At 66.8% G+C, this 55,568-nt stretch carries 52 protein-coding genes and 2 pseudogenes (2 of these 54 only partly in view); 34 read left to right on the forward strand and 20 right to left on the reverse strand.

Going from position 1 to position 55,568, the window contains the following annotated elements:
• The 4 genes from PKB_RS10760 to PKB_RS10775 form a co-directional block, all read right to left on the reverse strand.
• Positions 1–768 carry the 5' portion of an ABC transporter substrate-binding protein gene (locus PKB_RS10760; protein ID WP_043251593.1) on the reverse strand. 348 nt of this gene lie to the left of the window's left edge, so only the first 768 of its 1,116 coding nucleotides appear in the window; it begins with the start codon at positions 766–768; its stop codon lies off the left edge, out of view.
• A gap of 52 nt (positions 769–820) precedes the next feature.
• Entirely contained in the window at positions 821–1,906 is a 1,086-nt protein-coding gene (locus tag PKB_RS10765) for an ABC transporter ATP-binding protein (RefSeq protein ID WP_043251595.1), read from the reverse strand.
• Between the two features lie 123 nt (positions 1,907–2,029).
• The gene (locus PKB_RS10770) at positions 2,030–2,953 is read right to left on the reverse strand and encodes a LysR substrate-binding domain-containing protein (protein WP_043251597.1); all 924 of its coding nucleotides are present in this window, start codon (positions 2,951–2,953) and stop codon (positions 2,030–2,032) included.
• Positions 2,954–2,959: 6 nt separating this feature from the next.
• Positions 2,960–4,003 (reverse strand): AraC family transcriptional regulator, encoded by a 1,044-nt coding sequence (locus PKB_RS10775; RefSeq protein WP_043251600.1) that lies wholly within the window; start codon positions 4,001–4,003, stop codon positions 2,960–2,962.
• Between the two features lie 103 nt (positions 4,004–4,106).
• Between PKB_RS10775 and PKB_RS10780 the strand changes: the two genes are divergently transcribed.
• Both PKB_RS10780 and PKB_RS10785 read left to right on the forward strand, forming a co-directional pair.
• Positions 4,107–5,855, forward strand: a complete 1,749-nt coding sequence (locus tag PKB_RS10780) for an amidohydrolase (RefSeq protein ID WP_043251602.1) — start codon at positions 4,107–4,109, stop codon at positions 5,853–5,855.
• Positions 5,852–6,763 (forward strand): CobW family GTP-binding protein, encoded by a 912-nt coding sequence (locus PKB_RS10785; protein ID WP_043251604.1) that lies wholly within the window; start codon positions 5,852–5,854, stop codon positions 6,761–6,763. Before PKB_RS10780 ends, PKB_RS10785 begins: the two co-directional genes overlap by 4 nt.
• 246 nt (positions 6,764–7,009) lie before the next feature.
• Here PKB_RS10785 and PKB_RS10790 read toward each other — a convergent pair whose 3' ends face one another.
• The 3 genes from PKB_RS10790 to PKB_RS10800 all read right to left on the reverse strand — a co-directional run bounded on the left by PKB_RS10790 (position 7,010) and on the right by PKB_RS10800 (position 10,184).
• Positions 7,010–8,323, reverse strand: coding sequence for an NAD(P)/FAD-dependent oxidoreductase (locus tag PKB_RS10790; protein ID WP_043251606.1), 1,314 nt, complete (start codon positions 8,321–8,323; stop codon positions 7,010–7,012).
• Positions 8,324–8,465: 142 nt separating this feature from the next.
• Positions 8,466–9,830 carry a glutamine synthetase family protein gene (locus tag PKB_RS10795; RefSeq protein ID WP_043251608.1) on the reverse strand — a complete coding sequence of 455 codons (1,365 nt, stop codon included), beginning with the start codon at positions 9,828–9,830 and terminating at the stop codon, positions 8,466–8,468.
• Between the two features lie 165 nt (positions 9,831–9,995).
• Positions 9,996–10,184, reverse strand: a complete 189-nt coding sequence (locus PKB_RS10800) for a hypothetical protein (RefSeq protein ID WP_043251610.1) — start codon at positions 10,182–10,184, stop codon at positions 9,996–9,998.
• 177 nt (positions 10,185–10,361) lie between these two features.
• On the opposite strand from PKB_RS10800, the gene PKB_RS10805 reads away from it, so the two are divergent.
• Together PKB_RS10805 and PKB_RS10810 are read left to right on the forward strand one after the other, a co-directional pair.
• Positions 10,362–10,631, forward strand: a complete 270-nt coding sequence (locus PKB_RS10805; protein ID WP_043251612.1) for a MoaD/ThiS family protein — start codon at positions 10,362–10,364, stop codon at positions 10,629–10,631.
• A gap of 20 nt (positions 10,632–10,651) precedes the next feature.
• A complete protein-coding gene (locus PKB_RS10810; RefSeq protein ID WP_043251615.1) occupies positions 10,652–11,758 on the forward strand; it encodes a WD40/YVTN/BNR-like repeat-containing protein in 1,107 nt (368 codons plus the stop codon).
• 38 nt (positions 11,759–11,796) lie between these two features.
• Here the strand turns inward: PKB_RS10810 and PKB_RS10815 are convergent, their stop codons facing one another.
• Complete coding sequence (locus PKB_RS10815) at positions 11,797–12,051, reverse strand: hypothetical protein (RefSeq protein ID WP_043251617.1); 255 nt, start codon at positions 12,049–12,051, stop codon at positions 11,797–11,799.
• Between the two features lie 152 nt (positions 12,052–12,203).
• On the opposite strand from PKB_RS10815, the gene PKB_RS10820 reads away from it, so the two are divergent.
• From PKB_RS10820 to PKB_RS10835, 4 genes are all read left to right on the forward strand, one after another.
• Positions 12,204–13,124, forward strand: a complete 921-nt coding sequence (locus tag PKB_RS10820) for a LysR family transcriptional regulator (protein WP_043251619.1) — start codon at positions 12,204–12,206, stop codon at positions 13,122–13,124.
• A gap of 260 nt (positions 13,125–13,384) precedes the next feature.
• Positions 13,385–14,401 (forward strand): iron ABC transporter substrate-binding protein, encoded by a 1,017-nt coding sequence (locus PKB_RS10825; RefSeq protein WP_043251621.1) that lies wholly within the window; start codon positions 13,385–13,387, stop codon positions 14,399–14,401.
• A 139-nt stretch (positions 14,402–14,540) separates the two neighbouring features.
• Entirely contained in the window at positions 14,541–16,007 is a 1,467-nt protein-coding gene (locus tag PKB_RS10830) for an ABC transporter permease (RefSeq protein ID WP_084166787.1), read from the forward strand.
• On the forward strand, positions 16,004–17,077 hold the full coding sequence (locus tag PKB_RS10835; protein ID WP_043251623.1) for an ABC transporter ATP-binding protein: 1,074 nt from the start codon (positions 16,004–16,006) through the stop codon (positions 17,075–17,077). The genes PKB_RS10830 and PKB_RS10835 overlap by 4 nt, the downstream gene beginning before the upstream one ends.
• A gap of 37 nt (positions 17,078–17,114) precedes the next feature.
• Here PKB_RS10835 and PKB_RS10840 read toward each other — a convergent pair whose 3' ends face one another.
• The 4 genes from PKB_RS10840 to PKB_RS10855 form a co-directional block, all read right to left on the reverse strand.
• Positions 17,115–18,953 carry an amidohydrolase gene (locus PKB_RS10840; RefSeq protein ID WP_043251626.1) on the reverse strand — a complete coding sequence of 613 codons (1,839 nt, stop codon included), beginning with the start codon at positions 18,951–18,953 and terminating at the stop codon, positions 17,115–17,117.
• Between the two features lie 24 nt (positions 18,954–18,977).
• On the reverse strand, positions 18,978–19,520 hold the full coding sequence (locus PKB_RS10845; protein ID WP_156958022.1) for an antibiotic biosynthesis monooxygenase: 543 nt from the start codon (positions 19,518–19,520) through the stop codon (positions 18,978–18,980).
• Positions 19,521–19,577: 57 nt separating this feature from the next.
• Positions 19,578–20,234: a hydrolase gene (locus PKB_RS10850; RefSeq protein WP_043251627.1), complete on the reverse strand. Its 657-nt coding sequence runs from the start codon at positions 20,232–20,234 to the stop codon at positions 19,578–19,580.
• Positions 20,235–20,447: 213 nt separating this feature from the next.
• Positions 20,448–21,464, reverse strand: coding sequence for an alpha/beta hydrolase (locus tag PKB_RS10855; protein WP_043251631.1), 1,017 nt, complete (start codon positions 21,462–21,464; stop codon positions 20,448–20,450).
• Positions 21,465–21,850: 386 nt separating this feature from the next.
• On the opposite strand from PKB_RS10855, the gene PKB_RS10860 reads away from it, so the two are divergent.
• Positions 21,851–22,252: a hypothetical protein gene (locus PKB_RS10860; RefSeq protein WP_197539249.1), complete on the forward strand. Its 402-nt coding sequence runs from the start codon at positions 21,851–21,853 to the stop codon at positions 22,250–22,252.
• Positions 22,253–22,256: 4 nt separating this feature from the next.
• Here the strand turns inward: PKB_RS10860 and PKB_RS10865 are convergent, their stop codons facing one another.
• Entirely contained in the window at positions 22,257–22,439 is a 183-nt protein-coding gene (locus PKB_RS10865) for a hypothetical protein (RefSeq protein ID WP_043251632.1), read from the reverse strand.
• On the opposite strand from PKB_RS10865, the gene PKB_RS29565 reads away from it, so the two are divergent.
• The 9 genes from PKB_RS29565 to PKB_RS10905 all read left to right on the forward strand — a co-directional run bounded on the left by PKB_RS29565 (position 22,438) and on the right by PKB_RS10905 (position 31,354).
• Entirely contained in the window at positions 22,438–22,731 is a 294-nt protein-coding gene (locus PKB_RS29565) for a hypothetical protein (protein WP_156958023.1), read from the forward strand. The two genes, PKB_RS10865 and PKB_RS29565, sit on opposite strands and share 2 nt — an antisense overlap.
• Positions 22,715–23,536, forward strand: coding sequence for a polyphosphate kinase 2 (ppk2, locus tag PKB_RS10870; RefSeq protein ID WP_043251633.1), 822 nt, complete (start codon positions 22,715–22,717; stop codon positions 23,534–23,536). Before PKB_RS29565 ends, ppk2 begins: the two co-directional genes overlap by 17 nt.
• A 50-nt stretch (positions 23,537–23,586) precedes the next feature.
• Entirely contained in the window at positions 23,587–24,258 is a 672-nt protein-coding gene (locus tag PKB_RS10875) for a DUF3313 domain-containing protein (RefSeq protein WP_043251634.1), read from the forward strand.
• Positions 24,259–24,360: 102 nt separating this feature from the next.
• Entirely contained in the window at positions 24,361–26,103 is a 1,743-nt protein-coding gene (locus PKB_RS10880) for a monovalent cation:proton antiporter-2 (CPA2) family protein (protein WP_084166609.1), read from the forward strand.
• Between the two features lie 84 nt (positions 26,104–26,187).
• A complete protein-coding gene (locus PKB_RS10885) occupies positions 26,188–27,291 on the forward strand; it encodes an AI-2E family transporter (RefSeq protein WP_043251636.1) in 1,104 nt (367 codons plus the stop codon).
• Between the two features lie 16 nt (positions 27,292–27,307).
• Entirely contained in the window at positions 27,308–28,828 is a 1,521-nt protein-coding gene (locus tag PKB_RS10890; RefSeq protein WP_043251637.1) for an efflux transporter outer membrane subunit, read from the forward strand.
• Positions 28,825–29,940 carry an HlyD family secretion protein gene (locus PKB_RS10895; protein WP_043251638.1) on the forward strand — a complete coding sequence of 372 codons (1,116 nt, stop codon included), beginning with the start codon at positions 28,825–28,827 and terminating at the stop codon, positions 29,938–29,940. The genes PKB_RS10890 and PKB_RS10895 overlap by 4 nt, the downstream gene beginning before the upstream one ends.
• Positions 29,930–30,946: a DUF2955 domain-containing protein gene (locus PKB_RS10900; RefSeq protein WP_043251640.1), complete on the forward strand. Its 1,017-nt coding sequence runs from the start codon at positions 29,930–29,932 to the stop codon at positions 30,944–30,946. Before PKB_RS10895 ends, PKB_RS10900 begins: the two co-directional genes overlap by 11 nt.
• Positions 30,947–31,138: 192 nt before the next feature.
• On the forward strand, positions 31,139–31,354 hold the full coding sequence (locus PKB_RS10905) for a co-regulatory protein PtrA N-terminal domain-containing protein (protein WP_043251641.1): 216 nt from the start codon (positions 31,139–31,141) through the stop codon (positions 31,352–31,354).
• A gap of 205 nt (positions 31,355–31,559) precedes the next feature.
• Here the strand turns inward: PKB_RS10905 and PKB_RS10910 are convergent, their stop codons facing one another.
• Positions 31,560–32,285, reverse strand: a complete 726-nt coding sequence (locus PKB_RS10910) for a response regulator transcription factor (protein WP_043251643.1) — start codon at positions 32,283–32,285, stop codon at positions 31,560–31,562.
• A gap of 137 nt (positions 32,286–32,422) precedes the next feature.
• Between PKB_RS10910 and PKB_RS10915 the strand changes: the two genes are divergently transcribed.
• The 4 genes and pseudogenes from PKB_RS10915 to PKB_RS30550 all read left to right on the forward strand — a co-directional run.
• Positions 32,423–33,115, forward strand: a complete 693-nt coding sequence (locus tag PKB_RS10915) for a response regulator transcription factor (RefSeq protein WP_043251646.1) — start codon at positions 32,423–32,425, stop codon at positions 33,113–33,115.
• Entirely contained in the window at positions 33,093–34,460 is a 1,368-nt protein-coding gene (locus tag PKB_RS10920; RefSeq protein ID WP_043251647.1) for a sensor histidine kinase, read from the forward strand. Before PKB_RS10915 ends, PKB_RS10920 begins: the two co-directional genes overlap by 23 nt.
• 28 nt (positions 34,461–34,488) lie before the next feature.
• Positions 34,489–34,866, forward strand: coding sequence for a sulfite exporter TauE/SafE family protein (locus PKB_RS10925; protein ID WP_043251648.1), 378 nt, complete (start codon positions 34,489–34,491; stop codon positions 34,864–34,866).
• 31 nt (positions 34,867–34,897) lie between these two features.
• Positions 34,898–35,002, forward strand: a pseudogene (locus PKB_RS30550) (hypothetical protein); the annotation flags it as partial.
• Between the two features lie 7 nt (positions 35,003–35,009).
• Here the strand turns inward: PKB_RS30550 and PKB_RS10930 are convergent.
• From PKB_RS10930 to PKB_RS10940, 3 genes are all read right to left on the reverse strand, one after another.
• Positions 35,010–36,734, reverse strand: a complete 1,725-nt coding sequence (locus PKB_RS10930) for a SulP family inorganic anion transporter (RefSeq protein ID WP_043251649.1) — start codon at positions 36,732–36,734, stop codon at positions 35,010–35,012.
• Positions 36,735–36,836: 102 nt separating this feature from the next.
• Positions 36,837–38,117, reverse strand: coding sequence for a nucleotide disphospho-sugar-binding domain-containing protein (locus PKB_RS10935; RefSeq protein ID WP_043251652.1), 1,281 nt, complete (start codon positions 38,115–38,117; stop codon positions 36,837–36,839).
• Between the two features lie 94 nt (positions 38,118–38,211).
• On the reverse strand, positions 38,212–39,144 hold the full coding sequence (locus PKB_RS10940; protein WP_043251653.1) for a GntR family transcriptional regulator: 933 nt from the start codon (positions 39,142–39,144) through the stop codon (positions 38,212–38,214).
• 212 nt (positions 39,145–39,356) lie between these two features.
• Here PKB_RS10940 and PKB_RS10945 point away from each other — a divergent pair, with 212 nt between their 5' ends.
• The 10 genes from PKB_RS10945 to PKB_RS10990 all read left to right on the forward strand — a co-directional run bounded on the left by PKB_RS10945 (position 39,357) and on the right by PKB_RS10990 (position 48,893).
• Positions 39,357–40,406, forward strand: coding sequence for a polyamine ABC transporter substrate-binding protein (locus tag PKB_RS10945; protein ID WP_043251656.1), 1,050 nt, complete (start codon positions 39,357–39,359; stop codon positions 40,404–40,406).
• 174 nt (positions 40,407–40,580) lie between these two features.
• On the forward strand, positions 40,581–41,453 hold the full coding sequence (locus PKB_RS10950; RefSeq protein WP_052355235.1) for an ABC transporter permease: 873 nt from the start codon (positions 40,581–40,583) through the stop codon (positions 41,451–41,453).
• Complete coding sequence (locus PKB_RS10955; protein ID WP_052355236.1) at positions 41,446–42,252, forward strand: ABC transporter permease; 807 nt, start codon at positions 41,446–41,448, stop codon at positions 42,250–42,252. Before PKB_RS10950 ends, PKB_RS10955 begins: the two co-directional genes overlap by 8 nt.
• The gene (locus tag PKB_RS10960) at positions 42,245–43,324 is read left to right on the forward strand and encodes an ABC transporter ATP-binding protein (protein WP_043251657.1); all 1,080 of its coding nucleotides are present in this window, start codon (positions 42,245–42,247) and stop codon (positions 43,322–43,324) included. The genes PKB_RS10955 and PKB_RS10960 overlap by 8 nt, the downstream gene beginning before the upstream one ends.
• Positions 43,325–43,355: 31 nt before the next feature.
• Positions 43,356–44,642, forward strand: coding sequence for a nucleotide disphospho-sugar-binding domain-containing protein (locus PKB_RS10965; RefSeq protein WP_043251660.1), 1,287 nt, complete (start codon positions 43,356–43,358; stop codon positions 44,640–44,642).
• A complete protein-coding gene (locus PKB_RS10970; RefSeq protein WP_043251662.1) occupies positions 44,635–45,000 on the forward strand; it encodes a cupin domain-containing protein in 366 nt (121 codons plus the stop codon). Before PKB_RS10965 ends, PKB_RS10970 begins: the two co-directional genes overlap by 8 nt.
• Positions 45,001–45,050: 50 nt before the next feature.
• Positions 45,051–45,395, forward strand: a complete 345-nt coding sequence (locus tag PKB_RS10975) for a cupin domain-containing protein (protein WP_043251667.1) — start codon at positions 45,051–45,053, stop codon at positions 45,393–45,395.
• Positions 45,396–45,400: 5 nt separating this feature from the next.
• Complete coding sequence (locus PKB_RS10980; protein ID WP_043251674.1) at positions 45,401–46,441, forward strand: aminoglycoside phosphotransferase family protein; 1,041 nt, start codon at positions 45,401–45,403, stop codon at positions 46,439–46,441.
• Positions 46,442–46,459: 18 nt separating this feature from the next.
• Positions 46,460–47,962, forward strand: coding sequence for an aldehyde dehydrogenase family protein (locus PKB_RS10985; protein ID WP_043251676.1), 1,503 nt, complete (start codon positions 46,460–46,462; stop codon positions 47,960–47,962).
• A gap of 10 nt (positions 47,963–47,972) precedes the next feature.
• Positions 47,973–48,893, forward strand: a complete 921-nt coding sequence (locus PKB_RS10990; protein WP_043257176.1) for an NTP transferase domain-containing protein — start codon at positions 47,973–47,975, stop codon at positions 48,891–48,893.
• On the opposite strand, the pseudogene PKB_RS10995 reads toward PKB_RS10990, so the two are convergent.
• A pseudogene (locus PKB_RS10995) lies at positions 48,890–50,028 on the reverse strand (BaiN/RdsA family NAD(P)/FAD-dependent oxidoreductase). The gene PKB_RS10990 and the pseudogene PKB_RS10995 overlap by 4 nt on opposite strands.
• Positions 50,029–50,256: 228 nt before the next feature.
• Here PKB_RS10995 and PKB_RS11000 point away from each other — a divergent pair.
• On the forward strand, positions 50,257–52,461 hold the full coding sequence (locus PKB_RS11000; protein ID WP_043251678.1) for an OsmC domain/YcaO domain-containing protein: 2,205 nt from the start codon (positions 50,257–50,259) through the stop codon (positions 52,459–52,461).
• Between the two features lie 198 nt (positions 52,462–52,659).
• Entirely contained in the window at positions 52,660–53,130 is a 471-nt protein-coding gene (locus PKB_RS11005; protein WP_043251679.1) for a YMGG-like glycine zipper-containing protein, read from the forward strand.
• Between the two features lie 227 nt (positions 53,131–53,357).
• On the opposite strand, the gene PKB_RS29060 is transcribed toward PKB_RS11005, so the two are convergent.
• Both PKB_RS29060 and PKB_RS29065 read right to left on the reverse strand, forming a co-directional pair.
• Complete coding sequence (locus PKB_RS29060; RefSeq protein ID WP_084166610.1) at positions 53,358–55,094, reverse strand: UvrD-helicase domain-containing protein; 1,737 nt, start codon at positions 55,092–55,094, stop codon at positions 53,358–53,360.
• Positions 55,091–55,568: the end of an ATP-dependent nuclease gene (locus tag PKB_RS29065; RefSeq protein WP_084166611.1), read on the reverse strand. The gene runs 1,625 nt beyond the window's last position; only the last 478 of its 2,103 coding nucleotides appear in the window; the start codon falls outside the window, past its right edge; it ends in the stop codon at positions 55,091–55,093. Before PKB_RS29065 ends, PKB_RS29060 begins: the two co-directional genes overlap by 4 nt.

Below are 55,568 nucleotides of genomic sequence, written 5' to 3' on the forward strand. Positions count from 1 at the left end.
GCGGGTGTTCCAGACCGCGCCCATGCTCACTTCGCCTTCGATCAGCAGCTGCTGGGTCTCGGCGCCCGAGCCCCAGAAGGCCAGCACGTGCGGCTTGAGTTCGTCGATCTTCTTCAGCGCGCGCGGCACGTCCAGCGGGTAGAGCTTGTCGGCCGGGACGCCGTCGGCCAGCAGCGCGGCCTCGAGCATGCCGTTCATCCACTTGTACAGGGTGCGCTTGCCGGGGAAGGTCTTCACGTCCCAGAAGTCCGCCCAGGTCTTGGGTGCCTTGTCGCCGAAACGCTCGCTGTCGTAGGCGATCACGTAGCTGAGCATGTAGTCGGCGATGCCGTATTCGTAGGCGAAGCCGGGCAGCACCTTGTCCTTGGAGACGATGCTGTAGTCGATCGGCTCGACCAGGTTTTCCTTGCCCAGGTTCTGCAGGATCGAGCTTTCCGCATCGACCACGTCCCAGCTCACCCGGCCGCTGCTCATCTGGGTGCGGATGGCGCCTTCGGTGGGGCCACTGCCGTCGATCTTCACCGGGATGCCGGTGGCCTTGGAGAAGCCCTCGGTCCAGGCCTTGCCGAACGCCTTGATGGCGTCGCCGCCCCAGTTCACCACCACCAGCGGCTTGTCGCCGGCGGCGAAGCTCACGCCGCTGCGCAGGGCCAGCGGCAGGGCGGCCATCAGGCCCATGCCCTTGAGGAAGGTACGACGGTCGATCTGGCCACGCTTGGCCTTTTCCATGAGGACTTCGATGCAGTCTTGCTGGTGCGGATTGAACATGTGGGCAGCTCCCAGGCAGAGGGGATGGCGAAAAAGGAAAGACGCGGGGCGATCAGGCCAGCAGCAGGCTCTTCTCGATCGGCCAGCTCAGCCACACGCGCGAGCCGTGGTCGAGGTTCGCGGCGCGGTGTTCGGCGTGTACCGCCAGGCTCATTGGCAACGCGCCTTCGGCGGCGGTAGCCAGGCCCAGTTCGGTGCTGGCGCCCTGGTAGGTCTTGCTGGTCAGCACGGCCTGCACGACGTTGTGGCCGCTCAGGCTCGGTGGCGCGTCATGCAGTTGCATGTGCTCCGGGCGCACCGCCAGCAGCGGCGCGGCGGCGTCCAGCGCGGGGGAGAATTCGGCATGCAGCTTGGCGTCGCCGAAGTGCCCGCAGGCCAGTTCGCCGGCACGGCCGACCTGGCTCAGCGGGAACAGGTTCATCTTGCCGAGGAACTCGGCGACGAAGCGGTTGCTGGGCTGGTTGTAGATGGCGTGCGGGGTGTCGATCTGCGCCAGGCGGCCACGGTTGAAGATGGCGATGCGGGTCGACAGGGCGAGGGCTTCGTTCTGGTCGTGGGTGACGAACACGAAGGTGGTGCCGACCTGCCGGTGGATGCGCTGCAGCTCTTGCTGCAGTTGCTCGCGCAGGTTCTTGTCGAGCGCCGAGAGGGGTTCGTCGAGCAGCAGCAGGTCAGGTTCGAAGACCAGCGCGCGGGCGATGGCCACGCGTTGCTGCTGGCCGCCGGAGAGCTCGCCGGGGCGCTTGCCCAGGTGTTCGCCCAGGCCGACCACTTCGAGCATGCGGCGCACCCGGCGGTTGCGTTCCTCGGCTTTCATGCCGCGGATCTTCAGCGGGAAGGCGACGTTCTCGTCGATGGTCATGTGCGGGAAGAGCGCGTAGCCCTGGAACACCATGCCGAAATTGCGCTTCTCCGCCGGACGCCGGGTGATGTCCGCACCGAGCGCTTCGAGGCGGCCGCTGGAGGGGTCCTGGAAGCCGGCGAGGATCATCAGGAAGGTGGTCTTGCCGGAACCGGAGGGGCCGAGCAGGGTGAGGAATTCACCTTGCTGGATATCGATGGAAACATCGCTCAGGGCATGGAAATCGCCGTAACGCTTGCCGATGTCAATGGCACGGAGCTGGGTCTGTTGCTGCACTGCGCTGACCTCGTCTTTTCTTGTTCTTGTGTGGGAACCGACTGATCGGTCAGTACCCTTTTGCGCAGTATTGTCAAATCCCCCTTCGCTTCAATCGCGATTTTTCGCCGTCATTGTTCAATTTCATTCACCAGTCAGGCTGGTGCGACTGCCCTTGCGGAACTGCTCGGAGAGCCGCAGTTCGGCCAGCATCCAGGCCTTGAAGGCGAGCACGTCGGGGCGTTCGCTCTTGGCCGCGTCGGTGACGAAGTAGTAGCGGTTCGGCGGCTCGATGGCGACGTTGAACAGCCGCACCAGCTGGCCTTTGTCCATGGCGTCACCGCTGACCAGCGCATCGCCCATGGCCACGCCCTGGCCGGCGATGGCTGCCGACTGCACCAGGTGCGCGTCGGAAAAGACGATGCCGTTGCGCACGTTGAGGTCGCGCACGCCGGCGGCAGCCGCCCAGAGCAGCCAGTCCGAGTGATCGACCATGTGCAGCAGCGGCAGGTTGGCCAGGTCTTCCGGCGAATCCAGGCCCCCGGCGGAGTTGAGCAGCGAGGGGCTGCAGACCGGGAAGGTGTCGAGGGTGGCGATCAGCTCCACGTGCAGGTCCGGCCAGTCGCCCACGCCGTAGGCGATGAACAGGTCGACATCGCGCTCGCTGACGTCATCGGGAATACGCGGCGACACCAGGTTCAGTTCCACCCGTGGGTAGGCGCGCTGGAACTTGCCGATCTGGTGGCACAGCCAGTAGGTGGCAAAGCCCGGCGTGCAGCTCACGCACAGGCGCCCGGCAATTTCGGCGGCGTCGGTGAAGCGCCGCGCCTCGTTGAGGATCGCCAGCGCACGCTGGGTTTCGCGGGCGAAGCACTCGCCGTTGTAGGTGAGGACGATGCCGCGCCCGGCTTTTTCGATCAGCGCGGTGTCCAGGCATTCCTCCAGGCTGCGCAGCTGGTGGCTGACCGCGCTGCGGGTGAGGCTCAGTTCGGCGGCCGCCGCGGACAGGCTGCCGAGGCGGGCGACGGCGTCGAGCACGCGCAGGGCGGTCATCGAGGGAAAACGCATGGCGGGTTACTCCTGGCTGGATCGCGCGCGTTGCTGGCGGAAGCCTTCCGGGGTGGTCCCGGCATGGCGCAGGAAGGCGCGGTGGAAACTGGTGACGTGTTCGTAGCCGAGCAGGAAGGCGATCTCCTGCAGGCTCAGCCGGCTGGCCAGCAGGTAGCGCTCGGCCAGGGCCATGCGCACCTCGTAGACCACGCTCTTGAAGGTCAGGCCGTGGGCGCGCAGGCGTCGCTGCAAGGTGTGCGGCGGCAGGCGGAAGTGCGCGGCGGCCTGTTCCAGGTCCGGCAGCGGCACGCGGGCGTTCTGCAGCAGGTAGAAGCGCAGGTCGTCGGGCAGCGCCTCGCCGCTTTCGAAGCTGGCCAGGGTGACCGCGCCCTGGGCCTGGCACAGGCGCAGCACCGAGGGGTTGGAGGTGGAGAAGGGGCGGTCGTGGAATTCCCGCGGGATGCGCAACTCGGCGCGCGGCGCGGCGAACTCGACGCGGCCGGGGAAGAGTTCGGCATAGACCGCCGCGTGGGCCGGCGCGGGGTAGGGCAGGTGCACCTGCATGCCGGCGCAGTCGGCCAGCTCCGGCAAGCGCTGGCACAGCCAGCGCCAGGTGCTGCTGAACCATTCCTCGGTCAGCGCCTGGGCCTCCGGCGGGCTGAACGGCGGCAGCGCCAGGGCCAGCACCAGGTGCTCGCCGTGCTCCTCGCGGGCGACGTGGATCGGGTGCGGCAGCAGGCTGGAGGGTTGGCCGAGGGAAATGTCCCAGGAGCGCCGCAGGTTGGCCGCGCTGATCAGCGCGTAGCCGATCACGCCAAGGTCGAAGAGGTTGTAGCGCTGGCCCAGGCGCAGGAAGAAATCGCTGGCGCCGAGCAGCCCGGCGGTCTGGCGCAGCAGGCGGTAGTAGCGGGCGAAGGTCATGGCCGCGGCGGCCTCGGCGGGCTCTACGCCCAGCCCGGCGAGCAGCGGCGCGAGCGGTGGCAGGCCGCGGCGTGCCTGCCATTCCTCGAGGAAACGCTGATACAGCTGGCGCGCGGCGTAGTCTATTTCTGACTGCTGGTCGGGCATGGCGAAGGTTGTCGTCTGGAGCTAGCGAGTTGTCATCTTATGCTAGTCAGGCGGTGTTGGCAGCTCCCTATACTCGGCCAAAACAACAAGAGGAGCTCCGACCATGACGGCGCCCGATGCCTTCCGTTCTTCCCATTCACCTGCCCATCGCCACGCCGACCTGCTGCTGCGCAACGGCCGCTTCTACACCCTCGACCCGGCGCTGCCGTGGGCCGAGGCAGTGGCCATCCGCGACGGTCGCTTCATCGCCGTCGGTTGCTTCGAGGAGCTGCAGTACCTGGTCGGCCCGCAGACCCTGGTGCGCGGCCTCGAAGGCGCCTTCTGCATGCCCGGCCTGCACGACATGCACACCCACCCGGACCTCGCCCTGGCGCCGCGCTATGCCGACGACCTCGACGTCGGTATCGAGGACCCGACCCCCGAACAACTGGCCGCAGCCATCCACGCCTATGCCGACAGCCACCCCGGCGACGGCTGGGTCTACGGCCAGTACTGGGTGCGCTACACCTTCCGCGAAGCCGGGCTGAAGCCGGGCCGCGAGTGGCTCGACAGCGTCATGCCGGACCGCCCGGTGGCGCTGCTCGACCGCATGTGGGGGACCATGATGGTCAACTCCCGCGCCCTCGAACTGGCCGGCATCGACGCCAAAACGCCGGACCCGCGCAACGGCTACCTGGAACGCGACGAGCTGACCGGCGAGCCCAACGGCCTGCTGATCGACGGCGCCTACGCGCTGATCCACGCCGCCATGCCGCCGACCCCGGTGGACGTGCTGCGCCGCGCCTATCGCGACGGCGTGCATTTCCAGAGCGCCCGTGGCGTCACCGCGAGCAAGTACGTGCACGTCTGCGAACACCGCCTGCAAGCGCTCAAGGAGCTGGACGACGCCGGCCAACTGACCCTGCGCGTGGAAGCGGCGATCAGTTGGCAGGACGACATCTTCCCGGTGCGCAGGCGCTGGGAGCTGCTCAGCGGCGAGCGCCACTACTACCGCAGCGCGCGGCTGTCGGCGAACGCGGTGAAGTTCCACTTCGACGGCACCGTCGAACCGCGCTCGTCCTTCCTCATCACCCCCTGGCCGGGCGAGGACAGCTGGCGCGGCAAGCTCAACCTGACCCCCGAGCACATCACCGACATGGTGGTGGACATGGACCGCCGCGGCATCCGCGTGATCGCCCACTGCACCGGCGACGGCGCCTCCGACGTGTTCCTCGATGCGGTGGCCGAAGCCCGCCGGCGCAACGGCTTCAGCGGCATCCGCCACCAGTGCGCGCACAGCACCCTCCTGCATCCGGGCAACCTCAAGCGCTTCCGCGAGCTGGACGTGATCGCCGAGTTCTCCCCGGCAGCCTGGTACCCGACCCCGTTCGCCAGCGGCGCGCGCTCCGGCTACGGCGCCGAACGCCTGAAACGCATCTACGACTACAAGGGCGTGCTCGCCGTCGGCGGCCTCGCAGTGATGGGCACCGACTGGCCGGTGGCGTCCATCGACCCCTGGCTGGCGCTGGAAACCATCGTCACCCGGCAGAACCCGTGGAACGACGACCCGGCCTGCTTCGGCGAGCCGATCAGCCTGGAGCAGGCGCTGAAGGTGGTGACCCTCAACGGCGCCCACGCGATGAACCTGGAGCACCTGACCGGCAGCATCGAGGCCGGCAAGTCGGCGGACTTCATCGTCCTCGACCGCGACCTCTTCGCCCAGCCGGCGCGCAACTACATCCACCGCACCCAGGTGCAGCTGACCTTCGTCGAGGGCCGTCCGGTGTACGACCAACAGGGCGTCTTCGCCGACACCCCGTTGCGCTCGGTCTGGCAGGGCGAAGTACCGAAGATCATGGGAGAGGCGCAATGAGCATCCCGGTGACCGTGGTCGCCGGCTTCCTCGGCGCCGGCAAGACCACCCTGCTGCGCCGCCTGGTGCAGCAATGCGCCGGGCAGCGCCTGGCGCTGATCGTCAACGACTTCGGCGAGCTGAACATCGACGCCGAGATGATCGCCGAGCAAAGCGATGCGGTGTACGCGCTGCAGAACGGCTGCCTGTGCTGCACCATGCAGGACGACCTGCTGGCCCAGCTCGGCCGCCTGGCGGCGACGCAGCCGCCGGTGGAACGCATCGTCATCGAATGCAGCGGCGTGGCCGATCCGCAACCGATCATCCAGGCGCTGGGCTACCCGCAGCTGCGCAAGCACATGCACCTGGACGCGCTCATCACCCTGGTAGACGCCGCGCGCCTGCAGCCGCTAGAGGGCGAGTACGCGCAGCTGGAACGCCGCCAGGCGGCGGCAGCGGACCTGCTGTTGCTGAACAAGGCCGACATCGCCACGCCGGAACAGATGCAGGCGCTGCGCGAAAGATTCGGTGAGCCGCGGCGCATGTTGGAAACCGTACAGGCGCAGATTCCGGACGAACTGCTCTACGGCGAACGCCCGGATGCCAGACCGCAACGCCTGTTGCCGGCCAGCGGCGTGAACCACGGCGAGATGTTCGACAGCTGGACCTGGCGCCACAACGGCCAGCTCGACCCGCAGCGCCTGCGCGCCTGGCTCGATCAATTGCCGGAAGGGCTGTTCCGCCTGAAAGGCCGCATCCAGGTCAGTGGCCGCGAACAACCGCTGTGGCTGCAGTACGTCGGCGGTCGCAGCCAGTTCCTCGCGGCGCAGGCGGAGGAGGGCGACAACTGCCTGGTGTTCATCGCCAGCGCCAACGCCCATCTGCGCGAGAGCCTGGAAGCCGGGCTGGAGCAGTGCCTGGCGGCGTGAAGGTGCCCCACGGATATGCCTGGCGCCTTTCCCTCTCCCGCAAACGGGGGAGGGAGCTGTTCGGCGCGGCGGGGGTAACCGGCGTTACCCCGTAGGAGCGGATATCATCCGCGAAAATCCCCGCACCGAAGCCACCCTGTAGGAGCGCGCCATGCGCGCGAATCGCGGCCATGGGCCGCTCCTACAAGGAAACACCGTGCCGCGCGATTCGCTGACAAGGTCCGCTCCTAAAAGGCGCTTTGGACCTCAACGGAATTTCTCGAGCAGCTGGTAGTACCACATGCCGGCGGCCAGCATCGGGTTGCCGAACACATCGCCCAGCGGCACCTTCACGTGCTTGCATTGGGCGAAGCTGTCGAACTTCTCCAGGTCGCCGGTCATCGCCGTGGCCATGATCTCGCCCATGATGTGGGTGGTCGCCACGCCGTGGCCGGAGTAGCCCTGGCAGTACCAAACGTTGTCCGAAAGCTTGCCCAGCTGCGGGATGCGGTTCATCACGATGCCCATCGCGCAGCTCCACTGGAACTCGATTTCCACGCCTTTCAGTGCCGGGAAGGTGCGCTCGATGCAGGGGCGCAGCTCGCCGGCGATGTCGCGCGAGTCGCGCCCGGAGTAGTTGGCGCCGCCGCCGAACAGCAGGCGGCCGTCGCCGGTCATGCGGTAGTAGTCGAGGACGAAGCGGCAGTCGTAGACCGCCAGGTCCTGCGGGTTGATCTGCTTGGCCAGCTCGCCCAGTGGCTTGGTGGTGACGATGCCGCCCATGGCCGGGAAGATCATGCCCTTGAGCTTCTTGCGCTCCAGCTTGTGGTACACGTCGCCGGCCAGCAGCACTTGTGCGGCGTTGATCCGCCCCTGGGTGGTGACGACCGCCGGGCGCGCACCGTGGATGATGTCCTGCACCTCGGAGTGTTCGAAGATCAGCCCGCCCAGGCTTTCCAGCGCCTTTGCCTCGCCGATGCACAGGTTCAGCGGGTGCAGGTGCATGTTGCGCATGTTCTTGATGGCGCCGCAGTAGAGGTCGCTCTGCAGGTGCTGGCGCACACCGGCGCCGTCGAGCAGGGTGACTTCGTCGCCCATGCCGCGGCGCACGGCTTCTTCATAGGAGGCTTCCAGCTCGGCCATGTGCGAGGGCTTCATCGCCGCATGCAGGTGGCCGTGCTTGAGGTCGCAGTCGATGCCGTACTTGGCCACGCGGTTCTTGATGATTTCGTGGCCGCGCCAGCGCAGGTGCCAGATGAAGTCGTCGACGTCGGAGCCGAGCCACTGCTGCATCTGCTTGCGCATCGCGCTGTCGCCGGAAAGGCTGCCGGTGACCTGGCCGCCGTTGCGCCCGCTGGCGCCCCAGCCGACCTTGTTGGTCTCAACGATCGCCACCTTGTAGCCGCGCTCGGCCAGCTCGACGGCGGTGGTCACGCCGGTGAAGCCGCCGCCGATGATGGCGATGTCGACGTTCACCTCACCTTGCAGGGTGGGGTAGTCGGTCTCCACGGCCAGGCTGGCGGAGTAGTAGGACGGGGCGCGCTCGGGGGCGGCTTTGGCGGGTTTTACTGCGGCGTTCATTGCGGTGTTCCTGTTGTTGTTCGTTTTCCCGAGCCCTGTGGGGAGCGGGCTGATGTCTTGTTCCTCTGGGTTCCCGCGTTCGCGGGAATGACGGTGGAAAGATTCGTCTCCCCCGCGAACGCGGGGGCCCAGCAAACTGGCCTCATGCCTGGGTCAGATACCAGCGCCAATCCTGCTCGCCGACCTCGCCCATGAACTGGCGGTACTCGGCCTGCTTGACCTTCAGGTAGACGCCGAGGAATTCGTGGCCCAGGGCATCACGGGCCCAGCTGGAGCGCTCCAGCGCGCGCAGCGAGGTCAGCCAGTCGGTGGGCAGCAGTTCCTTGGCCTGGGCATAGCCGTTGCCCTCGACGGGCGCGCCCGGGTCGATGTTCTCGCGGATGCCGCGGTGGATGCCGGCGAGGATCGCCGCGGCAGCCAGGTAAGGGTTGGCGTCGGCGCCGCAGATGCGGTGCTCGACGTGCCGGGTGTGCGCCGGGCCGCCGGGTACGCGCAGGCTGACGGTGCGGTTGTCGCAGCCCCAGGTCGGCGCCAGCGGCGCATAGCTGTTGGCCTGGAAGCGGCGGTAGGAGTTGGCGTTGGGGCAGAACAGCAGCAGCGAGTCGAGCAGGCTGGCGAGCATGCCGCCGACGCTCTGGCGCAGCAGCGGGGTGCCTGCCGGGTCCTCGCTGCCGAAGAGGTTCTTGCTTTCGGCATCGGCCAGGGACACGTGCATGTGCATGCCGGTGCCGGCCAGGTCGTCGAACGGCTTGGCCATGAAGCACGCCTGCATGCCGTGCTTGTGCGCCACGCCTTTCACCAGGCGCTTGTAGCGCACGGCCTGGTCCATGGCGAGGAGGGCGTCGCCGTGCTCCAGGGTGATTTCCACCTGGCCGGGGGCGTATTCGGAAATGGCCGTGCGCGCCGGAATGCCCTGGGCTTTGCAGGCGGCATAAAGGTCGGCCAGGAACGGCTCGATCTGCTCCAGTTCGCGCAGGCCGTAGACCTGGGTGGAGCGCGGGCGGCCGCCGTCGGCGTCCAGCGCCGGCTGCGGGCGGCCATTGGCGTCGCGCTTGGCGTCGAGCAGGTAGAACTCCAGCTCGCAGGCCATCACCGGGTGGAAACCGTCGGCCTTGAGGCCATCGATCACCTGGATCAGGACATGGCGCGGATCGGCGATGTCGGCCGGCTTGCCTTCGACCGGGTGCATGCTGACCTGCACGGCGGCGGTGGGAATCTGCCGCCAGGGCAGGCGCACCAGGCTGCCTTGCAACGGGTAGGCGCGGCAGTCGATATCACCGACATCCCAGACCAGTCCCGAGTCTTCGACGTCTTCGCCGTGCAGGGTCAGGCCGAGGATGGTGCTCGGCAAGGGCCGGCCGGATTGGTAGACCGCCAGCAGTTCCTCGCGATGCAGCAGCTTGCCGCGCGGCACGCCGTTGGCGTCGAGGATGAACAGCTCGACCATTTCGATGTCGGGGTTGGCGGCCAGGAAGTCCTGGGCTTCTTGCACGGGAGCGAATTTCATTTTTTGTTCTCGCATAGCGCCGTGGGGCGCGCTGATGACCTGCCGTTCCGCACGAAAGGCGCGCGGGGCTGGGGCAGGCAAGCATGGCAACAGCTACGGCTGGTCGCGGAGCATCGGCGCTCCGTTCAGCGTAGTTGCGTCGGGTGGCCGGGCGCGGGGCGCCCGTCAGCGTGCGGCGTTATCGGGTGGACGCGCGTGACGGCAGTGCCAGAGGGCCCAGAAGGCGAGTTCCAGGGGCAGCGTCAGCGGTTGCAGGACCCGCCAGCGGCAGCGTTCGCGCGGCAGTCGCAGGGTCTCTCCGGCCTGGGAGGCGGAGGCGCTGGCGGCGGCGAAGGGCTGAAGCAGAAGGTGCATGGAGGGCTGCAATGGGGACGATGCCAAGGAGCCTCGCACAGGCAATGGGTGCTTTAAAGCTGAATTCAGTGACACTTGGTTGAGCGAAATCGAAACTGAATGCCCGTCCGGTCGATCCACGCCCCCACGCCGCGGGTGCCTCCTACACTGAGCGAAACCCGTCGGCCGGTCGCCTCCATGGCCCATATCGTCTTTGCCCCGTCGATCCAGCGGCACGTCGAAATCCCCGAGCTGGACCTGCCCGGCACCACCCTCGGTGGCCTGCTGGAAGAGGTGTTTGCGCAATATCCACGGCTGCGCGGCTACCTGCTCGACGACCAGGGCGGGCTGCGTCGCCACGTCACCGTCTTCATCGACGGCCTGCGCCTGCGCGACCGCCTTGGCCTGAGCGATGCGCTGGCGGCGGAAAGCGAGGTCTATGTGGTCCAGGCGCTGTCCGGCGGCTGACCCCAACAAGGAGAGAGCAGATGGACGATCGACTGCTGGTAGCCACGCGCAAGGGCCTGTTCACCTACCTGCGCGATGCCGACGGCGCCTGGCGCGAGGCACGCCAGGACTTCCTCGGCGAGCCGGTCAACATGGTCCTGCCCGATGCGCGCGACGACACCCTTTACGCCGCGCTCGACCTCGGCCACTTCGGCTGCAAGCTCTGGCGCCGGCACGCGGACGGCGAGTGGGAGGAATGCGCGGTGCCGGTCTACCCGCCGCAGCCCGACCCGCTGCCGACGCCGGCCGAGGGCGACGCCCCGCAGGCGCCCTGGAGCCTGCAACTGATCTGGTGCCTGGAGACCGGCGGCACCGAGCAGTGCGGCACGCTCTGGGCCGGGACCATCCCCGGCGGGCTGTTCCGCAGCGACGACCGCGGCGCCAGCTGGAGCTTCAACCGCCCGCTGTGGGACCGCCCTGAGCGCGCCCGCTGGTTCGGCGGCGGCTACGACTGGCCGGGCATCCACTCGGTCAGTGTCGACCCGCGTGACAGCAGCCACCTCACGGTGGGCGTGTCCTGCGGCGGTGTCTGGCAGAGCCATGACGCAGGCGCCAACTGGGTCAACACCACGCGCGGCATGTACGCCGACTACATGCCGCCGGAGCTGCGCGAGGAGGGCGCCATCCAGGACCCGCACCGCCTGGTGCACTGCCCGGCGCAGCCGGAGCGGCTTTGGGTGCAGCACCACAACGGCATCTTCGTTTCCAGCGACGGCGGGCAGAACTGGCAGGACGTGCCGGCGCAGCCCTCCAGCTTCGGCTTCGCCGTCGCGGTGCATCCCACCCGGCCGGACACCGCCTGGTTCGCCCCGGCGACCAAGGACGCCTGCCGCGTGCCGGTGGCCGGGCGCTTCCTGGTCAACCGAACGCGCGATGGCGGCAAGACCTTCGAGGCGCTGGACCGGGGCCTGCCAGAGTCGCCGTGCTACGACCTGATCTACCGCCACGGCCTGGCCGTGGACGACGACGGCGAGCGCCTGGCGCTGGGTTCCACCACCGGTGGGCTGTGGCTGTCGGAAGATGGTGGCGACCACTGGAAGTGCCTGTCCGCGCACCTGCCGCCGATCTACTGCGTGCGCTTCGGTTGAGGCGGCTTCAGGCAGTTGAAATGCATTGAGCTTCGCGCTCAGTGCGGTGGTTCGTCGTCCGAATGCTCGGCGCCGATGATCAGGCGTGCAGCCACCAGCGCCAACAGGCCGATGACTCCGCACAGGGTGACGATGGTTACGCCGGTGCTATCGCCGATGCTGTCGGTCAGCGCGGCCAGGCCGACGGTCAGCAACAGCATGACCATGCCGAACCATTGCGCCATGTCGGCCCAGCGCAGCAGCGTTTCGCGCTGCGGGCCGTGCAGGCCGTGGAAGTGACTGTTCTGCCGCATCGCTTCTTCCTCGTTCTTGTCTGGGCTCCAGACTACGCCGCTGCCAGCAGCACGGCGCACGGGCAGCCGAGCGGTCGCTCGCAACGGCCGGCGCGCGGCTGCTAAGGTAGTCGGCCCCACACCGTCTGGACGTCTGCAGGGAGACGCGCGCGATGAACTTCGACTGGAACGACATTCCCATCCTCCTGGCGCTGGCCCGCCACGGCAGCCTGAGCGCCGCCGGCCGTTCGCTGGGTGTCGATCCCTCGACCATGAGCCGGCGCCTGGTGGCCGCCGAAACTGCGCTGCAGACACGCCTGTTCATCCGCGACAACAACGGCTACCAGGCGACCGACGCCGGCCTGGCCTTCATCGAGTACGGCGAGCGCATCCTCGGCGACGTGCAGAGCATGCTGCTGGAGGCGCGCAGCGAGGCCAGCGCCATCAGCGGCTCGGTGAGCATCACCTCGATCGACTTCCTCTTCAGCCACTGGCTGGTGCAGCACATGCCGCAGCTTTCGCGGACCTACCCGAACCTGCAGTTGCAACTGATCCCGGCCAACCGCTCGCTGTCCTTCACTCGCCGCGAGGCCGACTTCGCCCTGCGCCTGGCGCGCCCGCAGGACGACGCCGCGCTGGTGATGCGCAAGGTCGCCGACATCGGTTTCGCCGTGTACGCCGCCACCGCCTTCAGCCAGCTGCCGCCATGCGACTGGCCGCAGCAGCCCTGGCTGGCCTATGGCGAGGAACTCGACGAAACCCCGGAGATGCAGTGGCTGCGCAACTTCGCGCCGAACGCCAGCTACGCCCTGCGGGCCAGCAGCGTGACCACGCTCACCCACGCCTGCGAGACCGGTCTGGGCATGGCCTTGCTGCCGTGCATCCTCGGCGAGCGCAACGGCCTGGTGCGCCTGAGCGGGCCGGTGGTGGCGCGCGAGATCTGGCTGCTCAGCCACCGCGACGCCGGGCGCATCGGCCGTTTCCAGGCGGTGGCCAACTGGCTGCGCGACATCTTCGACCAGGACGCCGCGCAGTTCAGCGGTGCCAACCTGGCCTGCCGAGACCTGCAGCTGAGCGCATCGGTACAAGGCTGATCCGTCCCGCAATCCCCGAAACAGACACCACGCCGCGCCCGCCACCCGGGCGCGCGGCCCTTTCGTGGGCGACAAGCCGACGAACAGCAGCCTTTGTAGATTGAAATGTAAGTGAGAATGACAACTCTTTAACAACCGAACGACGATCATCGCCGCCGGGAAAGACGGGCAGTCGCCGCGCGCTCACGGATTCGACACCGATCGAGTCGCACGCGCCGGGCGCCGCCTGCCAACGCATTACTGACTGGAGTGGCAAACCGATGAAGAGCGGCAGATTCTCGTTGATCAAGATGGCAGTGCTCGGCGTTGCGCTGGGCGGTTTCGCCGGCGCCTGCATGGCAGCGGACGAGGCGGGCATCGTGGTCTACAACGCCCAGCACGAATCCCTGACCAAGGCCTGGGTCGAAGGCTTCACCCGCGAAACCGGCATCAAGGTCACCCTGCGCAACGGCGACGACAGCGAGATGGGCAACCAGATCGTCCAGGAGGGCAAGGCCTCTCCGGCCGACGTCTTCCTCACCGAGAACTCCCCGGCCATGGTCCTGGTCGACAACGCCGGCCTGCTCGCGCCGGTCGCCCCGGCCACCCTGGCCCAGGTCGGCCCGACCTATCACCCGGCCAATGGCCACTGGGTGGGCATTGCCGCGCGCTCCACGGTGTTCGTCTACAACAAGGACAAGCTCAAGGAAGCCGACCTGCCCAAGTCGCTGCTCGACCTGGCGCAGCCGGAATGGGCCGGGCGCTGGGCTGCATCGCCGGCCGGCGCCGACTTCCAGGCCATCGTCGGCGCGCTGCTGGAGCAGAAGGGCGAGGCTGCGACCCTGAGCTGGCTCGAGTCGATGAAGAGCAACGCCAAGTTCTACCGCGGTAATGTCTCCGTGATGAAGGCGGTGAACGCCGGCCAGATCGATTCCGGCGTGATCTACCACTACTACTGGTTCGGCGACCAGGCCAAGACCGGCGAGAACAGCAAGAACACCGCGCTGCATTACTTCGGGCACAAGGACCCGGGCGCCTTCACCAGCGTTTCCGGCGGCGGCGTGCTGGCCTCCAGCAAGCATCAGGAGCAGGCCCAGGCGTTCCTCAAGTGGATCACCGGCAAACAGGGCCAGGCGGTGCTGCGCGACGGCAAGTCGTTCGAGTACGCAGTGGGCGTCGGCGCGGAGTCCAACGCGAAGCTGGTGCCGCTGGCCAAGCTCGATGCGCCGGCGGTGGAGGCTTCCAAGCTCGACAGCAAGAAGGTCGTCGAGCTCATGACCCAGGCAGGCCTGTTGTAACGTGACCGCGCAAGCATTCGGGCCCGAACCGGGCTCCCGGGCCGCCACCGAGGTGGCGGTGTTGCCACGTCGGCGCAAGCGCCAGGGCCAGCCGCCGCGCTGGCTGCTGGGCGCGGCGCTGCTGGTGGCGCTGTTCGCGATGCTGCCGCTGGCGTTCGTCGCTGGCGCCAGTGTGCAGGCGGGCTGGGCCACCATCGTCAAGCTGGTGTTCCGCCCGCGCGTGGCGGAGCTGCTGGGTAACACGCTGCTGCTGGTGGTGCTGACCATCCCGCTGTGCGTGCTGCACGGCGTGGCCATGGCCTGGCTGACCGAGCGCAGCAAGTTGCCCGGACGGCGGCTGTGGTCGTTGCTGGCCATCGCCCCGCTGGCGATCCCGGCGTTCGTCCACAGCTATGCCTGGATCAGCCTTGCGCCGTCGCTGAACGGCCTATTCCCGGCGGTGCTGATCTCGGTGATCGCCTATTCGCCGTTCATCTACCTCCCGGCCGCCGCGTCCCTGCGGCGCCTCGATCCGGTCCTGGAAGACGTCGCCGAATCCCTCGGCCAGCGGCCCTGGCCGGTGTTCCGCCGCGTGGTGCTGCCGCAGCTGCGCCTGGCCATCTGCGGCGGCTCGCTGCTGGTCGGCCTGCACCTGCTGGCCGAGTACGGGCTTTACGCGCTGATCCGTTTCGACACCTTCACCACGGCGATCTTCGACCAGTTCCAGTCGTCCTTCAGCAGCTCCGCGGCCAACATGCTGGCCGGGGTCCTGGCGCTGGGCTGCCTGCTGCTGCTGACCCTCGAGGCCGGCCTGCGCGGCAAGGCACGCTACGCCCGCGTCGGCTCCGGCAGCCCGCGCGCGCAGCGGCTGTACGGCCTGCACGCCTGGCAACTGGGCCTGGTCCTGGTGTTCACCGTTGGCAGCACGCTGCTGACCCTGGGCGTGCCGCTGATCACGCTTGGCCAGTGGCTGTGGGCCGGCGGCCGCGAGGTCTGGCGCTTCGACGAAATGCTCCCGGCGCTGGGCCAGACCATGCTGCTGGGGGCCGCCGGCGCGCTGCTGACGACCCTCGCGGCAATCCCCGTGGCCTGGATCTCGATTCGCGCGCCGAGCCGCTTGCAGCGCCTGCTCGAAGGCAGCAACTACATCGCCAGTTCGCTGCCGGGCATCGTGGTGGCGTTGGCCCTGGTCAGCCTGACCATCCGCTTCGCGCAGCCGCTGTACCAGACACTGTTCACCGTGCTCCTGGCCTACCTGCTGATGTTCCTGCCCCGGGCTCTTGTCAGCCTGCGCGCCGGCATCGCCCAGGTGCCGGTGGAGCTGGAGAACATCGCCCGCAGCCTGGGGCGCACGCCGGCCCAGGCATTGGGGCGGGTGACCCTGCGCTTCGCCGCGCCGGGCGCCGCCGCCGGTGTGGCGCTGGTGTTCCTGGCCATCGTCAACGAGCTGACCGCGACCCTGTTGCTGTCGCCCAGCGGCACCAGCACCCTGGCCACCAGCTTCTGGGCCCACACCAGCGAGATCGACTACGCCGCCGCCGCGCCCTACGCGCTGCTGATGGTGCTGCTGTCGCTGCCGCTGACCGGGCTTCTCTACCACCAATCCAGACGGGTAGCAGGTCGATGAGTACCCTCGAGATCCATGCAGTCTCTCGCTACTTCGGCGCCAGCGCGGCGCTGGAAACCTTCAGCCTGTCGGTGCCGGCGGGCAGCCGCACCGCCGTGGTCGGCCCCTCGGGTTCGGGCAAGACCACCCTGCTGCGGCTGATCGCCGGTTTCGAATTCCCCGACACCGGGCGCATCACCTTCGACGGTGTCACCCTGGCCGACGAGACCAGCGCCATCCCCGCGCACCGTCGGGTGATCGGCTATGTACCGCAGGACGGCGCGCTCTTCCCGCACCTGAGCGTCGCGGCGAACATCGCCTTCGGCCTGGACGGGCACGCAGCGGAAAAACAGCGCCGGGTCGACCAGCTGCTGGAGATGGTCTCGCTCGACCGTGACATGGGGCGGCGCTGGCCGCACGAACTGTCCGGCGGCCAGCAGCAACGCGTGGCGCTGGCGCGGGCGCTGGCGCAGAGCCCCAGGCTGATGCTGCTCGACGAACCCTTCTCGGCGCTGGACAGCGGCCTGCGCGTGTCGATGCGCAAGGCGGTTTCCCAGGTGCTGAGCGACGCCGGCGTCACCGCGATCCTGGTCACCCACGATCAGGAAGAGGCGCTTTCATTCGGCGATCAACTGGCCGTGTTGCGCCAGGGCCGGCTGGTGCAGGCGGGTGCGCCGAAGGATCTGTACCTGCGACCGGCGGACGAGGAAACCGCGTTCTTCCTGGGCGACGCCCTGGTCCTGCCGGCCAGCGTGGAAGCCGGCTGGGCGCGCTGCCCGCTGGGGCGCGTGCGGGTCGGCGAGGGCGAGAGTGCAGGGCGGGCGCGTATTCTGCTGCGCCCGGAGCAACTGCACCTGAGCCCGGCAGGGCTGCCGGCGAACAGCGCGGACGGCTGCTTCGGCACCGTGGTGGGCAGCGACTTCGGCGGCAACAAGTGTACGGTGACCGTCCGCCTGGACGACGCTGGAGAAGCCGACTGGGGTGGCGGCGAGTGGCGCCTGCCGGTCCGCGTCTCGGCGCTCGATTCGCCGGACCTGGGCAGCCGCGTGCACCTGTTCGCCAGCGGCCAATCCCACCTGTTCCGCCCCTGAATGAAAAGGGCGCGGGCCGCCAGGCCCGCGCCGGTTTTCAGAAGGCGAAGCAGGAACAGCCGAAGGCACCCCAGAAGCCCTGGAAATCACTGATCGGCACGCTCGACTGGCGCGCCCGCTCGTGGCCGTGGCCATGTACCGTGCATGCCCCGGCACACTGGTGGACTGCCTGGGCCAACGGTGCCTGCGGGCGCCAGTGCCCGGCGACCTTGGCCACCGGCGACCAGTCCGGCAGCACCGGCAGGGTCGGCGGGCCGTAGCGCTCGAAATCGCCGTCGGCGTAGACCACCCGGCCATCCACCACGGTCAGTACCGACTCGATGCGCTTGATCGCCTCTTCCTCGACGCTGAAATAGTCCGCCGAGAGCACTGCCAGGTCGGCCAGCTGCCCGACCTTGATCAGGCCTTTCTTGCCCTGTTCGTTGGAGAACCAGGCGCTGCCGTGGGTGTACAGCTCCAGCGCCGTGGCGCGGGACAGGCCCTCCGGGTACAGCTCCAGACCGCCGACGGTCTTGCCGCTGACCATCCAGTACAGCGAGGTCCAGGGGTTGTAGCTGGACACGCGGGTGGCATCGGTGCCGGCGCCTACCGGTACGCCTTCGGCAAGCATTCGCTTGATCGGCGGGGTGGCTTGGGCGGCTTTCGCGCCGTAGCGGTCGACGAAGTACTCGCCCTGGAAGGCCATGCGGTCCTGGATGGCGATGCCGCCGCCCAGCGCGCGGACCCTTTCGATGTTCTTCGGCGAAATGGTCTCGCAGTGGTCGAAGAACCAGTGCAGGCCGTTGAACGGGATGTCGAGATTGACCTTCTCGAACACATCGAGCATCCGGGAGATGGATTCGTCGTAGGTGGCGTGCAGGCGGAACGGCCAGCGCTGCTCGACCAGGTGGCGCACCACCGGCTCGAGGTCAGTCTCCATGTTCGGCGGCAGGTCCGGGCGCGGTTCGAGGAAGTCCTCGAAGTCGGCGGCGGAGAACACCAGCATCTCGCCGGCGCCGTTGTGCCGCAGGAAGTCGTTGCCCTGGCCGTACTTGACGTTGCTGGTCCAGTTCTTGAAGTCGGCGAGTTCTTCCTTGGGCTTCTGGGTGAACAGGTTGTAGGCGATGCGCACGCTGAGCTGGTTGTCTTTCTCCAGCTGCTCGATCACCTGGTAGTCGTCCGGGTAGTTCTGGAAGCCGCCGCCGGCGTCGATGGCGCTGGTCACGCCCAGGCGGTTCAGCTCGCGCATGAACTGGCGGGTGGAGTTGACCTGGTACTCGAAGGGCAGCTTCGGCCCCTTGGCCAGGGTGGCGTAGAGGATCATCGCGTTCGGCCGGGCGATCAGCATACCGGTGGGCTGGCCGTTGCTGTCGCGGACGATCTCGCCGCCGGGTGGGTTCGGCGTGTCTTTCGTGTAGCCGACCACGCGCAGGGCGGCGCGGTTGAGCAGGGCACGGTCATACAGGTGCAGGACGAACACCGGCGTATCCGGCGCGGCCTGGTTCAGCTCCTCGAGGGTCGGCAGGCGCTTCTCGGCGAACTGGAACTCGCTCCAGCCACCCACCACCCGCACCCATTGCGGCGACGGGGTGCGCAGGGCCTGCTCCTTGAGCATGCGCAGGCCATCGGCCAGCGAGGGCACGCCTTCCCAGCGCAGTTCGAGGTTGTAGTTGAGCCCGCCACGGATCAGATGCAGGTGCGAGTCGTTGAGGCCGGGGATGACGGTGCGGCCCTTGAGGTCGATGACCTGGGTGGCGCCGGCGCGCAGCGGCATGACTTCGGCGTCATTGCCGACGGCGAGGAATTTTCCGTCCTTGATGGCCACGGCGGTGGCGCTGGGTTTTTCGCGGTCGACGGTGTGGAAACGGCCGTTGTAGAGGATCAGGTCGGCATACATGGCGGAGTCCTTCGAGGTAGGCGGTCAGCGGGCGTTGAGCCAGCCGGCGAACAAGCGGGTCACGCGGGGCATGAACAGGTACACGACCAGCACCACGATGGTCAGGGTGATCAGCACGTTGCTGAGCAGGAAGCCGCCCAGCCACGGCAGCACCTGGAACAGCGGCTTCCACAGCTGCGGCACCAGCATCACCAGCGGCAGGATCACCAGGTAGGTGACGATCACCTGCTTCCAGCGCGGCGGCGGCTTCTGGCCAGTCTCGGCCGGGGTGAACCAGAACTCGTGGGCGTCATGCCGCTCCTGGTTGTCGCCGTCGAGCAGCAGCGGCTCGGCGCGTTCGATCAGTTCGCGGCGCTGCGGTGAGTCGAGCCAGTCCTGCAGTTGGCCGGCCGAGGCGAAACGCAGCACCGAGGTGAAGCGATCGCCCTGGCGCAGCACGTCCACGCCCTGGTGGCCGGGGAACTCGCTGGCAGCGCGGGTCAGCTCGCGCAGGATCGCCTCGTAGGCCGCGACGCTGTCGGGGCGGGCGCTGTGGCGAATGATCAGGGTCACGGATTCTTGGGTCATGGCGTGCACCTCCGCATGCAGTAAAGACGCCCCCGGCGAACCGGGGGCGGCCGGCCGTCAGTGGCCTTCGCTGGCGTTGAACATGGTCTTGGCGTAGATCAGGCCCAGGCCGTAGGCGCCGCCGTGCTCGATGGAGGTCTTCACGGTCTGGTCGTAGGTTTCGCCACGGGCCCAGTCGCGTTGCAGTTCGAGCAGGTACTGCAGGGAAGTCATCGGGCGGGCGCCGAGCTGGATCATGCGCTGCAGGGCCATCTCGTGGGCTTCGGTGGAGACGTCGCCGCAGGCGTCGGCGATCACGTAGACCTCGAAGCCCTGGTCGATGGCGGAGAGGGCCGGGCCGACGATGCACACGGACGTCCAGAGGCCGGCGAGGACGATCTTCTGCTTGCCGAACTTGTTCACTTCCACCGCGATGCGCGGGTCTTCCCAGGTGTTCATGCTGGTGCGGTCGATCACGTTGTGGTCCGGGAACACCGACTTGATCTCGGTGAAGATCGGGCCGGAGAAGCTCTTCTCGGCAACGGTGGTGAGGATGGTGGAAACCTCGAATTCCTTGGCCGCCTTGGCGACCAGCGCGGCGTTGTTGCGCAGGGTGACGGCGTCGATCGACTTGGTGGCGAAGGACATCTGCGACTGGTGGTCGATCATGATCAGGGTGTGATCGTTCGGGTTCAGCAGGGTCTTGCCGGGAGCGGCCTTGGCGATTGCGGTCATGGTGAGGTTCCTTCTGTCGTTGCGTGATTGGGTGGGGTCTTTCACGTCGTTTCTGTTCGGCACCGGGTTTGTTGCGCCGAACCGTGGAGCCATCTTTACCGACTGCCGGAATGCGCGGAACAGACAGCTTTGCAGGGTCACCTTGCAGTTTTGCAAGGGCCCTCCGGGCCGCGCCACACGTGGGTTGCGCGGGTGCCGGAGGGGGATTCGTGATTATTTCAGGTGCTGTTTCAGCTCGACGCCGGCCTGACGCATGGCGGCCTGGACTTCCGGGACCTTGGCCAGCGGGTTGAGCAGGCCGTAGTCGTGGATCATGCCGTTGTAGCGCACGGCGGTGACCGGCACGCCGGCGGCGTCCAGGTGACGGGCATAGGCCTCGCCTTCATCGCGCAGCACGTCGAACTCGGCGGTCTGCACCAGCGCCGGCGGCAGGCCCTTGAGCTGATCGGGCGTGGCGCGCAGCGGCGAGGCGTAGGTCTCGGCGCGCTGTTTCGCGTCGGTGGTGTAGCTGTCCCAGAACCACTGCATCATCGGCTTGGTGAGGAAGTGCCCCTGGGCGAACTGGTTGTACGAGGCAGTCTCGAAGCTGGCGTCGGTCACCGGCCACAACAGGGCCTGGAAACGCAGCTTGGGCGTGCCCTTGTCCTTGGCCATCAGCGCGACCACCGCGGCCATGTTGCCGCCGACGCTGTTGCCGGCCACCGCCAGGCGCGAACCGTCGACGTTGATCTCCTTGCCGTGTTCGGCGACCCACTTGGTTGCCGCGTAGGCCTGGTTGATCGCCACCGGGTAATGCGCCTCGGGGGAGGGTGTGTAGCCGACGTAGACCGCGACTGCACCGGAGTTCACCACCAGGTCGTGGATCAGCCGGGCGTGGGTCGGGTAGTCGCCGAGCACCCAGCCGCCGCCGTGGAAGAACATGAACACCGGCAGGGTGCCCTTGGTGTTGGCCGGGCGGACGATGGTCAGCTTGATGGCCTGGCCATCGGCCTGGATGGTCTTCTCGCTGACACTGGTGCCGGAGAGGTCCACCTGCACCGAGGCCTGGGCGCCGGTCAGAACGGCGCGGGCATCCTTCGGCGAGAGCGTTTCCAGCGGTTTGCCGCCGCCGGCTTCCAGGGCTTCGAGGAAGGCCTGGGTGGTGTGCTCGACGCCCGGGCTGCCGGCGGCGAAGGCCTTGCCGATGGCGAGGGCGAGGGTGGCGGCGAGCAGATTCTTCTTGGCGTTCATGGTGCGGGTTCCTGTGCAGTGGGGGGCTTGTCGTGAAGCGCAGGAACATCATTGCCCAGGGCTGGAAGCCGCGGAACAGACAGCTTTGCAGGGTCGCTTTGCAGTTTTGCAAGGGGCGTGCGGACACCTCGATTGGCGGATAACCGTTCACGATTATCCGCCGCTACACCGAGACTTCCGATGGCGCCTGGGTCTAGCCGGGAGCCATATCGCCAGGCTGGACTACGAGTGGAGCATGGCCAGGCCCTGCCGGTGATGCCCTGGAAGCCGCCGCCATCGGGGGAGACGATCACCCGGATGGCGACGAAGCAGCGCTGCACACCCTGTAGGAAATTTCGTCGGCAGAAAGGAGCGCGGAGGAGGGCGAATGGCTATGCTCGGCAGCCATGACCTCCGCCATCCCGCTCCGCCAACCTTGCCCGCCGGGCGCCTGCGATTGCGGGCGCGAGGCGCTGCTGGAAGACCCCCGTGGCGACCTGCGCATCCTGCGCCTCACCCGCCAGGAGGAGCAGCGCCTGCTCGAGCGTTTGGCGTGCATCCGCGACCTGGACGATCTCGAGCACATGCAGCGGCGCATGTTCGAGCAACTCGGCCTGCGCCTGACCATCGCCCCCGGCTTCAACGAAGTGCGCAGCATGCGCGGCATCGAGATCCGCATCGAGCACCTGCCGGGGCTCTGCCGCAAGACCCGCCAGGCCATTCCCGCCGCCATCCGCCGCGGCCTGGAGCGCACGCCGGAAATCGCCTGGCGATTGCTCGATTCCTTCGACCTGCTGCGCGACGCCTGAACCTTCAGCGGCGCGGCAGCGACTGCACGCGCGGGTCGATCTGCTGACGCGGAATCATCTGGCTGCTCGAACGCGCGCCGGGCGCGGCTTGCTGGTCCGCCTGGTCGTCGCCGTGCTCGGTGCAGGAGGCCCCGCCCAGGGCCACGGCGAGCGGCGCGAGCAGGAGGAGGAAGGTGAGCCGCGACATGTCGAATCTCTCCGGTGCGCTGCGATTCCATCAGCAAATACGCATTCGTCGCGCGCTGCGCCGCTACACGACGAGCGGCCCCGTTCCAGGGCTGAACGACAGTGCCTCTGCGGTGCCATTTGCGGCCGATCGTAAACGTTTGAATCTTCCGGCGTTGTGCTGCGCCAAGGGCGGACTCGGCCTAAGCTCGCGGCCCGGCAAACGGCCGTGGATCAACCATACTCATTTTCGCGCGCTTTGCCCCTACCAGCTGGTCATGACTTCAGGAGAGAACGATGTCCAAAGCGGATAAGAAGAAAACCGAGAAGAAGGCCCCAGCCGAAGGGCTTGACCGCAAGGCCTACGAAAAGGAGCTCAAGCGCCTGCATGTGGAGATGGTGAAGCTGCAGGAGTGGGTGGTCGCGAAGGGCCTGAAAGTCTGCGTCGTCTTCGAGGGCCGCGACGGCGCCGGCAAGGGCGGCACCATCAAGGCCATCACCGAGCGCGTCAGCCCACGGGTGTTCCGCGTCGTGGCGCTGCCGGCGCCGACCGAGCGGGAAAAGTCGCAGATGTACGCGCAGCGCTACCTGACCCACCTGCCCGCCGCCGGCGAAGTCGTGATCTTCGACCGCAGCTGGTACAACCGCGCGGGCGTCGAGCGGGTCATGGGCTTCTGCACCGACGAGCAGGCGACCAAGTTCCTCGAGGTGGTTCCGCTGTTCGAGAAGATGATGGTCGAGTCCGGGATCATCCTCATCAAGTACTGGCTCGAAGTCAGCGCCGACGAACAGACCCGCCGCCTGCAGGACCGCATCAACGATGGGCGCAAGCTGTGGAAGCTCTCGCCCATGGACCTGAAGTCCTACACACGCTGGGACGACTACACCCGCGCCCGCGACGAGATGTTCAACGCCTCGGATACCTCCTGGGCCCCCTGGTTCATGGCGCACTCCAACGACAAGCGCCGTGCGCGCCTGAACATCATCAGCCACCTGCTGTCGCGCATCCCCTACAAGGACGTCACCGGCGAGCGAGTCGTCGAGCTGCCCAAGCGCGGCCGGATCGGCAAGTACAAGGCCGTTCCCTATCCCTTCAAGGTGGTCGAGGAGCGGTTCTGATTCCCGCCACCGTTGCAGTGCCAAGAAATTCCGTCCATCAGGAGATGAAAATGAAGAAATACGCGGTCCTGGTACCCCTGCTGGTACTTCCGCTGCTGTTCGGTTGCTCGAGCAACAAGGTGGCCCCCGAGGACTATTCGGGCTTCCTCGGCGACTATTCGCGCCTGACCGAACAGGAAAATGCCTCCGGCACCAAGGTGCAGGCCTGGATCGACCCGAACCTCAACCTTACCCGCTACACCAGCGTCTACATCGAGCCGACGCAGTATTTCCCCAAGCCCAACCCCACCGACAAGATCTCGCAGCAGACCCTCGACCAGATCTCCGCCTACTACAACCAGGTGCTCAAGCGCGAGTTCGGCCAGGTACTGCGGGTGGTCGACCAGCCGGTAACGGACACCCTGGTGGTGCGTGCCGCCATCACCGGGGTGAGCAGCCATACGCAATCGCTGCACGCCTATGAAGTGATCCCGATCGCGCTGATCGCGGCAGGCGTGAGCACCGCCACCGGTATCCGCGACCAGGACACCGTGATCGCTACCGAGGCCGCGTTCATCGACGGCGGCAACAGCAAGGTGGTCGCCGAAGTGGTGCGCAAGGGCACCGGCCATCCGCTGGAGAACTCCAGCCAGGCCCTGACCGCCAACGACTTGAAGGGCGTGCTCGACGGCTGGGCCAAGGACATGCGGCTGTCCTACACCAAGCTGCGCACCCTGAAGTAAGGCTTTGCCAGCGGGTGCCCGGTCGCCAGCGGCCGGCGTGCCCGCCATCGCAGGAGCGCCCCGGCACAACGATTTAAGCAACGGATTCAAGGAGGAGGGCGGATGCCCAATGATGGCAGCCTGCTGCAGGCCACGGTGATCTTCCTGCTGGCGGTGGTGATTCTCGTACCGCTGGCGCAACGCGCGAGGCTCGGCGCCGTGCCCGGCTACCTGCTGGCGGGCATGCTGATCGGGCCGTCCGTGCTGGGCCTGGTAAGCAACCCGCACAACGTCGGGAAACTCTCGGAAATGGGCGTGGTGATGCTGCTCTTCATCATCGGCCTGGAGCTTTCGCCGCGCCGTTTGTGGATGATGCGCAACTCCCTGTTCGGCGTCGGCTCGCTACAGGTGGGCCTGACCGCGCTCATCCTGGGCTTGCTGGCCTACCTGGTATTCGGCCAGTCGCCTGCCGCCGCCCTGGTGCTCGGCCTGGGCCTGGCGCTGTCGTCCACCGCCTTCGGCCTGCAGATGCTGGCCGAGCGCAAGGAGCTGGGCCAGCCGCACGGTCGCCTGGCCGTGGCCATCCTGCTGTTCCAGGACATCGCCGCCATTCCGCTGATCGCCATCGTGCCCTTGCTGGGCGGCGTCGAGGCCGCCGAGAGCGGTAACGCGCGCCCCCTGCTGGCGGTGGCCGTGGGAATCGGCCTGGTGGTCGTTGGCGGGCGCTATGTGTTGCGTCCGGTGTTCGGCTGGGCAGTCAGCACCGGCTTGCGCGACCTGTCCACCGCCACCGCGCTGCTGGTGGTACTCGGCACCGCCTGGATCATGGAGCACGTCGGCGTGTCCATGGCCCTGGGCGCCTTCCTCGCCGGCCTGCTGATGGCCGAGTCGCATTTCCGCCACGAACTGGAATCGCAGATCGAACCCTTCAAGGGCCTGCTGCTCGGGCTGTTCTTCGTCGGCGTGGGGATGACCGCCGACCTGCGCCTGCTGTTCAACCTGCCGCTGCAGGTGCTCGGCCTGACCCTGCTGCTGGTGGGCATCAAGCTGCCGCTGTTGTACGCCATCGGTCGGCTGGCTGGCGGCCTGACCCGCGCCGGCGCCACCTGCCTGGGCGTGGTGCTGGCGTCGGGCGGGGAGTTCGCCTTCGTGGTATTCAAGCTGGCGCTGGACCAGGGCTTGCTGGAGCGCCAGGTACACGACCTGCTGGTGCTCGCCATCACTTTGTCGATGGCCGTGGTGCCGCTGGTGATGATCGCGCTGGCGCGCCTGCTGAAGGATGAATCAGGCGCTGCCGAAGAGCCGCAAGGACCGCCGGCGGTGGACGGCGAACCCAAGGTGGTGATCGCCGGCATGGGCCGCATGGGGCGGGTGATCGCCAACCTGCTGCATGCCCAGGGCGTGCCGCTGGTGGCCCTGGACACCTCGGTGGAAGCCCTCGTGGCCAAGCGTGGAGAGAAGGGCGTGCGGGTGTTCTACGGCGACCCGAGGCGCCCGGAAATCCTGCACGCGGCCAAGGTCGGCGAAGCCGAGTTGGTGATAGTCGCCACCGACGATCCGCATATCAACCTGGAGACGGCGAATGTCCTCGCGCGCCTGTATCCCGGCACGCGGGTGATCGCCAGGGCGCGCAATCGCCAGCAGGTGCTGCAATTGCTTGACCTCGGTGCCAACCCCGTGCGCGAGACCTTCCACTCCAGCCTGGAAATGGCGCGCCGCGCCTTCGTCGAGCTGGGCGTGGGCGAGGAGCAGGCCGGGGCCTGGGTACGGCGCTACCAGAAGTACGAGGAAGACCGCCTGCGCGACCTGCACAAGCAGAAGGGTGCAGGGTGTTTCGACGACGTTGACGATCCATCCGCGGGCTGACGCTCGGCGCCTGCGGGCGCATGGGAATGGGCAACGCAACATCAATGACAATCCGGTCCGTCGCGGCCGGTCTGGAGGCTAGCGATGCAGCCGATATTCAAACTGGACAGCAACCTCTCGCGGGGCCTGCTCGACGTCTTCATCAAGGCCGGCCTGATCGCCGCGCTGGTGGTCTTTTCCTTCCAGGTGTTCCAGCCGTTCCTCGAGCTGATGCTCTGGGCGCTGATCCTCGCGGTGACTCTCTACCCGTTGCACCGATTGCTCAAGGAGCGTTTCGGCATGCGCGACGGCCGCGCCGGCACCCTGATCGTGGTGATCGCGCTGCTGGTGCTGCTGGTGCCGATCTTCCTGCTGGTGACGTCCATCGGCGACTCCCTGGAAGGCGTGGTGGCAACGCTCAAGAGCGGCACCTGGAGCCTGCCGGCGCCGCCGGATTCGGTGGCCCAGTGGCCGCTGATCGGACCGCGCCTGCATGAGGTCTGGCTGTCGGCATCCGGCGACCTGACCAGCGCGCTGCAGAAGCTGGCGCCGCACCTCAAGGGAACCGGCCGCGTGCTGCTGGGCGCGGCAGCCAGTGCCGGCGGCGCCTTCCTGCTGTTCATCGGCGCGATCATCATCGCCGGGATCATCATGGCCTTCGGCGAGACGGGCCAGGCCAGCGCCGTGCGTATCGCCCAGCGCATCTCGGGGATCGAGCGCGGTTCGCGCATCGTCGAGCTGTGCACCGCGACCATCCGCGCCGTTGCCCAGGGCGTGATCGGCATCGCCTTCATCCAGATGCTGCTGATCGGCGTCGGCTTCGTGGTCAAGGGCGTGCCGGGGGCGGGCATCCTGGCCATCGCCGTGCTGATCCTGGGCATCGTGCAGGCGCCGGCGACGCTGATCACGGTCCCGGTGATCGCCTACGTGCTCGGCACCGAAGGCTTCTCCACCGCGACCATCGTCTTCTCCATCTATACCTTCGTCGCCGGCCTGGTCGACAACGTGCTCAAGCCGCTGCTGCTCGGCCGCGGGGTGGACGTGCCGATGCCGGTGGTACTGATCGGCGCCCTCGGCGGCATGGTGGTCAAGGGCATCATCGGCCTGTTCATCGGCCCGGTGATCCTGGCGGTGGCCTACGCGCTGTTCTGGCAGTGGGTCGACGAGAGGGTGCCGGACGACGACGCCGACTCCGGGCCGTCGGCCTGAGCAGCCGGGTCTGCCCATGCCGGCACGCACTTACCGCCTGGCGCTGAGCTTTGTCGCCGCGCTGGGCGGCTGCACCCAGGTCGGCCCGGACTTCCAGCGGCCGCAGGATCCCTGGCTGCCGGGCTGGAGCACGCCAGCGCTGGAGGAGGGGAGCCACAGGGGCGTCGCCCCGGACTTCAGCCAGTGGTGGACGGTCTTCGCCGACCCGACCCTGGACGCGCTGATCGCCGAGGCCGACGCCAACAACACCAGCCTGCGCGTGGCCGGCCTGCGCATCGTCGAGGCACGCGCGCAACTGGAAATCGCCCAGACCGGACGCTACCCGCAGCTGCAGCAGCTGAGCGCCGAGAGCCTCTACCTCAAGCAGAACCAGTCCGGCGCGCCCAGCGCTCGCGACTCGGTGTTCTGGCAGTCGAGCCTGGGCGCCAACGTCGGCTGGGAAATCGACTTCTGGGGCCGCTTCAGCCGCGCCATCGAATCCGCCGACGCGGTCTACTTCGCCTCCCAGGCCAACTACGCCGACGCCATGCTGCTGATGCGCGCGCAGGTGGCCGATACCTACTTCGGCCTGCGCACCGCCGAGGCGCGCCTGGACATCGCCCGCGAGAACGCCAGGCGCCAGGAGCGCAGCCTGGAGATCACCGAGCGTCTGTTCCGCCACGGCGAGAACGACGAGCTGGACTGGCAACAGGCGCGCACCCAGTACCTGGCGACGAAGGCGACCATCCCCGAATTCGAGAACCAGGTGAACGCCCTGCGCAACGTGCTCTGCTCGCTGCTCGGCCGCCCGCCGGGGCCGATGCCCGAGCTTGCCGCACGCCACGGCCAGTTGCCGCTGCCCGACGGCGCGGTGCTGCAGGACGTACCGGCCAGCCTGCTGCAGCGCCGCCCGGACATCCGCGCCGCCGAGCAGGCGGTGGCGGCGCAGTCGGCGCTGGTCGGCGTCGCCGAGGCTGACCTCTATCCGTCAATCAGCCTGCTCGGCAGCATCGGCTGGACCTTCGTCTCGGCGCACAACCTGCCCGACAGCTTCAACCTCGCCGCCGGGCCAAGCCTGATCTGGAACCCGTTCGACTACGGCCGGCGCGAGAACGCCGTGCGCGTCGAGGACGCGCGCCTGCAGCAACTGATCGAGCTCTACCACCAGGACGTGCGCGAAGCCGCGCGCGAGGCCGACGACGCCGCCAGCGGCCTGGTCCGCGCAGTGCAGAGCGCGAATATCCGCCAGGAGGCCTCGCAGGCCGCACAGCGCTCGCTGAACCTGGCGAGCTCGCAGTACCGCGAAGGCTTTGCCGACTTCCAGCGCGTGCTCGACGCCCAGCAACTTCTGCTGACCCAGCAGGACGGCTACCTGGTCAGCCGCGGCAACGCGGTGAGCAACCTGGTGGCGCTGTACAAGGCCCTCGGCGGCGGCTGGGACAGCAAGCGCCCACCCGTCGATGCGGCGACCCGCAAGCAGATGCAGCAACGAACCGACTGGGGCGACCTGCTCGACGAGCCGGCCCCGACGAGCCAGGACAAGGGTGAAGGGAAATGAGCGAAACCACCGAAGCGCCAGCGCCGAAGAAAGCCGCACCCGCCGCGTCGCCCGACCGCGGGATCAAGGGCGTGCTGATCCTGATCGCCCTGAGCCTGTTCTGGTACCTGCTCGCCGACCGCTTCACGCCCTACACCCAGCAGGCGCGCCTGCAGGCCTACGTGGTGCCGGTGAGCGCCGAGGTGGCCGGCCAGGTGAAGCGCGTGGCGGTGGGCAACAACCAGGAAGTGCGCAAGGGCGACGTGCTTTTTGAACTCGACCAGGAGCAGTACCGCATCGCCCTGGCGCGCGCCGAGGCGGACCTGGAAACGGTGCGCCGGCAGATAGGCGCGAGCACCGCCGGGATCGACTCGGCGCAGGCCTCGCTGGCCGCCGCGCAAGCCAACGAGCGCAAGGCACGGCAGGACGCCGAACGGCTGCAGCGGCTGTACCAGGAAGACCCCGGCACGGTGTCCGTGCGCCGCCTGGAAAGCTCCCAGGCCACCCGCGAACAGGCGGCCAGCCAGGTGGCGGCGGCCCGCGCGGAAGTCGAGCGGGCGCGCGAGCAGCAGGGCGGCAACGAGGCCGAAAACGCCCAACTGCGCAGCGCCGCGGCGAACGTCGAGAAGGCCCGGCTGGACCTCGCCCGGACCCAGGTGCGCGCGGACTCGAACGGCCTGATCACCGACCTGCGCACCGACGTCGGCCACTACGTAGGCCCCGGCAGCCCGGTGATGACGCTGATCGCCATCCACGACCTGTGGATCAGCGCCGACATGACCGAGAACAACCTCGGCCACTTGCGCCAGGGCACGCCGGTGCTGGTCGTGCTCGATGCGCTGCCGGGGAAAGTCCTGCACGGGAGCATCCGCAGCATCGGCTACGGCGTGAGCGTGGGGCAGAGCGCGCCGCCGGGTTCGCTGCCGACGGTGCAGAACAGCCGTGAGTGGCTGCGCTCGGCGCAGCGCTTCCCGGTGATCGTGGGGCTCGATCGCGACCAGTTGCCGGGGCCCGAGAACCTGCGTGTCGGCGGCCAGGCCGAGGTCATGGCGCTGCCCACTGAGGGCAATCCGCTGAACCTGCTCGGCCGGCTGTTCATGTGGCTGATGAGCTGGCTGTCGTATGCCTATTGAGCTGCGTCGCCTGCGCGCGTTGCGCCTGGCCTGGGGCACCGCGCTGACCCTGGCGGCGAGCTTCGGCGTGGGCTTGCCGGTGCCGTTCCTGGCGCCGGTGCTGGCGGTGCTGCTGCTGGCCATGCGCGCCCAGGCGCTGCCACTGCGTGCGGCGCCGGCTCTCGCGCTGCTGGTGCTGTTCAGCGCTGGCAGCGGCCTGCTGCTGATCCCGCTGCTGCGCAACGCACCGGCAAGCGGCGTGCTGCTGGTCGGCCTTGGATTGTTCCTCTGCTTCCGCTACCTGCTGCAGGGCGGCAACGGCCTGCTGGCGAACCTGCTGGTGATCGGCCTGAGCATGGTTTCCGCCGCCGGCACCGGCGACTTCACCCTGGCGCTCTCGGTGGTCGAGGCGCTGGCCAAGGGCATGCTGCTGGCCGTCCTCGGCGCGGTCGTGGCCCACGTGCTCTTCCCCGAACCCGCCGATGCGCCGGCACCGCCAGTGCCGCCACGGCTGGATGCCGGGGAGGTCAACTGGATCGCCCTGCGCGCCACCCTGGTGGTGATGCCGGCCTTCCTCCTGGCGCTGATCGCCCCTGACCAGTTCATGCCGCTGATCATGAAAGCGATGAGCCTGGGCCAGCAGACCTGCGAAACCCGCGCCCGCCACGCCGCCCGCGAACTGGTCGGCTCGACCCTGCTGGCCGGGCTGCTGGCGATCCTGCTGTGGGGCGGCCTGAGCCTGTTCGTCCACCTCTGGATGTTCTTCCTCTGGACCCTGCTGTTCATCCTCTGGCAGTCCCGCCGTCTCTACCAGGCGGTGCCGAACCGCCAGACCCCGGCCTACTGGGTCGGCTGCATGACCACCATGCTCATCCTGCTCGGCCAATCGGTGCAGGACAGCGAAGCAGGCCAGGACGTCTACCGCGCCTTCGCCATCCGCATGGCGCTGTTCCTGGCGGTGTCGCTGTACGCCAGCGCGATGGTGGTGTGGATCGACAGCCGCAGGGCGCGGGTGAGGGTGGCCTAGGGGACCTTCGGCTCGATGTGGATCGCTACTTGTGCGTTGCCGGCAGCGTCAGCGGGGGCGCCTCGCTTTCTGTCAAAAGTTTCAGGTTGCCGGGAGCGGGATGCCAGGGGGCTCTGGATAAGCTGATTCCAAGCCTAGAGCTTGAGCCGACACCGGGCGGTGCCGGCAGTCCCCGAAACAGGAGTGTTTGCCATGAAAACTCTCAGAATTGCCCTGATCGCCACCCTGCTGGGTGTTTCTGCGGCGGCGATGGCGGAAGACGGCGGCGACCGGGTCGTCGCGCAAATGGATGCCCTGCGTCACACGGCAATGCAGCATTACGCGCAGGTCGAGCAGATGCATGCCCATGCCCAGGCAGTGGCCAGCAACCAGGGTCAGGCTGCGCATCGGGTAGAGCACACCAACTGAACGTGAGCGTTCAGCAAGACCGGGCTGGTTGGCGTTCTGCCGGGCGCGCGCTGTGAGCGACGCGACCGGTCGAGGGCTGCGATTCCACCAGTCCTCTCGCAGGAGCGGGCGAGCCGTGCGGCCACCGCTGCCTGCCTTGGCGGGCGCCAGGCGCCCGCGGCGTGGACACCAGCGTGCGCCGTGTGTCCACGCGGAGCGAGGTCGCTCATGGCTCGTCGGCGTTGTTCGCAAGGCCAGGGCTTTGGGCCGCGGCGGGAATGTCCAGCCGGTAGCCGGCGCCCGGAATGGTCACGATCAGCGACGGCTCGAATCCCTGGTCGAGCTTGCGGCGCAGGCGATGGATATGGTTGTCGATGACATTGTCGTTGGGGTCGAAGTCGTAGTCCCAGGCGCTTTCCAGCAGCATCGTGCGGGTGACGACCTGGCCGTGGTGAAGCATGAGTTTCTCCAGGATCAGCGTTTCGCGCGGGCCAAGCGCAATGCTGCGGCCACGGCGAATGGCCAGGTGCTGGGAGCGGTCCAGTTGCAGCTCGCCGACCTGCAGCCGCCCCGGGCTGTTTCCCGGCGCAGGGTTGCGGGGCCGCAGCAAGGTTTCCAGGTGGGCGAGTACCTCGATGAACGCATAAGGCTTCGCCAGGTAGGCGTCGCAACCAGCCTGCAGCCCTTCGACGCGCTGCTCCGTTGAGGCCAGGGCACTGAGCATCAGCACGGGAAGCGCTTCGCCCTGGCGGCGCAATTCCCGAGCCACCGCCAGGCCGTCCATGACCGGCAGGCGGCGGTCCACCACGGCGACGTCGTAGATGCCCTCCAGCGCCATGGCCAACCCGGTTGCGCCGTCCCCGGCGACGTCGACGACGTGCCCGGCCTCGGTCAGGCCGCGGCGCAAGTGGGCGGACGTGCGCTTGTCGTCCTCGATCAGGAGAATTCGCAAACGGACCTCGACAGGGGCGTGGATTCATCCGCCGGCGGCTTTGCGCAACGGCGAGACCGGACATTCTCAAACTAGGCTATCGGATGGAAACGCACCGTGCTGCGAGCATTGCCACCTCAGGAAAGTGCTGAACCGCCATGACCCATGTACTGGTCGTCGAGGACGACCCTAAAACCTCGCGTGAAATCGAGTCGGCCCTGCAGGACCACGGTTTCGCAGTCACCGCGGTCGCCAACGGCCGCGACGGGCTGCTGCAGGCCGCCGCCGGCGGCTATGACCTCATCGTGCTCGACCGGATGCTGCCCGGCAGCCTGGATGGCCTGGGCGTGCTGACGGCGCTGCGGGCCTCGGGCGTGCTGACCCCGGTGCTGATCCTGAGCGCCCTCGGCAACCTCGACGAGCGCGTTCGCGGTCTGCGGGCCGGCGGCGACGACTACCTGACGAAGCCGTTCGAGTTCATCGAGCTGACCGCTCGCCTGGATGCCCTCAGTCGCCGCCACGGCCATTCGACGAACCAGCCCGCAGACAACCGGGTGCGCGTCGGCAACCTGGAGATCGACCTGCTGCGCCGGACGGTGCGCCGTGGCGAGCGGCAGGTGGACCTGCTGCCGCGCGAATACGCCCTGCTGGAATATCTCGCGCAGCATGTCGACCAGGTGGTGACGCGCACGATGCTCTTCGAGGCGGTCTGGAACTACCAGTACGACGACCAGGCCAACGTCATCGACGTGCACATCGGCCGCTTGCGGCGCAAGCTCGATGGCGAGGGCGACGTCCCGCTGCTGCACACCATTCGCGGAGCCGGCTATGTTCTTCGCTCGCCTGAGTGACGTTCCGCGCACCATCAGCTTCCGCACGGCGCTGATCTTCCTGGCGCTGTTCATCTGCTCGTTCCTGGCGCTGTTCGGTTACATCTACTGGCAGACCACCGGGTACCTGCTCAACGAGGTCGACGGCGAGCTGCATCGCGCCATCGAAATTCGCAGCCGGCAACCTGCGCCTGTGCGCCTGCAGGAGCTGATCGATCACGGCAAGGGCGATCCCGGCAACCTGGTGCCCTTCACGCTGTTCGATGCCGATGGCCATTCCGTCGTCGGCCCGTTGCAGGCCGTTCCGCGCTTCGAGCATTTCGACCAGCCCTACGAGTTCCGCTGGGCCGCCCCCGGCGGTCATGAACGGCCGTTGCGCTTCATCGCTCACCGCCTGGCGGACGGATCGACGCTGGTGGTGGCCGAGGATATCCGCGACATCCGCGAGTTCCACGAGCTGCTGGTGAACGCGCTGCTCTCCGGTGGGTTGCTGCTGCTCCTGGTCGGCCTCATCGGCGCGGTGGCGCTGGGGTATTCGGCGCGGCGCCGGCTGGACGGCCTGACCCGCTCGATCCGCCGAATCGTCGACGGCGACCTGGGGCGCCGGCTTCCGGTGCGCGGCAATGGCGACGATATCGACCGTCTTTCCGAAGTGGTCAACGGCATGCTGGATGCCATCGAGCGCCTGATGGGCGAGCTGAAGGGCGTGTGCGACGACATCGCCCATGACTTGCGTACCCCGCTGACACGGCTGATCGGCGGCCTGGAGCGGGCGCGGCGCCATCGCCCGAGCGAAAGCGAATACGCAGAGGCCGTCGACGAGGCGCTGGAAGAGGCCAGGGGCCTGATGCAGACCTTCCGGGCGCTGTTGCGCATCTCCCAGATCGAGGTCGGCGCACGCCGCAGCGATTTCGCCGTGGTGGACCTGAACCGGATCGGGGCCGATGCCGTCGAGCTTTTCGAGCCGTTGGCGGAAGAGCGCGGCATACAGCTGCAATTCGTGGCCGCCGCCGCCCCGGCGTGCGTCGCCGGCGATGCGCAGTTGCTGTTCGATGCGACCTGCAACCTGGTCGACAACGCGCTCAAGTTCGCTCCCGTCGAGGGGCGGGTGGAAGTCCGGGTCATTGCCGAGGCCGGCCATAGCGGCTTGAGCGTCACCGACAACGGCCCGGGCATCGCCGCGCAGGAGCAGGAGGCGGTATTCCGCCGCCTGTATCGCGGCGAGGCCAGCCGCAACACGCCGGGCAACGGGCTGGGGCTGAGCATGGTCGCGGCCGTGGCGCGGCTCCATGACATGACCCTGGATATCCACGACGCACAGCCCGGCTGCCGCATGGAAATGATCGGCAAGGCGGTGGCCGGGTGAGTCCAACAGAGCGATGAGGGAGAGGCTTATGTCTGCATGGCTGGTGTACGTGGCGATCGGCATCGCCAGTGGGGTTGCGGCGGGACTGTTCGGCGTGGGCGGTGGCCTGATCGTGGTACCGGCGCTGATCTATTGGGCGGGCTTTTCCCAGCACATGGCGACCGGGACGTCGCTCGCGGTGCTGCTGCCGCCGATCGGCATCGCCGCGGCGTTCGAGTACTACCGCAACGGCAACGTCGACGTGCCCGCGGCGATCCTGATCGCCATCACCATGTTCCTGGGCGCGTGGATTGGGGCGCGCCTCGCCAGCCACGTCAGCGGGCCGCACCTGCGCCTGATGTTCGGACTCTTCGTTTGCTGCCTGGGCGTCTACCTCGTCTACGGCGCGTACGAGCGCCTGGGGTGATCCGGGCCGCCTTCGGTACGGACGAGCCCTGTACGTCGCCTCGGTGATCGTCGACGACAGCAACGGGCGCTACTACGAAGCGGCGCCAGGGCGCTCCTGGTACGCGGGGGCGGGGCTGGAATACCGCTTCCTCTAGGCGTTGCTCAGGGCTCCCAGTCCACGCCCGATTCTTCCAGGTAGGCGTCGACGGCGGCGCCGACCGTGGGGTGGAAGGCGCTTTCGCCCATGCGCTCGAACAGCTCGAAGCGCTTCATCTTGTCCTTCACCGGGCCCTTCATCTCGGCGAATTGCAGTTCCACGCCACGGGCCTCCAGTTCGCGGTCCAGCTCGGCGAGCATGTCGGCGGAGGTGATGTCGATGCTGGTCACCGGCTCGGCCGCCACTATCACGCGCTGCACCGGCGTGGGCGATTCGTCGACCACTTGCAGGATGCAGGCCTGGAACTGCTCGGCATTGGCGAAGAACAGCGGGGCGTCCCAGCGGAACAGCACCAGGCCGGGAATGAGCCGGGCCTGCGGGTGGCGCTTGATGTCGTGGTAGCCGCGGGTGCCGTCCACTCGCCCGAGGATCGCGAAGTGCGGGCGCCAGCCGTCCCAGAGGAACTCGATCACCGAGATCACCACGGCGATGCAGATGCCGGGGATGGCGCCGAACACGGCGACGCCGGCGAAGCAGGTCATGGACAGCCAGAACTCCCACTGCTGCATGCGGAATATGCGCTTGAGGTCGGCGAATTCGAACAGCCCCAGGGCCGCGGCTATCACCACGGCGGCCAGGGCGCTGGTGGGCAGGTGTTGCATCAGGTTGGGCGCGACCAGCAGCAGGGCGGTCACCGCCAGGGCGCCGACGACGCCGGTGAGCTGGGTCTTCGAGCCGGCCGCCTCGGCCACCGGCGTGCGCGACGAGCTGCTGCTGATCGGTATGCCCTGGAACAGCCCGGAAGCGAAGTTGGCCACGCCCAGGCCGAACATTTCCTGGTTCGGGTTCACCGGCGTCTTCAGGCGCGCGGCGTAGGTGCGCGACAGCACGCTGGTGTCAGCGAAGGACACCAGCGCCACGGCAAAGCCGCCGAGGGCGATCTGCAGCAGGTCGGCGCCGCTCAGCCAGGGCAGGGCGAAGGAGGGCAGCCCCTGGGGCAACTCGCCGAGCACCTTCACGCCGAGGGCGCCGAGGTCGAACAGGCTCACCGCCAGGGTCGCCAGCACCACCGCGATGAGGATGCCGGGCAGGCGCTGGTAGGGCTTGAGGGCCAGGATCAGCGCCAGGCTGGCGGCGCCGACGGCGAAGCTCGGCCAGTTGGCGCGGCCTTCGGCCAGGGCCTGCACCAGGTGCCAGACGTTGCGCAGCGGCCCGTCGCTGTCGATGGAAATGCCGAACAGCTTGGGCAGCTGGCTGATCAGCACGGTCAGGGCGATGCCGTTCATGTAGCCGTAGCGGATCGGCTTGGACAGCAGTTCGGTGATGAAGCCCAGGCGCAAGAGCCCGGCGGCCATGCACACCACCCCGGACACCAGCGCCATCAGGCTGGCCACGGCGATGGCGCGCTGCGGATCGCCCGCGGCGAACTGCACAACGATCGCCAGGATGGGCGCGGCCAGCGACGAGTCGGGGCCGAGCACGAGGATGCGGCTGGGGCCGAACAGCGCATACGCCAGCAGCGGGATGATGGTTGCGTACAGGCCGTAGATGCCCGGCACGCCGGAGGCCTCGGCATAGGCGATGCCCACCGGCACCAGCATGGTGGTCAGCACCAGTCCGGCGGCCAAGTCCTTCGGCAGCCATGCCGCTTGGTAGTTCAGCAGGGTGGCGAGGCCGGGCAGCCAGCGGCGCCAGTCGAAGGAGGTGGGCGAGGGGGGCGGGGCGGCCATGCGGCAAGGGCTCCTGGGCGAATGCGACGCTGCACCCGCTGTGCGGGTGAGTCCGTCATTCAGCGTAGATCAGCGCCGGGCCACTCCACGCGGTGCGGTCGATCAGTTGCAGATACCCAGAATCGCCCGCGCCGCCGCCTCGGTGCCGCGCGAGCCTTGCATCTGCGCGCGGACCGCCGCCAGGCGCTCGGCCATGGCGCTGTCGGCGAGCAGCTCGGCCAGCGCCTGCGGCAAGGCCTGCAGCGGGGCGTCGAAGCGTGGCAGGTAGCGCGCCACGCCGACTTCCTCGGCGCGCCGGGCGTTGTCGTGGCCGTCCCAGCAGTAGGGGATGATCACCGACGGCAGGCCGAAGTAGAGCGCCTCGCAGAAGCTGTTGTTGCCGCCGTGATGGATGAACAGCTGGCACTCGCGCAGCACCGCCGGCTGCGGGAACCAGCTGTCCAGGTAGACGTTGTCAGGCACGCTGGCGTAGTGCTCGCGGTAGGCGCCGACGTTGATCAGGAAGCGGTAGGGCAGCTGCGCCACCGCATCGATCAGGCGCTGCATCATGCCCACATCGGCGGCGCCGAGGCTGCCGAAGCTCACGTAGATCAAAGGCGCGTCGTTGTGGCGCGGGAACTGCGGCGGCACGTAGGGCGCCTCGCTGCGCACGCAGCCGTCGAGATACAGGTAGCGCTCGGCCGGCAGCGGCTTGGCGCGCTCGTAGCGCACCGGAGTGGGCGAGAGCAGCAGGTTCAGCCAGGGCGAGTCTTCGAGGAATTGCCCGGCTGGCAGCGGCGCATGACCGCATTCTTCGAGGAAGCGTGCGAAGCGCTCATGTGCCGGCTTCACCGCCTTCAGGTAGTGCTCGCGGAAGGTCGCGCAAGCCTGCGGGTCGCTGGCACTGGCGCCGGACAGGTAGGGCGGCACGGCGGCGTCGGGCAGTTCGGTCTCGGCGCAGGACACCATGCGCACCCAGGGGCAGCCGGCGCGGGCGATGGCCGGGAACGCCACCACGTTGTCGAGCACTATGGCGTCCGGCTTGAGCCGTGCGAGCAGTTGCTGCAGCGGCTTCTCCGACTCGATGGCGGTGTCGATGATGGCTTCCCAGGCCGGCGCCACGTAGCTGTCGATCTGCGCAAGCGGGGTCTGGTCGAAGTAGGGCACGTTGCGCTCGATGAAGCGTTCCCAGTAGTGCTGGTGCTCCTCGGCGGACAGTGGCGAGTCGAGCTGCAGCGGGTACTCGGCGAAACCGTACTCGGCAAAGATCCCCTGGAAGTGCGCATGGCAGATGAACACCGGGCGCGCGCCCAGGTCGCGCAGGGCCTGGGCGATGCCGATGCAGTTCAGGGCCGCGCCGAAGCTGGCCTCGGGGAAGAGGGCGATGGTTTTGCTTCTGCTCATCTGGGCACTTCCATGGCCGGCGTGGGGTGCCGGCTTTGCTGCTTGAAACGGATACTGCATTTTTTTCAGAAAAAAAACACCCGTCAGCGAAAAATCAGCGGCGCATCCCCATCACGCCCTGGGGGATGCCGCGGTTGGCGGTCTGCGGCCGCTGCGCGGCGGACAGGCGCAGGTGCAGGCGCATCAGGTCCGCCGCCACCTCCAGCTGGCCGCGCTCGATCTGCTCGATGATCCGCAGGTGCTCGCGCAGGGCTTCCTGCAAACGGTGCACGCTGACCATCGGCAGCAGGTTGGGCAGGCGCCGCAGTTTCTGGTGCTGCAGCAGGGCGTCGGCGATGAAACGGTTGCCGCAGCCCTGGGCGATGAGTTCGTGGAAGCCGATGTCCAGCTCGCGGAATTGCACCACGTCGAAGCGCTCCACCGGCATCGCCAGCAGTTCCTCCATGGCGCCGCGCAGCAGCGCCAGGCGCGCCAGGTCCGGCTCGAAGCCGGGGCTCAGCAGCGCCTCGGGTTCGAGGATCAGGCGGTAGCGCAGGCTGTCTTCCAGGGCCGCGAGGTTGTTCAGCAGCGGGCGGAAGTTCCAGCTCTGCCCGGCGCCGCGTTCCAGCACCTGGCTTTCGCTGAGCTGCGCCAGGACCTTCTGCGCCGCCACCCGGGAAATGTCGTAGCGGCGCATCAGCTCGCTGGCGCCCAGGCTGTTGCCCAGGCGGCCGGCCATGCGGTCGCGCAGCACCGAGGCGGCCAGCGCCTCTTCCTCGGCCTGGGGCAGGGCGGGGCCAAGCACCTGGCTGGAAGGGTCGGCGCTCAGGTGATAGCCCTTGCCGGCCTCGTGCTCGACCAGCTTCTGCTCCAGCAGCAAGGCGAGGGCCGCGCGGATCAGCGTGCGGGAAACACCGAAAGTGCGCGCCAACTGCTGCTCGGAGAGCCCGTCGCCGGCGGCCATGCCCTGTTCCTGGGCGTGCTCGATGATCTTGCGCGCCAGTTCCAGGTGGTTGGTGCGAGGTTTTTTTTCGCTCTCGTTGCTCAAGCCGGATCCCTCTGTGTCGGGCCTCTGCCGCGCGCGGCGGGCGGTGCCGGCGGCGTGGGAGCTTCTTATGCCACAGCCACCGGGGCTCAACAAGGATGGAAGAAAGTGTTGACTTCGCCAGTGTTGTGGTTTTTATTTTTGAAAAAAGACATGTAGTACGCTTTTCGCTCCGCTGCCTTCGACACAACAACAACCATCGTCAGGTGCGCAAGATGAAGCTGAAGACCATGCTCTACGCGGGGGCCACCCTCGCGCTCACGTTGTCCGCCGCCACGGCCAGCGCCAAGGATCTGGTGATCTCCATCTGGGACGGCTACATGGCCCCCGATGCGCTGGAGAAGTTCCAGAAGGCCACCGGCCTTGAAGCCGACAAGTCCCTGCACGCCACCAACGAAGAGATCATGGGCAAGCTCATGGCCTCCGGCGGCGAAGGCTACGACGTGGTGTTCGTCTCCTCCCCATTCGCCGAGATCCTGCACAAGCAGGGCCTGCTGGCCGACATCGATCCGGCCAAGGTGCCCAACCTGAAGAACCTCTACCCCGAGGCGCAGAAGCTCGAGTACGACCCGGGCAACCACTTCTCCGTGCCCTACACCTGGGGCACCACCGGCATCTGCTACCGCTCCGACAAGATCGCCACGGCGCCGGCCAGCTGGAACGACCTGCTCACGCCCAGCGACGCGCTCAAGGGCAAGACCACCATGCTCGCCACCGACCGCTGGCTGCTCGGCGCCGGCTTCCTCGCCAACGGCTGGTCGGTGAACGACGCCGACCCGGCGCAGATCGGCAAGGTGCGCGACCAGCTGATCGCCACCAAGAAGCGCCTGCTGTCCTTCGACGACACCACCTTCTACTCCAAGCTGGCCTCCGGTGAGGCGCTGATGGCCCACGCCTGGGACGGCTGGTGCAACTACGGCACCCAGGCCAACGCGGCGATCAAGTTCGTGGTGCCCAAGGAAGGCTCCGACCTCTGGGTGGACACCATGGTGGTCCTGAAGAGCTCGAAGAACCCCGAAGCGGCCTACCGCTTCATCAACTACATGCTCGAACCGGCCAACCATGCGTGGGTCGCGGAGAACATCCTCTACAAGGTCCCCAACCAGGCGGCGATGGCAACGCTCAAGCCCGACCTGCTGGCCAAGTACCCCAACCTCACCACCACCCCGGCCGACCTGGTCAAGCAGCAACAGTTGCGCGATGTCGGCGGTGATACGCAAAAGGCGTACACCCGCGCCGTCACCGAGATCATGGCGGCCCAGTAAGGCCGGCTGCGCGTCGGCGATGCGGCGTTGAGAACAAGCGCGGGCTTGCTCATTTAGCGGCCTGAACTCCGCGCCCACGCTTGTTCTCGCCTTGCCTTGCCTCGCTCTAGCTCGCTCGCCCCGAAACTTCAGTGAAGAAAACCACCCCGCCTCGCGGGGTTGGGGGAACCCTGCATGACTGCTTTGTCCGCCGACCGCAAACTGTCGGCCTGGCTGCTAGCACCCGGCCTGGGCTGGCTGGCGCTGTTCCTGCTGCTGCCGTGCCTGCTGGTGCTGCTGTACAGCTTCCTCGAACGCGGTGCCTACGGCGGCATCGACTACGTGTTCACCTGGGAGAACTACCGCCGCGCGGTGGACCCGCTGTACCTCGACATCCTCCTGCGCTCGGCGAAGATCGCGGGCCTGGCGATGCTCTTCGCCGTGCTGATCGGCTACCCGGCGGCCTACGCGATCACCCGCGCCACGCCGCGCCGGCAGGCGGTCTACCTGTTCCTGGTGATGCTGCCGTTCTGGAGCAACTACCTGATCCGTACCTACGCCTGGATCGTCCTGCTCAACCGCGAAGGGCTGCTCAACCGCCTGTTCAACCTGCTGGGCTACAGCGGCGAGCCGATCAACCTGCTGTACACCGACGCCACCGTCGTGCTCGGGCTGGTCTACAACTACATCCCCTTCGTGATCCTCGCCATCTACTCCTCGCTGTCGCGCATCGACCGCGAGCTGTGGGAAGCCTCGCGCGACCTCGGCGCCTCCGGCTGGACCACCTTCCGCCGCGTGATCCTGCCGCTCTCGGTGCCGGGGGTGGCGGCCGGCGCGGTGTTCGTCTTCGTGCTGTCGATCGGCAACTTCATCACCGCCGACCTGCTCGGCGGCAAGCAGGTGCAGATGGTCGGCAACCTGATCTACGCGCAGTTCCTCACCGCGCGGGACTGGCCGTTCGGCTCGGCGCTGAGCTTCTTCCTGATCGGCATCATGCTGGTGCTGCTGTTCATCCAGGCCCTGGTGTCGCGCCGGGCCCAGGGCGCGGAGGGCGAACGCCATGCGTAACCCTTCCGGTATCGCCCTCGGCACGCACCTGTGGCTGGTGTACGCCTTCCTCTATGTGCCGATCCTCGTGCTGATCCTGCTGTCGTTCAACGCCAGCGGCCTGCCCACCGCCTGGGGCGGCGCGTCGCTGAAGTGGTACGCCAAGCTCTTGGCCAACGCCTCGATCCAGCACGCCGCGCTGAACACCCTGATCGTGGCGCTGAGCTCCACCTTCATCGCCTGTCTGCTCGGCACCTTGCTGGCACTGGGCGTGGAAATGCGTGCACGGAACAAGGGAACGGGGAAGGGCGGCAACCTGGCCGACACCCTGCTGATGGCGCCGATGATCATCCCCGACATCGTCCTGGCCATCGCGCTGCTGAGCTTCTTCAACCTGCTGAAGATGAGCTTGGGGCTGCACTCGATCATCCTCAGCCACGTGGTGTTCAACATCGCCTTCGTCTGTGCGGTGGTGCGCACGCGCCTCAAGCACTTCGACTACTCGATCCTCGAAGCCAGCATCGACCTCGGCGCCGGCTGGTTCACCACCGCGCGGCGGGTGCTGCTGCCGGCGATCTTCCCCGGCGTGCTGGCGGGCGGGCTGCTGGCGTTCACCCTGTCGGTGGACGAATTCATCATCGCCTTCTTCAACGCCGGCTCCGGCAGCGCCTCCACCACCTTGCCGATGCAGATCTACTCGATGATCCGCTTCGGCGTGACCCCCGAGATCAACGCCCTCGCCACCCTGGTGATGCTGGTCAGCTTCACCGCGCTCTTCGCTTCCCAACGTCTGAACAAGGTGCCCAAAGCCCATGACTAAGCCTTCCGACCTGCTGGTCCTGGACCAGGTGAGCAAATCCTACGGCGAGGGCCTGACCGCGGTGGACCGGGTGTCGCTGAGCATCCGCGAGAACGAGTTCTTCGCCCTGCTGGGGCCCTCCGGCTGCGGCAAGACCACCCTGATGCGGATGATCGCCGGCTTCGAGACGCCCAGCGCCGGCGCCATTTATCTCAACGGCCAGGACATCTCGCCGCTGCCGCCGAACAAGCGGCCGCTGAACCTGATGTTCCAGTCCTACGCGCTGTTCCCCAACATGACCGTGCGCGGCAACATCGCCTACGGCCTGGAGATGGAAAAGCTGCCGGCCGCCGAGATCAAGCAGCGCGTCGACCAGGTACTGGAAACCGCGCAGCTCGGCCCGATGGCCAACCGCCGCCCGGACCAGCTCTCCGGCGGCCAGCGCCAGCGCGTGGCCCTGGCCCGCGCGCTGGTCAAACGCCCGCGCGTGCTGCTGCTCGACGAGCCCCTCGGCGCGCTGGACAAGAAGCTGCGCGAGAAGATGCAGCTGGAGCTCAAGCGCCTGCAGCACGAGAGCGGCATCACTTTCATCATGGTCACCCACGACCAGGAAGAAGCCCTGGTCATGTCCGACCGCATGGCCGTGCTGCGTGACGGCAAGGTCTGCCAGTGCGGCAGCCCGAGCGAACTCTACGAGAACCCCAACAGCCGCTTCGTCGCCGACTTCATCGGCGTCAGCAACCTGATCGATGGCCAGCGCGTGGGCACCGACCGCCTGCAGGCCGGCGGCCAGCTGCTGAACATCGAGCGCGGCGCCGAGGCCGGGCCGCAGAACGTCACCCTGGCGCTGCGCCCGGAGCGCTTGCGGGTGCTCACCGACGCCACGCCCGCCACCGACAACCAGGTACAGGGCGAGGTGGCGGAAATCGCCTACCACGGCCTCGACACCAACCTCCACGTGCACACCGCGCTGTCCAGCCGGCCGCTGATCGTCCGCGTGCCGTCCTCGGACTACGACCACCTGCGCCTGGCCGCCGGCACCCCGGTGCGCCTGGGCTGGGACGCGCGCCACGCCCGCGTGCTGAGCCAATGACTGCCTAAAACAAGAACCAGGAGAGCAACCCATGAGTGAACGCAAGGTCATCGCCTTCTTCCCCGAGGCCGCCTACGGCCCGGCCCTGAACTCCGTCGGTATCGCCCAGGCCTGCGAGGCATTGGGGCACAAGGCGGTCTTCCTCACCGATCCGGGCATGACCGGGGTGTACTCGGCCTACGGCTTCGAGGAGCACTACGTGAACATGTCCGAGCCGATGCCGGCCGAGGAGATGGCGCGCTACTGGACGGACTTCATCAACGGCCACATCCCCAACTTCCGCAAGGCGCCGATCGACCAGCTCGACAACTACGTGAAGGAGTGCTGGGAGGCCATCGTCTCCACCGCCAAGTGGGCGCAGAAGGAGCTGCCGGCGATCCTCGACAAGATCAAGCCGGACCTGATCTGCGTCGACAACGTCATCCTCTTCCCGGCCATCAAGCAGTACGGCAAGCCCTGGGTGCGGATCATCTCCTGCTCGGAAAACGAGGTGCACGACCCGGACATCCCGCCGTACCTGTCGGGCATGAGCATCGACGACAAGGAAGGCCACGCGCGCTTCCAGAAGCGCTTCGAGGAAGTGATCGCGCCCATCCACGCCGACTTCAACGCCTTCCTCGGCGAGTGCGGCGAGCAGCCTTACCCGCTGGGCGTCTTCTTCGAAGAGTCGCCCTACATGAACCTGCTGCTGTATCCGGACCCGGTGAAGTTCGAGCGCCGCCACCCGCTGCCGCCGGAGCGCTTCCACTACCTGCAGGGCTGCGTGCGCACCGACAAGCCCTACGAGATTCCGCAGTTCAAGGCCCACAACGACAAGCCGCTGCTCTACGTCAGCTTCGGCAGCCTGGGCTCCGGCGACGTCGAGCTGCTGCAGCGCCTGGTGCGCGCCATCGGCAAGCTGCCGTACCGCGCGCTGTTCAACGTCGGCGAGCACGTGGAGAAGTACACCGACCTGCCGGACAACGTCATCGTCTCCAACTGGTACCCGCAGCCTTCGGTGATCGCCCAGGTCGACGCGGTGATCCACCACGGCGGCAACAACAGCTTCACCGAGTGCCTGTTCTTCGGTAAGCCGGCCATCGTCATGCCCTATGTGTGGGACGGCCACGACAACGCCATGCGTGCCCAGGAGAGCGGCCACGGCCTGCGCATGGACCGCTACGACTGGAGCGAGGAAGACCTGGCGCGCAATCTCGCCCAGCTGCTCACCGACTCGCGCATGGGCGAGCGCCTCGAACGCACCAGCGCCGCCATGCGTTCGCGCAAGGGCCCGGAAGATGCGGCACAGATCCTCGACAAGGTGCTCGCCAATGCCTGAGTTCAAGGGAGACAGCAGCGCGCCGCACATTCGCGGCGCGCGCGAGTACGACGATCTGGTCGATTGGGGCGTGCAGTCCGACGCCCTCGAAGGCGTATCGCACTCCAGCGGGCGCCTGCTGTTCAAGGGGCCGAACAACAGCCCCGAGACCGGCCTGTGGGTGTGCACGCCGGGGCGCTGGCGCCTCGCAATCCCGCGCGACGAGCTCTGCCACTTCGTCGCCGGCCGCGCCACCTACCGCTCGGACGCCGGCGAGGTGATCGAGGTCGAGCCCGACACCCTGGTGCTGTTCCCGGCCGGCTGGTCGGGCGAATGCACCGTCCACGAGACGCTGCGCAACCTCTACATGCTGGCTTGATCCGGCGCCTTGTGGCCGCCACGAAGGCGGCCCGTTTTCAGGAGTGAACGATGAAGACCCCCGTAATCCACCGCCCGCTGCAAGTCACCGAACTCAAGGACTGGGGCGTGATCCCGACCATGCTCGAAGGCGAGTCCAAGGTCAGCGGCGTAGTGCTGCACAAAGGTCCCGAAGGCCAGTCCGAATGCGGCATCTGGCACTGCACGCCGGGCAAGTGGTTCTGCCACGTCACCAGCGACGAGTTCTGCCACTTCCTCGAAGGGCGCTGCACCTACGTGCACGAATCGGGCGAGGTCATCGAGATCACGCCGGACACCGCCGCCTTCTTCCCCAAGGACTGGAAGGGCGTGTGCACCGTGTACGAGACCATCAAGAAGGTCTACATGATCCGGTGAGCGCCATGACCCCGAGCCTGCCAACCGAAAGCGCCGCACGGGCCGCCGCGCGCGAGGCTTTCCTCGCCCGCAGCGGCCATGCCGGCCATGCCCTCGACGCCCTGCCGGCGGATGCCTCGGCGCGCCGCTATTTCCGCCTCGGCGGGCAGGGCCTGCTGCTGATGGATTCGCCGCCCGGCGCCGAACCGCTGGCGCCTTACCTGCAAGTTGCCGAGCTGCTGCACGCTTGCGGGCTGTCCGCGCCACGCGTGTTGGCGGCCGACACCGAGCAGGGCCTGGCGCTGATCGAGGACTTCGGCCAGGCCACCTACACCCGGCTGTTCGCCGGCGGCCACGCGGTGGCGCCGCTGTACCAGTTGGCGGTGGACGCGCTGGTCGAGCTGCATCGCGCAGGTCCGGCCGCGGCGGAAGGGCTGCCGGCCTACGACGCCACGCGGCTGGCCGACGAGTGCGCGCTGTTCATCGACTGGTATGCGCCGCTGCTGGTAGGCCGTGCTGCCGCTGCAAAACTTCGCGAGCGCTACCTGGCGACCTTCGCCGAAGCCTGCCGCGCAGTGGCTACTCGCCGCGAAGTGCTGGTGTTGCGCGACTACCACGTGGACAACCTGATGTACCTCGAAGGCCGTCCCGGCGTCGCTGCCTGCGGCCTGCTGGACTTCCAGGATGCCCTCTGCGGCGCGCCGGCCTACGACCTCATGTCATTGCTGGAAGATGCCCGCCGCGACGTGCCGGAAACCCTGCGCATTTCCCTCCTTACCCATTACCTGATCCAGCGTCCCGAGCTCGACGGCCGCACCTTCATGGCCGACTACCAGGTGCTCGCCGCGCAGCGCCACGCCAAGGTGCTCGGCATCTTCGTGCGCCTGGCCAAGCGCGATGGCAAGCGCGGCTACCTGGCACACCTGCCGCGCGTGCTCGGCCTGTTCCAGCGCGCGTTGCAGGCCGAAGCCCTGGGCCCGTTGAACAACCTGCTCGACCACCACCTGCCGAACTGGCGCGAACCGCTGCACGCCGACGTGCTCGCCCAGCGCCTGGCCACCGACTGACCCTTCGCGGAGAACCCCATGCCCGCTTTCCATACCGACCTGCCGATGCGCTTCGTCAACCCCGAGTACCAGGCTCCGGCCAGCGAACGGGTCCGCACCATCATCAACCCGGCCGATCTGAGCCACGTCGGGCGCATAGTTCTGGGCGACGCCGCCGACGTCGAAGCCCTGGTAGCGGCCGCCAACGCCGCCCAGCGCCAGTGGCGCCAAGTGGATGCGAAAAGCCGCGCCGCACTGCTGCACCAACTGGCCAACGCCATCGAGACCGACCAGGCCACCCAGCGCGAAGTCGCGCGGCTGATGACCCTGGAAATGGGCAAACCCTTCCCCGAGGCCATGGGCGAGCTGGCCAACTGCGCGCCGATCTTCCGCTACTACGCGGAAATGGCCCGCGACGACGCCGGCAAGGTCGCCGGCACCACGCAGATCGGCTCCTTCCAGCACGTGCGCTACGAGCCCTACGGCGTGAGCGTGCACATCATGCCGTTCAACTTCCCGATCCTGCTGATGTGCTGGACGCTCGCCGCGTCCCTGGCCGCCGGCAACGCCTGCATCGTCAAGCCGGCGGAAAGCACCAGCCTGTGCACGCTGAAATTCATGGAGCACTTCAAGGTGCTGCCGGCCGCGCTGGTCAGCTGCCTGCCGGGCGACGCGCTGACCGCGCAACTGCTGGTGCAGTCCGAAGGCACCCACGCGGTGGCCTTCACCGGCAGCGTGGCGGCCGGCAAGGCGGGGGGCGGGGGTTGCGCCGAGCGCATGAAGCCGGCGGTGATCGAGGCCGGCGGCAGCGACCCGCTGATCGTCTCCAAGCACGCGCCGCTGGAAGTAGCGGCGGCCGGCGCTGTGACCGCCGCCTTCCACCTGAGCGGGCAGATCTGCACCTCCGCCGAACGCTTCTTCGTGGTCGATGAAGTCCACGACGAATTCGTCGCGCGCTTCGCCGAACGCACCCGCCAGCTGCGCATCGGCCACGGCCTGGAACGCTCGGAGATCGGCCCGCTGGTGAGCGAGGCGGCCCGCGCGAAAGTCATGCGCCTGGTCGACGATGCCCTGGAGAAGGGCGCCACCCTGGTCTGCGGCGGGCGTATCCCGCCGCACCTGCCGGTGGGCTGGTACTACGAGCCGACCATCCTCACCGGCGTCACCGCCGAGATGGCGATCTTCCACGAGGAGTGCTTCGGCCCGGTGGCGGCCATCTGCAAGGTGAAGGACTTCGACGAGGCCGTGCGCCTGGCCAACGACTCGCCCTTCGGCCTCGGCGCCTCACTGTTCTCCACGGACCTGGCCGAGGCGATGGAAGCCTCCGACCGCCTGGAAGCGGGCATGGTCTGGGTCAACAACCCGCTGATCGACAACGACGCGCTGCCCTTCGGCGGCTGGAAGATGTCCGGCCTGGGCCGCGAGCTGGGCCGCCAGGGCCTGGACGCCTTCCGCCGCAGCAAGATGGTGATCATCGACCACCAGCCCAAGGTCCACGACTGGTGGTACCCGTACCAGGACGACGTCTTCTACCGCGCCTGAGGAGGCTGCCATGGGCGACACGGCATTCCCGACCCTGGCGGTGATCCTCGCCGCCGGGCAGGGCACGCGGATGCGTTCGCGCATCCCCAAGGTGATGCACCCGGTGGGCAACCGCCCGCTGCTCGGCCACGTACTGGCGACCTGCGCGGCCGCCGGCGTGGACGAGTTGGCCGTGGTGCTCGCTCCGGACGCGGACGAAGCCCGCGACTACGTGACGGAAGTGGCGCCACACGCGCGGCGCTTCATCCAGCGCGAACGCCTGGGCACCGCCCACGCCGTGCTGGCGGCGGAGGGCGCATTGCGCGACTTCGCCGAAGGCTGCGTGCTGGTGCTGTTCGGTGACACGCCATTGCTGCAGGCCGAAACCCTGCTGCGCCTGCGCGCCGCGCTGGAGGAGGGCGCCGCCGTCGCGGTGGCCGGCTTCCGTGCCCGCGAGCCGGGCGGCTACGGGCGCCTGCTGATGGAAGAGGGCAACCTCAAGGCCATCCGCGAAGCCCGCGACGCCAGCCCCGAGGAACTGGCCATCGACCTGTGCAACGGCGGTGTCATGGCCTTCCGCGCCGACCATTGCCTGTGGCTGCTGCAACGCATCGGCTGCGACAACGCCCAGGGCGAGTACTACCTCACCGACGCCGTCGCCCACGCCAACGCGGCGGGCATGAAGGTCGCGGTGGTGGAGGTGCAGGAAGAGGAAATCCTCGGCGTCAACGACCGCCAGCAACTCCACGAAGCCGAACGCCTCTTCCAGCAACGCCGGCGCCGGCAGGCGCTGCAAAGCGGCGTCACGCTGCTCGATGCCGAAACCGTCTACTTCAGCGCCGATACCCAATGGGCCGAGGACGTGACGGTGGAACCCTGCGTGGTCTTCGGCCCGGGCGTGCGCCTAACGGCAGGGACGCGGGTGGCGGCGTTCAGCCGGCTGGGGCGCTAGACGTACTGCGCCGCCGCGTAGCCGGAGGCCCAGGCCCACTGGAAGTTGAAGCCGCCGAGGTGGCCGGTGACGTCCAGCACTTCGCCGACGAAGTACAGGCCGGGTGACTTCAGCGACTCCATGGTCTTGGACGACACCTCGCGGGTATCGACGCCGCCCAGGGTGACCTCGGCGGTGCGGTAGCCCTCGGTGCCCGCCGGGACACCAGCTGCCAGTCGCCCAGGCGCTGGGCGATGGCCTTGAGCTCGGCGGGCGTGTACTGCTTCATCGGCTTGGAGACGAACCACTGCTCGGCCAGCAGGCCCGCCATCTTCTTGGTGAAGAGGTCGGCCAGCAGCGTCTTCAGCTCGCTGTTGGGGCGCTCGCGCTGTTGCTCGACGAGCCAGGTCGGCAGATCGATCCGTGGCAGCAGGTCGATGCTGATGGTGTCGCCGGGCTGCCAGTAGGAGGAAATCTGCAGGATCGCCGGGCCGCTGATGCCGCGGTGGGTGAACAGGATGTTCTCGACGAAGCTCTGGCCGTTGCAGCTCACCCGGCAGTCTTCCACCGAGGTGCCGGACAACTCGCTGCACAGGGCTTTGAGCTGTGGGTCGGTGATCGTGAAGGGCACCAGGCCCGCGCGGGTCGGCAGCAGCTCGTGGCCGAACTGGCGGGCGACCTGATAGCCGAAGCCGGTGGCGCCGAGCGTCGGGATGGACAGGCCGCCGGTGGCGATGACCAGCGACTCGCACGTGGCCATGCCGATGCTGGTCTGCAACTGGTAGCCGCCTTCGATACGGGCGATTTCGCTGACCGAGGTGTCCAGGCGCATGTCGACGCCGGCCTGGTCGCACTCGGCCAGCAGCAGGTTGAGGATGTCGCTGGACTTGCCGTCGCAGAACAGCTGGCCGAGCTTCTTCTCGTGGTAGGGCACGCCGTGCTTGGCCACCAGGGCGATGAAATCCCACTGGGTGAAGCGCGCCAGCGCCGACTTGCAGAAGTGCGGGTTCTGCGAGAGGAAGTTGGCCGGCTCGCAATACATGTTGGTGAAATTGCAGCGCCCGCCGCCGGACATGAGGATCTTCTTGCCGGCCTTGTTGGCGTGGTCCAGCAACAGCACCCGGCGGCCGCGCGCGGCAGCGCTCATGGCGCACATCAGCCCGGCGGCGCCGGCGCCGATGATGATGACCTGGGGTGTGAGCACGGCGAAATCCTCTTGAGCGGGGTGCCGGCAGGCGGCACAAAGCCGCGCATCTTACCCCAAGGGCGGGCCCGCCGGCTGTGCCGTCCGGAAGCCCGAGCGCGGTCGGGATATCCCCGGGGGGCATTTGTCCGGATAATGGCGGCCCTTTCGTTTCTCCGTTTCTTCTCGTGGTAGCCCCGCATGGAAATCAAGGTCAATTTTCTCGACAACCTTCGCCTGGAAGCCAAGTTCGATGACTTCACGGTGATCGCCGACCAGCCGATCCGCTACAAGGGCGATGGCTCGGCGCCGGGTCCGTTCGACTACTTCCTGGCTTCCTCGGCCTTGTGCGCGGCCTACTTCGTCAAGCTGTACTGCCAGACGCGCAACATCCCCACCGAGAACATCCGCCTGTCGCAGAACAACATTGTCGACCCGGAAGACCGCTACAAGCAGATCTTCAAGATCCAGGTCGAGCTGCCGGCGGACATCTCCGAGAAGGACCGCCTGGGCATCCTGCGCTCCATCGACCGCTGCACGGTGAAGAAGGTCGTGCAGACCGGGCCGGACTTCGTCATCGAAGAAGTGGAAAACCTCGACGCCGACGCCCAGGCGCTGCTGATGCCGAGCACCGACAGCGGCGCGCGCACCTGCATCCTCGGCAAGGACCTGCCGCTGGAGCAGACCATCGCCAACATGTCGGGAATCCTCGCTGGCCTTGGGATGAAGATCGAGATCGCCTCCTGGCGCAACATCGTGCCCAACGTCTGGTCGCTGCACATCCGCGATTCGCAGTCGCAAATGTGCTTCACCAACGGCAAGGGCGCGAGCAAGGAAAGCGCGCTGGCCTCGGCGCTGGGCGAGTTCATCGAGCGGCTGAACTGCAACTTCTTCTACAACGACCAGTACTGGGGCGAGGAGATCGCCAACGCCGACTTCGTGCACTACCCGAACGAGCGCTGGTTCAAGCCCGGCCCCGGTGACTCGCTGCCCGAGGAGATCCTCGACGAGTACTGCCTGGAGATCTACAACCCCGACGGCGAGCTGCGCGGCTCGCACCTCTACGACACCAACTCCGGCAACAAGGTACGTGGCATCTGCTCACTGCCGTTCGTGCGGCAGTCCGACGGCGAGGTGGTGTACTTCCCGTCGAACCTGATCGAGAACCTCTACCTCAGCAACGGCATGAGCGCCGGCAACACCCTGGCCGAGGCGCAGGTGCAGTGCCTGTCGGAAATCTTCGAGCGGGCGGTGAAGCGCGAAATCCTCGAAGGCGAACTGGCGCTGCCGGATGTGCCGCAGGAAGTGCTGGCCAAATACCCGGGCATCCTCGCCGGCATCCGCGGCCTGGAAGAGCAGGGCTTCCCGGTGCTGGTCAAGGACGCTTCCCTGGGCGGCGAATTCCCGGTGATGTGCGTGACCCTGATGAACCCGCGCACCGGCGGCGTGTTCGCCTCCTTCGGCGCGCACCCGAGCTTCGAAGTGGCGCTGGAGCGCAGCCTCACCGAACTGCTCCAGGGCCGCAGCTTCGAGGGCCTGAACGACCTGCCGCCGCCGACCTTCGAGAGCCAGGCGCTGACCGAGCCGAACAACTTCGTCGAGCACTTCATCGACTCCAGCGGCGTGGTGTCGTGGCGCTTCTTCAGCGCCAAGGCCGACTTCGAATTCGTCGAGTGGGACTTCTCCGGCCACGGCGAGGACTCCAACGTCCAGGAAGCCGCCACCCTGTTCGGCATCCTCGAGGACATGGGCAAGGAGGTCTACATGGCGGTCTACGACGACCTCGGCGCCAACGCCTGCCGCATCCTGGTGCCCGGCTACTCGGAGATCTACCCGGTGGAAGACCTGGTCTGGGACAACACCAACAAGGCGCTGCTGTTCCGCTCGGACATCCTCAACCTGCACAGCCTGAGCGACATGCGCCTGAAGTCGCTGCTCAAGAGCCTGGAGAACTGCGAGGTCGACGACTACACCGACATCACCACCCTGATCGGCGTCGAGTTCGACGACAACACGGTCTGGGGCCAGCTGACCATCCTCGAACTGAAGCTGCTGATCTACCTGGCGCTGAAGAAGTTCGAGCCGGCAAAAGAACTGGTGGAAGCCTTCCTGCAGTACAACGACAACACCGTCGAGCGCGGCCTGTTCTACCAGGCCCTGAACGTGGTGCTGGAAGTGCAACTGGACGACGACCTGGAAATGGCCGACTACGAAGCCAACTTCCGCCGCATGTTCGGCAACGAGCGAATGGACGCGGCGCTGGGCTCGGTGGACGGCAGCGTGCGCTTCTATGGCCTGACGCCAACCAGCATGAAGCTGGAAGGCCTCGACAAGCACCTGCGCCTGATCGAGAGCTACAAGAAGCTGCACCAGGCCCGCGCCCGCGCGGCGGCTGCGTCCCGCTAAGCCGGGCAGGTAAAGCAAAGGCACCTTCGGGTGCCTTTGCTTTTTTGGGCGCGGCGATTCGCCCCGCGCGAACCGAGAAAGTCCAGGAAGTCTTTCGGGTCAGCGCCAAGGCACATGACCGATCGACGGCTCGGCCGAGGTGCACCACTACCGGTGGCTATCCTGAAACGCAGGCAATTCATCCGACGGAGATGAGCCATGCGTACCTTCACCTGGGGTTACTGGCTGGCACTGGTCATCGCGGTGCCCGTCCAGGCACAGACGGTCACGCCGCTCAATGGACAGAGCAGCCAGCAGATGCAGCAGGACATGAGCTACTGCAACGGCGTAGCCGCCAACGCAGCCAGCAGCACCAGCACCACCTCCAGCCCCCAAGCCGGCGGCCGCGTACGCGGCGCAGCAGCCGGAGCCGCAGCAGGCGCGGTGGGCGCCCAAGTGCGCGGCAACCAGCACGAAGAGATCTACGACCGCGCGAGCGATGACGCCAAGCAGCAGTACCGCCAGAACCAGGCCGGCCAAGCAGCCGCAGCCGGAGCCGCAGTGGGCGCCTCGCGCCAACGGCAGGAGCGGCGGCAGGATCGGCGTACCTCGGCCCAGGCGCAGAGTTCGGCTAGTGCCACGGCCTATAGCAGTTGTATGCAGGGGAGGGGGTATCAGGTGAGTCCGTGAGGAGATAGATGCGGGGCTAGTGAACCCTCATCGAGGGGCAGATGAAGTCGAAGTTGATGTGGGGATTGGTGTGGAACGAATGGGCGATATGACCGGTAGCTCCGGATGGGCTACCGATCATTAACGGCTGTTATCGATCTAATTCGATTTATCAACTCCTTGAAGGAAGTTTGCTTTTCAATCGATTCTCGCTGTTCGCGTCAAGAATCTATAGTTTCGATATTTATTTATTGGTTGGAAATTGCAAGTTCTTCAACATAATCATTTCCAAATAGATATTTTGCGGTCTCTAGAGCTGTTTCTGACATTGATTGTGTTGCAAGAACAGCCAGTCGTGTCATGGGTCTTGATATCGAGACATAAAAAAGATTTCGAGCTCGATAGTAACCTTTTATGTTTTTGTTGGTGAGTGACTTGCTCTTGATAAGTTCTAGTAGCTGGGGCCAGTTGTAGTGATTCCAGCCGCCGCCGAGTACGACGAGAACGTTCTCGAACTCAGCGCCTTTGACACTGTGCTGCGTGGCGAAGGGAGTTTGTCGTTCAATGAACTTAACTAGTTCAGAAACTTCTTTATAATGAACATTTCGTAGCTTGCTGTAGCGCTGAAGGGCCGTGGCATCCTCTGGTATCGGGTCGCCATTTAGTGCAATGAGTTCTTCATCTCGACGTAATAGGCGGTCCGGTAGTAGTGGGCGTCCTGCGCTCTTTAGGTGGTCGATAACTTCACCAATTGTTCCTTCAATGCGAAGTTTCTGAAGCGTGTCCATGTCTTCGCGCCAAGCGATTTTATCGGTATGCTTCATGATCGCAGGGCCTGAGCCAAATATTCTGAACATTTCGCCATAGCGAGACGCGTTATAAGCTGCGCACATGGGCTCGACAATCTCAGCGAAAAACTTTATTGCCGGATCTTCCTTTTTTGCAAATAATTCGGTCCGGCCGCTGAATATTTTGGCAATGCTTGGGTACCCCTGCTCAGCAGCAAGAACGTTATGTGTGAGCATTAGAATTTTTGTTTTATTTAGGTCCCAGCCCTCGGTTTGGAGTCTATTTATCAGATCTTCGCGGGTGGACTTTGCGAGTTCGGCTGGTAGGTCTTGCTTGGAATGTATGTCATCAGTCCTAGGGCCTGTATATGCGTTGGCATGAAAGAATCGTGCCTCTCCAAAAGCGTTGGGGTCGCGGACAGCCTGGGTTAGCTCCGGGCGAAGCTTGTTTAGGACATTGACAATGGCCGGCGCTGAGCGAAAATTGGAGCCTTTACCAATCTCTTCCATTGGATAGTCGGCAAGTTCATACTCACTGCGATATATAGTCTGCCAATGGTCCCCAAAAAGTCCGATTAGTGGTCCATTGCCGACTTTCAGGAAGTTCTCGGTGATTGCCTCCATGAATTGGCGGTCAGTATCTTGATACTCATCGATGAAAATAATTGGAAATTGCTTTGTAAATAGTTGGCGAAATTTTTCCTGAGAGATGAATTTGGCCATGATTGCTGGAATGTCATCATGACCAAGCGTGATATGGCTAGCATCAACGCCAAAGAAGCCAAGATCGTAAACGACGGGCTTTGAGCCTACGCCGCCGCCTTGCTCAATTTTTTCGCGCCGATCGTCCATCGACTCAATAAAGTTACGCAGCGCTTTCTGAAATTGGCGCAGAAACGCCCATGAGAAAGCATGGATGGTATCGACAAGTATTGCTGGGTGATCCTCGATCTCCTGAGCAATCTCGTTTCGAGCAACTTCTGTGTAGGTTATGCAGGCTACCTTTTGACCTGCTTGCACCAGTGCTTGTCCGCGCTCTGTGATTAGGCGCTTTAGTGCAGCAACTAGGGAGTAAGTCTTACCCGCACCTGCACCTGCCTCAAGACGGAAACTACGGCCGGCATCAAGGGCCTCATCAATCTTCCTCTGGGCTTCCTTAGCGGCAACTAGGGCTGGGTTCTCGACAGGTTTAGTCATGCCATTTCCTCGCCAGTTGATGCTTCCTTCGGTGTTTCTACGGAATGTTCTGCCGTAGGAGCAGAAAACGGTTCGGAGAGCCAAACCAAGCCTTCCCGGATGTACCGCGGTACCGTCCAGTCCTTCTCACGAATCGCAAATCGCAAAGCTGTATCCGCCTTATCTAGGCCCTGTGCGATTTCCCACGCCTCAGTTGCTTCATCTAGTTCTTTCGACCAATCAAAACGATCTGGGTTGGCGAGAACAAGGGCGTCTTCGTAGCTGCGGGCACAAACGTCCGAGTCGGCATTCTCAGGTATCTGATAGGCTATACGACGGCAGCCTCTCAGTTTCTCTTTAGTGTTTTTGCTTGCAAGTTCGGAGGGAGTGATCTGCCAGCTATCTTTATCTTTCTTGTCATGGGGGCGAAACCATTCCTTGATTGCGGCGTTCGAAATTCGCTCACCTTCAGCGACTGGGCATTTCTCCCATTTT

It is taken from the genome of Pseudomonas knackmussii B13 (assembly GCF_000689415.1).
In the GTDB taxonomy this organism is placed as follows: Bacteria; Pseudomonadota; Gammaproteobacteria; order Pseudomonadales; family Pseudomonadaceae; genus Pseudomonas; species Pseudomonas knackmussii.

What these genes read in the sequence shown, in the direction of transcription:
- PKB_RS10860 (WP_197539249.1), top strand. Translation starts at nt 21,851, where the DNA reads ATGACCTCCGCCATCCCGCTCCGCCAACCTTGCCCGCCGGGCGCCTGC.
- PKB_RS10960 (WP_043251657.1), top strand. Translation starts at nt 42,245, where the DNA reads ATGACTAAGCCTTCCGACCTGCTGGTCCTGGACCAGGTGAGCAAATCC.
- PKB_RS10990 (WP_043257176.1), top strand. Translation starts at nt 47,973, where the DNA reads ATGGGCGACACGGCATTCCCGACCCTGGCGGTGATCCTCGCCGCCGGG.
- PKB_RS29060 (WP_084166610.1), bottom strand. Translation starts at nt 55,094, where the DNA reads ATGACTAAACCTGTCGAGAACCCAGCCCTAGTTGCCGCTAAGGAAGCC.
- PKB_RS10900 (WP_043251640.1), top strand. Translation starts at nt 29,930, where the DNA reads ATGCCTATTGAGCTGCGTCGCCTGCGCGCGTTGCGCCTGGCCTGGGGC.
- PKB_RS10810 (WP_043251615.1), top strand. Translation starts at nt 10,652, where the DNA reads ATGGACGATCGACTGCTGGTAGCCACGCGCAAGGGCCTGTTCACCTAC.
- PKB_RS10840 (WP_043251626.1), bottom strand. Translation starts at nt 18,953, where the DNA reads ATGTATGCCGACCTGATCCTCTACAACGGCCGTTTCCACACCGTCGAC.
- PKB_RS10975 (WP_043251667.1), top strand. Translation starts at nt 45,051, where the DNA reads ATGAAGACCCCCGTAATCCACCGCCCGCTGCAAGTCACCGAACTCAAG.
- PKB_RS10920 (WP_043251647.1), top strand. Translation starts at nt 33,093, where the DNA reads ATGTTCTTCGCTCGCCTGAGTGACGTTCCGCGCACCATCAGCTTCCGC.
- PKB_RS10980 (WP_043251674.1), top strand. Translation starts at nt 45,401, where the DNA reads ATGACCCCGAGCCTGCCAACCGAAAGCGCCGCACGGGCCGCCGCGCGC.
- PKB_RS11005 (WP_043251679.1), top strand. Translation starts at nt 52,660, where the DNA reads ATGCGTACCTTCACCTGGGGTTACTGGCTGGCACTGGTCATCGCGGTG.
- PKB_RS10965 (WP_043251660.1), top strand. Translation starts at nt 43,356, where the DNA reads ATGAGTGAACGCAAGGTCATCGCCTTCTTCCCCGAGGCCGCCTACGGC.
- PKB_RS29565 (WP_156958023.1), top strand. Translation starts at nt 22,438, where the DNA reads ATGTCGAATCTCTCCGGTGCGCTGCGATTCCATCAGCAAATACGCATT.
- PKB_RS10880 (WP_084166609.1), top strand. Translation starts at nt 24,361, where the DNA reads ATGCCCAATGATGGCAGCCTGCTGCAGGCCACGGTGATCTTCCTGCTG.
- PKB_RS10805 (WP_043251612.1), top strand. Translation starts at nt 10,362, where the DNA reads ATGGCCCATATCGTCTTTGCCCCGTCGATCCAGCGGCACGTCGAAATC.
- PKB_RS10850 (WP_043251627.1), bottom strand. Translation starts at nt 20,234, where the DNA reads ATGACCGCAATCGCCAAGGCCGCTCCCGGCAAGACCCTGCTGAACCCG.
- PKB_RS10945 (WP_043251656.1), top strand. Translation starts at nt 39,357, where the DNA reads ATGAAGCTGAAGACCATGCTCTACGCGGGGGCCACCCTCGCGCTCACG.
- PKB_RS10925 (WP_043251648.1), top strand. Translation starts at nt 34,489, where the DNA reads ATGTCTGCATGGCTGGTGTACGTGGCGATCGGCATCGCCAGTGGGGTT.
- PKB_RS10905 (WP_043251641.1), top strand. Translation starts at nt 31,139, where the DNA reads ATGAAAACTCTCAGAATTGCCCTGATCGCCACCCTGCTGGGTGTTTCT.
- PKB_RS10935 (WP_043251652.1), bottom strand. Translation starts at nt 38,117, where the DNA reads ATGAGCAGAAGCAAAACCATCGCCCTCTTCCCCGAGGCCAGCTTCGGC.
- PKB_RS10770 (WP_043251597.1), bottom strand. Translation starts at nt 2,953, where the DNA reads ATGCGTTTTCCCTCGATGACCGCCCTGCGCGTGCTCGACGCCGTCGCC.
- PKB_RS10970 (WP_043251662.1), top strand. Translation starts at nt 44,635, where the DNA reads ATGCCTGAGTTCAAGGGAGACAGCAGCGCGCCGCACATTCGCGGCGCG.
- PKB_RS10955 (WP_052355236.1), top strand. Translation starts at nt 41,446, where the DNA reads ATGCGTAACCCTTCCGGTATCGCCCTCGGCACGCACCTGTGGCTGGTG.
- PKB_RS10815 (WP_043251617.1), bottom strand. Translation starts at nt 12,051, where the DNA reads ATGCGGCAGAACAGTCACTTCCACGGCCTGCACGGCCCGCAGCGCGAA.
- PKB_RS10890 (WP_043251637.1), top strand. Translation starts at nt 27,308, where the DNA reads ATGCCGGCACGCACTTACCGCCTGGCGCTGAGCTTTGTCGCCGCGCTG.
- PKB_RS10790 (WP_043251606.1), bottom strand. Translation starts at nt 8,323, where the DNA reads ATGAACGCCGCAGTAAAACCCGCCAAAGCCGCCCCCGAGCGCGCCCCG.
- PKB_RS11000 (WP_043251678.1), top strand. Translation starts at nt 50,257, where the DNA reads ATGGAAATCAAGGTCAATTTTCTCGACAACCTTCGCCTGGAAGCCAAG.
- PKB_RS10915 (WP_043251646.1), top strand. Translation starts at nt 32,423, where the DNA reads ATGACCCATGTACTGGTCGTCGAGGACGACCCTAAAACCTCGCGTGAA.
- PKB_RS10780 (WP_043251602.1), top strand. Translation starts at nt 4,107, where the DNA reads ATGACGGCGCCCGATGCCTTCCGTTCTTCCCATTCACCTGCCCATCGC.
- PKB_RS10885 (WP_043251636.1), top strand. Translation starts at nt 26,188, where the DNA reads ATGCAGCCGATATTCAAACTGGACAGCAACCTCTCGCGGGGCCTGCTC.
- PKB_RS10785 (WP_043251604.1), top strand. Translation starts at nt 5,852, where the DNA reads ATGAGCATCCCGGTGACCGTGGTCGCCGGCTTCCTCGGCGCCGGCAAG.
- PKB_RS10830 (WP_084166787.1), top strand. Translation starts at nt 14,541, where the DNA reads ATGCTGCCGCTGGCGTTCGTCGCTGGCGCCAGTGTGCAGGCGGGCTGG.
- PKB_RS10845 (WP_156958022.1), bottom strand. Translation starts at nt 19,520, where the DNA reads ATGACCCAAGAATCCGTGACCCTGATCATTCGCCACAGCGCCCGCCCC.
- PKB_RS10895 (WP_043251638.1), top strand. Translation starts at nt 28,825, where the DNA reads ATGAGCGAAACCACCGAAGCGCCAGCGCCGAAGAAAGCCGCACCCGCC.
- PKB_RS10950 (WP_052355235.1), top strand. Translation starts at nt 40,581, where the DNA reads ATGACTGCTTTGTCCGCCGACCGCAAACTGTCGGCCTGGCTGCTAGCA.
- PKB_RS10855 (WP_043251631.1), bottom strand. Translation starts at nt 21,464, where the DNA reads ATGAACGCCAAGAAGAATCTGCTCGCCGCCACCCTCGCCCTCGCCATC.
- PKB_RS10985 (WP_043251676.1), top strand. Translation starts at nt 46,460, where the DNA reads ATGCCCGCTTTCCATACCGACCTGCCGATGCGCTTCGTCAACCCCGAG.
- PKB_RS10875 (WP_043251634.1), top strand. Translation starts at nt 23,587, where the DNA reads ATGAAGAAATACGCGGTCCTGGTACCCCTGCTGGTACTTCCGCTGCTG.
- PKB_RS10800 (WP_043251610.1), bottom strand. Translation starts at nt 10,184, where the DNA reads ATGCACCTTCTGCTTCAGCCCTTCGCCGCCGCCAGCGCCTCCGCCTCC.
- PKB_RS10835 (WP_043251623.1), top strand. Translation starts at nt 16,004, where the DNA reads ATGAGTACCCTCGAGATCCATGCAGTCTCTCGCTACTTCGGCGCCAGC.
- ppk2 (WP_043251633.1), top strand. Translation starts at nt 22,715, where the DNA reads ATGTCCAAAGCGGATAAGAAGAAAACCGAGAAGAAGGCCCCAGCCGAA.
- PKB_RS10820 (WP_043251619.1), top strand. Translation starts at nt 12,204, where the DNA reads ATGAACTTCGACTGGAACGACATTCCCATCCTCCTGGCGCTGGCCCGC.
- PKB_RS10825 (WP_043251621.1), top strand. Translation starts at nt 13,385, where the DNA reads ATGAAGAGCGGCAGATTCTCGTTGATCAAGATGGCAGTGCTCGGCGTT.
- PKB_RS10865 (WP_043251632.1), bottom strand. Translation starts at nt 22,439, where the DNA reads ATGTCGCGGCTCACCTTCCTCCTCCTGCTCGCGCCGCTCGCCGTGGCC.
- PKB_RS10930 (WP_043251649.1), bottom strand. Translation starts at nt 36,734, where the DNA reads ATGGCCGCCCCGCCCCCCTCGCCCACCTCCTTCGACTGGCGCCGCTGG.
- PKB_RS10795 (WP_043251608.1), bottom strand. Translation starts at nt 9,830, where the DNA reads ATGAAATTCGCTCCCGTGCAAGAAGCCCAGGACTTCCTGGCCGCCAAC.
- PKB_RS10775 (WP_043251600.1), bottom strand. Translation starts at nt 4,003, where the DNA reads ATGCCCGACCAGCAGTCAGAAATAGACTACGCCGCGCGCCAGCTGTAT.